Origin of the sequence: Collinsella sp. CLA-JM-H32B (assembly GCF_040098065.1) — a bacterium.
In the GTDB taxonomy this organism is placed as follows: Bacteria; Actinomycetota; Coriobacteriia; order Coriobacteriales; family Coriobacteriaceae; genus Collinsella.
This window is the reverse complement of record NZ_JBBNNA010000006.1, coordinates 57,672-102,756: the sequence shown is the minus strand read 5'-3', so window position 1 is coordinate 102,756 and position 45,085 is coordinate 57,672. Positions and strand designations below refer to the sequence as shown.

39 protein-coding genes and 1 CRISPR repeat array (1 of these 40 running past the window's edge) are annotated in these 45,085 nt (G+C 58.6%); of the genes, 19 read left to right on the top strand and 20 right to left on the bottom strand.

The features are described 5' to 3' along the window. Positions 1–142: 142 nt before the first annotated feature. From AAA138_RS05300 to AAA138_RS05285, 4 genes are all read right to left on the bottom strand, one after another. Positions 143–1,000: an HAD family hydrolase gene (locus tag AAA138_RS05300; protein ID WP_349089847.1), complete on the bottom strand. Its 858-nt coding sequence runs from the start codon at positions 998–1,000 to the stop codon at positions 143–145. 87 nt (positions 1,001–1,087) lie between these two features. Continuing rightward, positions 1,088–1,351 (bottom strand): P-II family nitrogen regulator, encoded by a 264-nt coding sequence (locus AAA138_RS05295; RefSeq protein WP_349089845.1) that lies wholly within the window; start codon positions 1,349–1,351, stop codon positions 1,088–1,090. Further along, complete coding sequence (locus tag AAA138_RS05290) at positions 1,260–2,279, bottom strand: putative ABC transporter permease (RefSeq protein ID WP_349089843.1); 1,020 nt, start codon at positions 2,277–2,279, stop codon at positions 1,260–1,262. The genes AAA138_RS05295 and AAA138_RS05290 overlap by 92 nt, the downstream gene beginning before the upstream one ends. Positions 2,280–2,282: 3 nt before the next feature. Continuing rightward, positions 2,283–2,819 carry an HD domain-containing protein gene (locus AAA138_RS05285; RefSeq protein WP_349089841.1) on the bottom strand — a complete coding sequence of 179 codons (537 nt, stop codon included), beginning with the start codon at positions 2,817–2,819 and terminating at the stop codon, positions 2,283–2,285. Positions 2,820–3,047: 228 nt separating this feature from the next. Between AAA138_RS05285 and AAA138_RS05280 the strand changes: the two genes are divergently transcribed. From AAA138_RS05280 to AAA138_RS05255, 6 genes are all read left to right on the top strand, one after another. Next, positions 3,048–4,832 carry a 1-deoxy-D-xylulose-5-phosphate synthase gene (locus AAA138_RS05280; protein ID WP_349089839.1) on the top strand — a complete coding sequence of 595 codons (1,785 nt, stop codon included), beginning with the start codon at positions 3,048–3,050 and terminating at the stop codon, positions 4,830–4,832. Positions 4,833–5,501: 669 nt separating this feature from the next. After that, positions 5,502–6,497, top strand: coding sequence for a glutamate ABC transporter substrate-binding protein (locus AAA138_RS05275; protein WP_349089838.1), 996 nt, complete (start codon positions 5,502–5,504; stop codon positions 6,495–6,497). A 138-nt stretch (positions 6,498–6,635) separates the two neighbouring features. Continuing rightward, the gene (locus tag AAA138_RS05270; protein ID WP_349089836.1) at positions 6,636–7,295 is read left to right on the top strand and encodes an ABC transporter permease subunit; all 660 of its coding nucleotides are present in this window, start codon (positions 6,636–6,638) and stop codon (positions 7,293–7,295) included. After that, on the top strand, positions 7,292–8,125 hold the full coding sequence (locus tag AAA138_RS05265) for an amino acid ABC transporter permease (RefSeq protein WP_349089835.1): 834 nt from the start codon (positions 7,292–7,294) through the stop codon (positions 8,123–8,125). The genes AAA138_RS05270 and AAA138_RS05265 overlap by 4 nt, the downstream gene beginning before the upstream one ends. Before the next feature lie 36 nt (positions 8,126–8,161). Next, positions 8,162–8,926 (top strand): amino acid ABC transporter ATP-binding protein, encoded by a 765-nt coding sequence (locus AAA138_RS05260; RefSeq protein WP_349089834.1) that lies wholly within the window; start codon positions 8,162–8,164, stop codon positions 8,924–8,926. Positions 8,927–9,014: 88 nt separating this feature from the next. Beyond that, positions 9,015–9,824: a gamma-glutamyl-gamma-aminobutyrate hydrolase family protein gene (locus AAA138_RS05255; protein ID WP_349089833.1), complete on the top strand. Its 810-nt coding sequence runs from the start codon at positions 9,015–9,017 to the stop codon at positions 9,822–9,824. Between the two features lie 105 nt (positions 9,825–9,929). Here AAA138_RS05255 and AAA138_RS05250 read toward each other — a convergent pair whose 3' ends face one another. The 3 genes from AAA138_RS05250 to AAA138_RS05240 form a co-directional block, all read right to left on the bottom strand. Further along, positions 9,930–10,286 carry an Hpt domain-containing protein gene (locus AAA138_RS05250; protein WP_349089832.1) on the bottom strand — a complete coding sequence of 119 codons (357 nt, stop codon included), beginning with the start codon at positions 10,284–10,286 and terminating at the stop codon, positions 9,930–9,932. A 24-nt stretch (positions 10,287–10,310) separates the two neighbouring features. Then, positions 10,311–12,191 carry an HD domain-containing phosphohydrolase gene (locus tag AAA138_RS05245; RefSeq protein WP_349089831.1) on the bottom strand — a complete coding sequence of 627 codons (1,881 nt, stop codon included), beginning with the start codon at positions 12,189–12,191 and terminating at the stop codon, positions 10,311–10,313. Positions 12,192–12,402: 211 nt separating this feature from the next. Beyond that, complete coding sequence (locus tag AAA138_RS05240; RefSeq protein WP_349089830.1) at positions 12,403–13,200, bottom strand: alpha/beta hydrolase; 798 nt, start codon at positions 13,198–13,200, stop codon at positions 12,403–12,405. 175 nt (positions 13,201–13,375) lie between these two features. Between AAA138_RS05240 and AAA138_RS05235 the strand changes: the two genes are divergently transcribed. The 3 genes from AAA138_RS05235 (at position 13,376) to AAA138_RS05225 (ending at position 16,265) form a co-directional block, all read left to right on the top strand. Further along, on the top strand, positions 13,376–14,152 hold the full coding sequence (locus AAA138_RS05235; protein ID WP_349089829.1) for a radical SAM protein: 777 nt from the start codon (positions 13,376–13,378) through the stop codon (positions 14,150–14,152). A 160-nt stretch (positions 14,153–14,312) separates the two neighbouring features. Continuing rightward, positions 14,313–15,200 carry a type I methionyl aminopeptidase gene (map, locus tag AAA138_RS05230; protein WP_349089828.1) on the top strand — a complete coding sequence of 296 codons (888 nt, stop codon included), beginning with the start codon at positions 14,313–14,315 and terminating at the stop codon, positions 15,198–15,200. Between the two features lie 477 nt (positions 15,201–15,677). Next, on the top strand, positions 15,678–16,265 hold the full coding sequence (locus tag AAA138_RS05225) for a D-2-hydroxyacid dehydrogenase (RefSeq protein WP_349089827.1): 588 nt from the start codon (positions 15,678–15,680) through the stop codon (positions 16,263–16,265). A 361-nt stretch (positions 16,266–16,626) separates the two neighbouring features. Here the strand turns inward: AAA138_RS05225 and AAA138_RS05220 are convergent, their stop codons facing one another. Then, on the bottom strand, positions 16,627–16,809 hold the full coding sequence (locus tag AAA138_RS05220; RefSeq protein WP_195568563.1) for a hypothetical protein: 183 nt from the start codon (positions 16,807–16,809) through the stop codon (positions 16,627–16,629). Then, positions 16,810–18,195, bottom strand: a complete 1,386-nt coding sequence (locus AAA138_RS05215; RefSeq protein WP_349089826.1) for a M18 family aminopeptidase — start codon at positions 18,193–18,195, stop codon at positions 16,810–16,812. 161 nt (positions 18,196–18,356) lie between these two features. On the opposite strand from AAA138_RS05215, the gene AAA138_RS05210 reads away from it, so the two are divergent. The 4 genes from AAA138_RS05210 (at position 18,357) to AAA138_RS05195 (ending at position 22,810) form a co-directional block, all read left to right on the top strand. After that, complete coding sequence (locus tag AAA138_RS05210) at positions 18,357–19,442, top strand: carcinine hydrolase/isopenicillin-N N-acyltransferase family protein (protein WP_349089825.1); 1,086 nt, start codon at positions 18,357–18,359, stop codon at positions 19,440–19,442. Between the two features lie 141 nt (positions 19,443–19,583). Then, positions 19,584–20,663, top strand: a complete 1,080-nt coding sequence (locus AAA138_RS05205; protein ID WP_349089823.1) for an ATP-dependent 6-phosphofructokinase — start codon at positions 19,584–19,586, stop codon at positions 20,661–20,663. A 459-nt stretch (positions 20,664–21,122) separates the two neighbouring features. Further along, positions 21,123–22,037 carry a helix-turn-helix transcriptional regulator gene (locus tag AAA138_RS05200; protein WP_349089822.1) on the top strand — a complete coding sequence of 305 codons (915 nt, stop codon included), beginning with the start codon at positions 21,123–21,125 and terminating at the stop codon, positions 22,035–22,037. Between the two features lie 452 nt (positions 22,038–22,489). Continuing rightward, the gene (locus tag AAA138_RS05195; RefSeq protein WP_349089821.1) at positions 22,490–22,810 is read left to right on the top strand and encodes a hypothetical protein; all 321 of its coding nucleotides are present in this window, start codon (positions 22,490–22,492) and stop codon (positions 22,808–22,810) included. A gap of 116 nt (positions 22,811–22,926) precedes the next feature. Here AAA138_RS05195 and AAA138_RS05190 read toward each other — a convergent pair whose 3' ends face one another. Next, positions 22,927–25,692: an FtsX-like permease family protein gene (locus AAA138_RS05190; protein ID WP_349089820.1), complete on the bottom strand. Its 2,766-nt coding sequence runs from the start codon at positions 25,690–25,692 to the stop codon at positions 22,927–22,929. 5 nt (positions 25,693–25,697) lie between these two features. After that, positions 25,698–26,399 carry an ABC transporter ATP-binding protein gene (locus AAA138_RS05185; protein WP_117584156.1) on the bottom strand — a complete coding sequence of 234 codons (702 nt, stop codon included), beginning with the start codon at positions 26,397–26,399 and terminating at the stop codon, positions 25,698–25,700. Between the two features lie 536 nt (positions 26,400–26,935). Here AAA138_RS05185 and cas9 point away from each other — a divergent pair. The 4 genes from cas9 (at position 26,936) to AAA138_RS05165 (ending at position 33,261) form a co-directional block, all read left to right on the top strand. Further along, positions 26,936–29,947 carry a type II CRISPR RNA-guided endonuclease Cas9 gene (gene cas9, locus AAA138_RS05180; protein ID WP_349089819.1) on the top strand — a complete coding sequence of 1,004 codons (3,012 nt, stop codon included), beginning with the start codon at positions 26,936–26,938 and terminating at the stop codon, positions 29,945–29,947. Between the two features lie 181 nt (positions 29,948–30,128). Next, a CRISPR array of direct repeats spans positions 30,129–31,287; the repeat unit is 36 nt; unit sequence GTCTTGAGCACGCGCCCTTCCCCAAGGTGATACGCT. Between the two features lie 441 nt (positions 31,288–31,728). Beyond that, entirely contained in the window at positions 31,729–32,619 is an 891-nt protein-coding gene (cas1, locus tag AAA138_RS05175; protein ID WP_349089818.1) for a type II CRISPR-associated endonuclease Cas1, read from the top strand. Between the two features lie 9 nt (positions 32,620–32,628). Continuing rightward, positions 32,629–32,946, top strand: a complete 318-nt coding sequence (gene cas2 / locus AAA138_RS05170) for a CRISPR-associated endonuclease Cas2 (protein WP_195445652.1) — start codon at positions 32,629–32,631, stop codon at positions 32,944–32,946. Between the two features lie 168 nt (positions 32,947–33,114). Continuing rightward, positions 33,115–33,261, top strand: a complete 147-nt coding sequence (locus AAA138_RS05165) for a hypothetical protein (protein WP_349089817.1) — start codon at positions 33,115–33,117, stop codon at positions 33,259–33,261. 145 nt (positions 33,262–33,406) lie between these two features. On the opposite strand, the gene AAA138_RS05160 is transcribed toward AAA138_RS05165, so the two are convergent. The 3 genes from AAA138_RS05160 to AAA138_RS05150 all read right to left on the bottom strand — a co-directional run bounded on the left by AAA138_RS05160 (position 33,407) and on the right by AAA138_RS05150 (position 37,268). Continuing rightward, positions 33,407–33,985 carry a methylated-DNA--[protein]-cysteine S-methyltransferase gene (locus AAA138_RS05160; protein WP_349089816.1) on the bottom strand — a complete coding sequence of 193 codons (579 nt, stop codon included), beginning with the start codon at positions 33,983–33,985 and terminating at the stop codon, positions 33,407–33,409. 694 nt (positions 33,986–34,679) lie between these two features. After that, positions 34,680–35,705: an aspartate-semialdehyde dehydrogenase gene (locus AAA138_RS05155; protein WP_349089815.1), complete on the bottom strand. Its 1,026-nt coding sequence runs from the start codon at positions 35,703–35,705 to the stop codon at positions 34,680–34,682. 174 nt (positions 35,706–35,879) lie between these two features. Next, positions 35,880–37,268: an aspartate kinase gene (locus tag AAA138_RS05150; protein WP_349089814.1), complete on the bottom strand. Its 1,389-nt coding sequence runs from the start codon at positions 37,266–37,268 to the stop codon at positions 35,880–35,882. A 103-nt stretch (positions 37,269–37,371) separates the two neighbouring features. Between AAA138_RS05150 and thrC the strand changes: the two genes are divergently transcribed. Together thrC and thrB are read left to right on the top strand one after the other, a co-directional pair. Then, a complete protein-coding gene (gene thrC / locus AAA138_RS05145) occupies positions 37,372–38,889 on the top strand; it encodes a threonine synthase (protein WP_349089813.1) in 1,518 nt (505 codons plus the stop codon). Between the two features lie 203 nt (positions 38,890–39,092). After that, positions 39,093–39,974, top strand: a complete 882-nt coding sequence (gene thrB, locus AAA138_RS05140; RefSeq protein WP_118081148.1) for a homoserine kinase — start codon at positions 39,093–39,095, stop codon at positions 39,972–39,974. 288 nt (positions 39,975–40,262) lie between these two features. On the opposite strand, the gene AAA138_RS05135 is transcribed toward thrB, so the two are convergent. The 6 genes from AAA138_RS05135 to pflA all read right to left on the bottom strand — a co-directional run. Continuing rightward, positions 40,263–40,895: a helix-turn-helix transcriptional regulator gene (locus AAA138_RS05135; protein ID WP_349089812.1), complete on the bottom strand. Its 633-nt coding sequence runs from the start codon at positions 40,893–40,895 to the stop codon at positions 40,263–40,265. A gap of 31 nt (positions 40,896–40,926) precedes the next feature. Next, positions 40,927–41,610, bottom strand: a complete 684-nt coding sequence (locus tag AAA138_RS05130; protein ID WP_138113257.1) for a DUF3990 domain-containing protein — start codon at positions 41,608–41,610, stop codon at positions 40,927–40,929. A 94-nt stretch (positions 41,611–41,704) separates the two neighbouring features. Next, a complete protein-coding gene (gene yihA / locus AAA138_RS05125) occupies positions 41,705–42,295 on the bottom strand; it encodes a ribosome biogenesis GTP-binding protein YihA/YsxC (RefSeq protein ID WP_006234871.1) in 591 nt (196 codons plus the stop codon). 38 nt (positions 42,296–42,333) lie between these two features. Beyond that, entirely contained in the window at positions 42,334–43,074 is a 741-nt protein-coding gene (gene mtnN, locus AAA138_RS05120; protein WP_349089811.1) for a 5'-methylthioadenosine/S-adenosylhomocysteine nucleosidase, read from the bottom strand. Between the two features lie 78 nt (positions 43,075–43,152). Then, positions 43,153–44,085: a serine hydrolase gene (locus AAA138_RS05115; protein ID WP_349089810.1), complete on the bottom strand. Its 933-nt coding sequence runs from the start codon at positions 44,083–44,085 to the stop codon at positions 43,153–43,155. A gap of 504 nt (positions 44,086–44,589) precedes the next feature. Continuing rightward, on the bottom strand, positions 44,590–45,085 hold the 3' portion of the coding sequence (gene pflA, locus AAA138_RS05110) for a pyruvate formate-lyase-activating protein (RefSeq protein WP_349089808.1). It continues 323 nt past the right edge of the window; only the last 496 of its 819 coding nucleotides appear in the window; its start codon lies beyond the right edge, outside the window; the stop codon is at positions 44,590–44,592.

The window sequence follows — 45,085 nt, the reverse complement described above, 5'->3', positions numbered from 1 at the left end:
ATCAGATGGAGGGCGCTGCCCGGCACATGGAACTGCCGCCAACAGCATCAATTCTATCAAAGCGCAGTTAGATATGCGAATGTTTGTTCGTATTTCAAGAGACCAGCGTCACCTGTGACAAAGGGGCAGTCCCTTTGTCACATTATTCGATGACGGTGCGGGAATTCTGCTTATGCATGGTGGCGAGCATGTGTTTGGGGACGGCGTGGACCATGCAGCTGCCGATGGTCGCGCTCGCGGCGGCCTTAGCTGCATCGCTTGCGTTTTTGGTCGCGTAGCTGTGGCGGAAACATTTGAGCATGGCAATGTCGTTGCCGCCGTCGCCGTAAACCGCGACCTCGTCCTCGGCAATACCGTAGTAGCCCGCCAGCCAAGCCACACTCTCGCCCTTGTTGCACGCCACGTCCGTGATCTCGAACATCACCGGATCAAACGGCGCGTTGACCACACGGTCCGAGCGCTCAGCCAAATATGCCTTAAGGTCGCACTCCAGCTCGGGCGAGGTCACGCGGCAGTTGATCTTGCAAACATCGTGGCGCAAGATGTCGCCGATCGACTGATCGAAATACTGCTCCTCGTGATACCCGCCACGCGCACGCATGCCGCGCATCACAATACGCTTGATGGGGCTGTCCTTTTTAAAGCCCGCCTGGTGCATCTCGAACGATCCACTCGAGAACATGCCATCGGGCGTGGAGCAATCAAAGCAAATGTCCGGGAACGCCTTGAGCAGCTCCTCGGTAATCTGCGGATCGATAGTCCAGGTCTTGAGCACCTCTCCATGGCCGTCGCGCACGATGGAGCCGTTAGAGCAGCAGGCATCGAGCGCCAGCCCCGTAAAGCCATGCTCGCCGATTGGCAACGTCGAGCGTCCGGTCGCGGGAACCACGTGCAAGCCAGCCTCGGTCAGCTCGCGAATGGCACGGCGGATGGTCCCATCCGCCTCGTGCAGAGCATTCAGCAGCGTTCCGTCTAAGTCGCTCGCAAACATCTTGATCATGGGCGTGCCTCTCCTTCGTCTGCACGATATTGTAGACGAGAACGGGCGCGCCCCGAGAGAGGCGCGCCCGTCAGGCGAAAGATTGCCCTACGCCGCAGAAGGGCCGTGTTCGCCGGTACGGATGCGGATAACTTCCTCGACCGGCTCGACCCAGATCTTGCCGTCTCCAACGGCGCCGCAATCTTGGAAACGGCGCGGCAACGGGCGCGAAACGAACGGAAATACGCGAGCAAGGGGGCCGCGAGCACACCCGTCCCGGCTAACGCCGAAACAGCTCGTGAGCGCGGTCGCGGAGATTAGTTGCTCGAATGACACCTTCGTAGCGATTGATGCGCAGACGCGGGAAGGCATTGAAGAAGCGCAGGTCGCGACGACTGAGCGACACACTCGGCACCGGACGGCTCGCGCGCCTGCCGGCACGGAGACGGGCGAGCGACGGATGGGGCACGCTCGGCGCGGCATCGGCCACGCGGCGGGCGGCAAGCGCCAGACCATGAGCGCCGTCCGAGATAAACGTCGGCATCGAAGCCTTCTCACGCAGGGCATCGAGCGTTGCGTCGCCCAGCTCAGCCAGCCACGCATTAACGGCACGACTGCGGATATGCGTCTGCGCCACCGAGTCAATCGCCGAATCGGGAATACGTTCGAGCATGGAGTCAGACGCATCGGCAAGCGATTCGTTGATGCGATCGGCAAGGTCGGCTCGGACGCGCTCCAGCTGATCGGACAGGCGGCGCCAGCTGGCCAACGAGCATGCCGCGTCGACCATCATCGCGACCGCGACGATAAAGGCGGACAACCGCACAATCAGCACCGGCAGATGGCCAAGCACCCCCAGCAATGCCGGCTCCACTAAACGGCAAATGCACAACGCACCCAAGCCAAACGCGCAGGCCCAGTACAGACAGATGCGTCCGTGCAGGTTAAACGGCAGGTGCGAATAGTCCCAAAAGCGAGCGCCCGTTGTTTTTTCCAGCAGCACGCCTACGCTGTACTCAATCACGCTGCATACGAGCGCTGCGGCGACAAACTGGCTCGACGCATCCGGAATCCCGCGCAGCAAAAGCCAGCAGGCAATGCCGCCCACACCATAGATAGGGCAACACGGCTCCAGCAAAAATCCACTGTTGGCAAATCGTCCGTGATTGAGCATGGCGCATACTGTCGACTCCCATGCCCAGCCGCAAAACCCGTAAAAGGCAAACGAGAGCACCAGTGCCGAGAGCGGACAGGCGGCAAGCGTCGCGCCGCCAAACGCCATATCAATCGCGGTTTCCACCGTCTACCCTCTCCTCTTTTCACTCGATGCTTTACTCACGCCATCGTCCGCCTCGCCCTTGCGCGGCAGGCGGCCGGCGACTGTCTCGCGCAGCGCGCACCATTTGTCTGCCAGGCATACAATCCAAGCCTCACGACACGTCGGCGGCACTGGCACCAGCGGAAACATATGCCGCACGATAATATTCCGTTCGCGCGGCGTCAGCTCAAAATCCTCCTCCGCACGCGCCAGGGCAAAAAATGGATGCCGAAATCCGTGCAGTCGATGGCTCGGGTCGGGGTCGTGCCAATCGTAGAGAAAGTAATCGTGTAACAGGGCTCCGCGCAGCAGCGAGGCACGGTCGATTGAAATGCCAGCACGGCCCAAGCGCTCGGCAAAGGACAGACTTGCCCGTGCCACCGAGGTCACATGTGCATAGACCGTCACGTCGCCATGCTGGATAAACTCGTGCGTCAGGTCCAAGCGGCCCGCCTGGGCAAGCTGACGGGCGGCATCGTCGACCTCGTGCGCGATTTTCTCGGAACGAACGGCACTGGACATGCTGCCTCCTTCCAGCGGCTCACGGCGGCAAACCACGGACTGCACGCATTGAATAAAATCATCATCGAATTTACCAGTATGGCATCGGACAAAACGTTTTGCCCCGCCAGTTGGCGAATTACCGCGCCGCCGTCACATATCAAACGCCAAAATGTGCGAGACTGTTTTGTGCAATTGTGCCGGCCGAGGGAGCGCCGGTGCTCGATTCGCATGGAGTAACCCACAACGATGCTGCTTACGCAAACGACAACGCCCGAGGACGTCAAGGCTCTTAATCGCGCCGAGCTCCCGCAGCTCTGCGACGAGATTCGCCACGCCATCCTCGAAAGCTCCGCCGCTGTCGGCGGACACGTTGCCCCCAACCTGGGCGTCGTTGAGCTCACGGTCGCGCTCCATCGCGTGTTTAACTCCCCCACCGACAAAATTGTCTTTGACGTGTCGCACCAGACCTACGCCCACAAGGCGTTGACCGGGCGCGCGTACACCTATATCGACCCGGAGCGTTATGGTGAAGCTTCCGGCTTTGCCAATCCCGACGAGTCCGAGCATGACCTGTTTGCCATGGGTCACACCTCGACCTCGGTGAGCTTGGGCTGCGGCCTTGCCCATGCGCGCGACCTTGCGGGTGACACGTATAACGTCATTACCGTTATTGGCGACGGCTCGCTTTCGGGCGGTCTGGCGTTTGAAGGCTTTAACAATGCCGCCGATCTCGACAGCAACTTGATCATTATCGTCAACGATAACGACCAGTCCATTGCCGAAAACCACGGTGGTCTGTATCGCAATCTGGCCGAGCTGCGCGCCAGCAACGGCACCTGCGAGCGCAACGTTTTCCGCGCGCTGGGGCTCGACTATCGCTACCTGGACGCCGGTAACGATGTCCAAGCGCTGGTCGATACGCTGCAGGAGCTGCGCGATATCGATCATCCCATCGTGCTGCACGTCTCCACCGCCAAGGGCAAGGGCTTTGAGCCGGCCCAGAGCGACCCCGAGCACTGGCATCATGTGGGGCCCTTCGATATGGCAACCGGTCGCAAACTTTGCCCGGGCCACCCGAGCGAGCCCGCGCCGCGCACCTATGCCGATATTACGAGCGAGGCACTCAACGCCGCTATCGCGAACGACCCGCAGGTTGTCGCCATCACGGCTGCCACGCCCTATATCATGGGCTTTACGCCCGAGCTTCGCGCCGTGGCAGGCAAGCAGTTTGTCGACGTGGGCATTGCCGAAGAGCACGCCGTCACCTTTGCCACCGCGCTCGCCAGCGCCGGCGCCAAGCCGGTCTTTGGCGCATACGGCACGTTTTTGCAGCGCGCCTACGATGAACTGTGGCACGACCTGTGCCTCAACGACGCCCCCGCAACCATCCTGGTGTTTGGCGCTTCGGTCTTTGGCACAACGTCCGAGACGCACCTCTCGTTCTTTGATATTTCCATGCTGGGCGGACTTCCCAACATGCGCTACCTGGCACCGGCCTGCATGGAAGAATACCTGTCCATGCTGAGCTGGTCGCTCGACCACCGCGAGCATCCCGTGGCAATCCGCGTACCGGGCATCGGCCTGGTAAGCCGTCCCGATCTGGCGCCCGCCGAGGGCGCCGATTATGGCATCGTGCGCTACGACGTCGCGCGTCAGGGCCGCGATGTAGCCGTGCTTGCGCTTGGCGACTTCTTTGAACTGGGCGAGCGCGTGGCAAACCGCTTGGCTGCCGAGTACGGCATCGAGGCCACGCTCGTCAACCCGCGCTTTGCAACCGAGCTTGACCGCAAGTTTCTCGACAGCCTTGCCGCCGAGCATCGCGTTGTCGTCACCCTCGAGGACGGCATCTTGGACGGTGGGTGGGGCGAGCGTGTCGCGTGCTACTTGGCCTGCACGCCTGTGCGCACGCGCACCTTTGGCATCGCCAAGGGCTTCCCCGACCGCTACGACCCCAACGAGCTGCTCGCGCAGAACGGCATGACGGTCGAGAACATGGCCGCCGAAGCCGTAAGGCTACTCAATCAGCACTAGAGAAAACCACCACAAAGGGGACAGGCACCTTTGTGGTGGTTTTTGTTTTCGCGGCGCGATTATCTCGATCTGTAACATCTAGGGCCCGAATTCCCGTCTAACTGTTACAGATCTAGACAAGACGTCTTAGTCCCTGACCTTTGTCTCAATCTGCAACAGATTGAGACCTTTTAGCCGTCCAGATGTTACAGATTGAGACATTCAAATCCCCCTAAGGGTAAAATCTCGATCTGTAACAGTAAGAACCCATTTCCTCGTCTACCTGTTACAGATCGAGACATTCGAATTCCCTTAAGAGAAAATCTCAATCTGCAACAGTTACTCGGCAAAAACGACTGCAGATGTTACAGATTGAGACAAAGCAGCGAGGCGGGCCGCCACATCTGCAAGAACCACCACAAAGGTGCCTGTCCCCTTTGTGGTGGTTTTCGTTGCCGCCATTATAGCGACCGCAGCGAGCGACCACGCCGTCCGCAAAACGCTTTCTTAACTACAATAATCGACGTTTGCCCAGATAAAACCTACCAAAATAAACCTGTCCCTTTTTGGTAGGCACAATAACCCATAAGGTAAGTATGTTTCTGAGTTATTTCGTGTTGACCCATTTGAGCGCGATAGGGTATAACTCTACTCAACCGCTAGGGATTTTATTGAGAAAGGTGTTCTACCATGAGCAAGAACCTCTCCCAGCAGGTCGTTCTCGACCGCCGCGGCTTCGTTGCCGCCACCTTCGCAACCGTCGCCGGCCTTGGTCTTGCCGGCTGCTCCGACACCAGCGCCGAGGCCGACAAGGGTTCCGCCGCCGGCTCCTCCAAGGGCTCCGAGGATACCGAGGTTTCCGCCACGCTCGATGCCAAGGCATTCGACAAGCTCGTCGGCAACGGTCCCAAAGCCGATAACGACGCCATCGCCGCCAGCACCTGGGCGACGGCCGTTAAGAACGCCGGCGTCTTTAAGATCGGTGGCGTTCAGACCTCTACGCTCTTCTCCCTCCTCAACGAGAAAGACGGTCAGACCCGCGGCTTCGACGCCGGTATCGCACAGCTCCTGTCCAACTACATTCTGGGCGAGAACAAGGTCGAGATCACCCAGGTGACCTCGGACACGCGCGAGTCCGTCCTGCAGAACGGCCAGGTCGACGCCGTCTTTGCCACCTACACCATCACTGACGAGCGCAAGAAGCTCGTCTCCTTTGCCGGTCCCTACTACTACACCCAGCAGGCCATCCTGGTGCTCGCCGATAACGACGACATCAAGAGCGTCGACGACCTTGCCGACAAGAACGTCGCCGTCCAGTCCGGCTCCAACGGTCCCGCCATCCTGGAGGAGTTCGCCCCCAAGGCCAGCCAGCAGGAGTTCAAGACCGACGAGGAGGCCCGCCAGGCACTCCAGCAGGGCCGCGTCGATGCCTACGTCATCGACAACAACATGCAGCAGAGCGCCCTGGTCCGCGAGCCCGGTAAGTACAAGATCGCCGGCAAGTCCTTTGGCAACAAGGAGCCCTATGGCATTGGTCTGCCGCTCGATTCCGACGGCGTCGCCTTCGTCAACGACTTCCTTAAGAAGATCGAGGACGACGGCACCTGGACTGAGCTGTGGCAGATCTGCATCGGCGACCGTACGGGCGACACCAATGTTCCCGAGCTGCCCGAGATCGGCGCCTAGGCAGCGAGCCTGGTAACGGCCGCAGCGAAACCATATGGAAACGCATGGTACGCTTTATTGCGGTAAACTGTTTCCTCACTGAGTTGTCGGGGCTTCCGTACACACGGGAGCCCCTTTCCTTATCGACGGGAGGTCCGCATGAGTCTCTCCGAGCTCTGGTCGCTCTATGGCCAGAACTATATCGACGCGCTGCTAGCAACCTGGGGCATGACGCTTGAGTCGTTTGCCATCGCCATGGTGTTGGCCGTCGCCGTCACCGTGATGCGCGTGTCGCCGCTCAAGCCGCTGCGCGTCTTTGGCGACCTGTATGTTCAGGTCTTCCGTAACATCCCCGGCATCGCGCTGCTCATCATCGTCGTCTATGCGCTGCCGCCGCTTAAGGTCGTTCTGCCCTACCGCACCTGCGTTATCGTCGCCACGGTCCTTTTGGGCTCGGCCTTTGGCTCCGAGAACTTTATGAGCGGCATCAACACCGTCGGCGTCGGCCAGGTGGAAGCCGCCCGCTCGCTGGGGATGAGCTTCAGCCTTATCCTCGCCAAGATCGTGATTCCGCAGGCGCTGCGTTCGAGCGTGCTGCCCATGACCAACCTCTTTATCGCCGTCATGCTCACCACCGCGCTCGGCAGCCAGGTGCCGCTTAAGCCGCAAGAGCTCACCGGCGTGGTTAGCTACATCAACACGCGCTCACTTGGCGGCGTCGCCGCGTTCTTTATCTCGGCGCTCGGCTACCTGGGCACGGCCTTTGTGGTGAGCCACATTGGCAACTATATCGATAAGAAGGTGAGGATCCTCCGATGAGCAAGCATTCCTTCCCTGCGCTTACCATGCGTGATGCGCTCTACGAGGCTCCCGGCCCCAAGATGCGCGTCAAGATTCGCATCGGCACCGCCATCTCATTGGTTGCCGTGGCAGCGCTCATCACCTTGGTACTGCAGCGCTTTTATGTGACCGGTCAGCTTTCGGTCCACTACTGGTACTTCTTTACACACCTCACCACCTGGAAGTTCCTGCTTGCCGGCTTTGAGGGCACCGTCAAGGTCGCACTGACCGCGGGCGCCATTGCGCTGGTGCTGGGCCTCGCCCTCATGCTCGGCCGCACGAGCGACATTAAGCCGCTGCAGCTGGTCTGCCGCGTGCTTACCGACTTCTTCCGCGGCGTGCCGAGCCTGCTGTTCATCTACTTCTTCTTTTTGGTGCTGCCGCAGTACAAGATCTCGCTGCCGTCGTTTTGGATGCTCACGCTTCCCGTCGCGCTCGCCGCAGCCGGCGTGCTGGCCGAGATTTTCCGCGCCGGCGTCAATGCCGTGCCGCGCGGTCAGGTCGAGGCAGCCCAAGCGCTCGGTCTCTCCAAGGCCAAAATCACCTTTAAAATCGTGTTGCCGCAGGCTATTCGGTTTATCATTCCGTCCTTGATTTCGCAGCTTGTGGTCGTAGTCAAGGACACCACCGTTGCCTACGTGGTGAGCTACCCCGACCTCATGCAAAATGCCCGCGTGCTCATTACCAACTACGACGCCCTCGTATCGGTCTACCTGGTGATCGCGGTCATCTACATCCTCATCAACGTCGCGATTAACAAGGCCGCTGTCTACGTTTCGCACAAGACCGGCGCGACCATCATCCGCTAACACTTTACCATTTCGAGTCATAAGGAGCCGAGCACCATGGCACAGAGCACCTCTTCCACCGGCAATCAGCCGCTGATCGAGCTCAGGCACGTCGATAAGCACTACGGCGATCTGCACGTTCTCAACGACATCAATCTCTCGGTCGACCGCGGCGAGGTCGTCGTTGTGATCGGACCCTCGGGCTCGGGCAAGTCGACCATGTGCCGAACCATCAACCGCCTGGAAACCATCGACTCGGGCGAAATCCTCATCGAGGGCGAGCCCCTGCCGCAGGAAGGCAAGGATCTTGCCCGCATGCGTGCCGAGTTGGGCATGGTGTTTCAGCAGTTCAACCTGTTTGCACATATGACCGTACTGCAGAACGTCATGCTGGGACCGGTCGATGTGCTGGGCGTCTCCAAGGAGGAAGCTCGTGAGCGCGCCATGGACCTGCTGGGCCGCGTGGGCGTTGCCGAGCAGGCCGATAAGGTGCCCGCACAGCTCTCGGGCGGCCAGCAACAGCGTGTAGCCATCGCACGTTCGCTTGCCATGCAACCCAAGGTCATGCTTTTTGACGAGCCCACGAGCGCCCTTGACCCCGAAATGATCAACGAGGTGCTCGAGGTCATGGTCCGTCTGGCCCAGCAGGGCATGACGATGATCGTCATCACGCACGAGATGAACTTCGCCCGCCGCGTGGCCGACCGCGTCGTGTTTATGGCCGACGGCCAGATCGTGGAAACCGGCACACCCGACGAGTTCTTCGACCACCCCCAGACCAAGCGCGCCCAGGACTTCCTCAACTCCATTAAGGGCCACTAACCAGACCGCCCCGTGGGACAAATCCATTGAAAGTGTTGTCCCACGTCTCTCATGTGCCCTGTCACCTTCAGATTCGAAAGCAACACCTATGATCGGAACTCGCACTTCATCGTCATACACCCCGCACGTCGACGTCGCCCCCGCCGACCGCCCACTCATCCTCGTCGCGCCGCGCTGGGAAGAGGCGAAGCCGTTTTTGAGCGAGACGCTCTCCCCCAACGAGGAGATCGCCAGCGTCTTTGTCGATGCCATCCTTGCCGCCGGCGGCCTGCCGCTGCAGATGTCCATCACCGAGGACATTGAGGTCATCCGTCATTACGTCGATATCGCCGACGGTATCGCCATTCCCGGCGGCCCCGATGTCAATCCCAAACGTTGGGGCGATGATCGACCCTACGACCCCACCCTCTGCTGCGAGATCCGCGATAGCTTTGAGTTTAAGCTGGTCGGCGAGGTGCTACGCGCCAAAAAGCCGCTCTTTACCACCTGCCGTGGCACGCAGCTGCTCAACGTCGCCACCGGCGGCACCCTGTGCATGGACGTGCCGAGCCTGGGCGCGCGCGAGGGTCGCACGCAGTGGCGCCACACCCACGTGCTCAACGACCCCGTGCACCCCGTCGAGGTCATGCCGGGCTCGCTGCTGGAGCGCGCGGTTGGCGGACACAGGCTGATCCAGACCAACTCGGCACATCACTGCTGCGTCGATCGTCTGGGTAAGAGCACGCGCTTGGTCGCCAAGGCAACCGACGGCGTTCCCGAGTGCATCGAAGTCGAAGGCCAGCCGTTCTGCCTGGGCGTGCAATGGCACCCTGAGTATACGTGGAAGACGCTCGAGACCGACTTTAACCTGTGGAAGTCGTTTGTCGAGGCAGCGGCAAAGGTTAAGCAGGCTCGCTAGCTAACGAATCGCACAACAGACAAGGGTGCCCCACCGGCCACATGGTCCGACGGGGCACCCTTTTGCCTATATGCGGCAGGCACACAGCCCAAGGCCCGCAAGCTCTTATTCAGCCGCCTCGCGCAGGGCCGACATCGTAGCCGCATATTGCCGCTGCAACGCATGCATTCCCTCGCGAGCGCCGTCAACGGCATCGGCGCCGCGCAGCGCCTCGGTCACCACGACCGCCGGCTCATACAGATTATCGAATCCCAGGTTCTGGCTCACGCCCTTGAGCGTGTGCGCTGCCATAAACGCACCTTCGGCGTCTCCCGCCGCCATGGCGGCCTCCAGCTTGTCCATGCTCTCGTCATCCAAAAACTTGAGGGCAAAGCGGGCGAGCATTTCCTCGCCCATCAGCCGAGCGCACGCGTCATCATAATTGGCGCCGATCTTCTCATACGCCTCACGCATGGAAATCATGGATTCAAAACTCCTTTGGTCAAACTAAATCGTGGGAAACGCGACGACATCGGCGGGGCGTGCCAACGTCTCGGCAATTTGGTCTTGCACCTCGAGCAGGCAATCGAGCAGCAGTGGGTTAAAGGTACCGCACTTACCGTCCAGGATCATCTGGATCGCCTCCTCGTGCGGGATAGCGTCCTTGTACACGCGCACGCTCGTCAGTGCATCGTACACGTCAGCCACCGAAACCACCTGCGCGGCGATGGGGATATCGTCGCCCTTAAGGCCATCGGGATAACCCTTGCCGTCCCAGCGCTCGTGATGCCAACGCGCAATCTGGTACGCATATTCCATAAGCGCATTGCCGGCGTGATGGCTACCCAGCTCAAGCAGCATGTCAGCGCCGATCGTGGTATGCGTCTTCATAATCTCGAACTCCTCGGGCGTAAGGCGTCCGGGCTTGTTGAGAATCGCATCGTCAATCGACATCTTGCCGATATCGTGCAGCGCCGAAGCCAGAGCAATCGTGGAGCGCTCCTCATTGTCAAGGGAAATGGTGTCGCTACGCTGGACCAGACAGCCAAGCAGCAGCTCGGTCAGCTTTTCGATGTTCGTAACGTGCCTGCCGCTCTCGCCGTTGCGAAGCTCCATGACGCCAGCCATGATGTCGATGAGCATGCGACTGTTCTTGACACGCTCGTTGTACTGCTGGGACAGCAGGCTCGTCAGGCGGCGCTGTTTGGCGTATAGGCGGATGGTGTTGCTTACACGGCGGCGCACGACACGGGAGTCAAACGGGCGGTTGATATAGTCCGAGGCGCCCAGCTCGTACGCGCGCAGAACCATATCATCGGAATCTTCGCTCGAAATCATGATGACAGGCAGATTGTCACTAACCGATCGGCGCGACAGACCGGCCAGCACCTCAAAGCCGCTTATGCCCGGCATGACAATATCCAGCAGCACGAGCGACAGCTCATTGCCATAGCGGTCGACCATGTCGAGCGCCGTACGACCGTTGTCGGCCTCGAGGATGCAATACTCGTCCTTGAGCATCTCGCTGAGAATGACTCGGTTCATCTCGGAGTCATCGACAATAAGTACCAAAGGCTTTTTGCTTTGGAAGGCCTCGATGGAATCGGCATCGGTCACGACCGTACCGGCTTTTGCCTTAGCGCGGCTCAATAACTGGACAGCGCGGCCAACGCCCTCATCGACCGTCTCGCCATGAATGCGAACGCCACCAACACATGCCGTCAAGCTCACGTACTCATGGCCCGGAATAATCGTGGAACGAACGGCATCGGACACCTGATGCAGGCGACGGGTGAAGTCATCGGAGGGAATATTGGGCATGACAACCACAAACTTGTCGCAGCCATAGCGCACAAGCTCGTCAGTCGAACGGATTCCGCTGCGCATGGCTGTCGCCACAGCACCGAGCGCAAGGTCGCCGGCATGACGGCCACACGTATCGTTGAAGACCCTAAAATCATCAAGGTCGATCATCGCAACGCCGGCATTCATGCGGGCGCTACGGAGCTTTTCCTCGTAATATCGGCGATTGTGCACGCTCGTCAGCACGTCGGTGTAGACAAGGTCCTCTTTTGCAGCCTCTTGCCCATCGATCGGACGCACCATCAGCAGGACATGAGGCTCGCCCTCGACCTTCAGAGGGCGCAGATGGGCGCGGTACTCAACGCCATCGTTGAGCAGTTGCTCCGACACCTCATCGGAATCTGTCAAGGCCTCAAGACTTGCCTGGCGCAAACAAGGGCAGCGATCACCGGCGAGCAGGCAGTTAGGCTCGCTCTTAATCTGATCGGCCGACAGCAAACGTACCACGGGGTAGGTCTTCGCGACACGGGCGACCTCGGCGGCAGCCTCCTCGTCGGTTAGATTGACCTCGTGATTATTGAGCATATGGGGCCCTTTCGATAGCTTCGCATGGTAGCGGTGGGTTCCAAATGTTACAAGGGTAACACCTTGCCGATGCAGGTAAGCACGTAAATGCTGTTACATTTTTATGAGTTGGCAGACGGCGCGATTGAAGCCGCAGACGTGAAGTTTTGAACACATTTGTTAACACGGACGAAACGTTTGCGGGTGAAGGCTGCTTTGGCTATTGCGAGTGCTAGAACCCCAGGATGCCACGGACAGTCTGGGCAGCCGCTGCCGGGCGATCGCGCAGGCCGTTGTGCGCGCCGGGAACCGTTACGAGTGGACAGTCCAAAAGCTCAGCCGCCACCCTCGTGCCCGCCTCGCGAGGCGTGCCAATCGAGAGCTCGCCCAGGAGCACGGCGGCCACCGTTTTCGACGCACGAACGCTATCCCAATCGGGAACGCAGGTCATAGTAATCCCGTATTCGTTTGCCATGAAGCCGCGGCCGTTGCGCAGGGCATGCTTGGCTTCTGCCTCGGTTAACTTGGGGGCCTCAGGGTCCGAATCGCCGATGGCGCCCAGGAAGGCCCGTAATGCCCTGGAGACCTTTCCCGCGGCGATCATCTCGAGCAAAACCGGGGCCGCGCCCAGACCGGCACCCTCATCCGTCACGGCGGGTTCATGCAGAATCGCACGCGAGATTATGGTGGGGTTTGCACGGAGAAGCTCCAGCGTCACCAGCGTACCGGCACTGTGCGCGAGCACGTTTGCCGGAGCGCCAATATGCTCGATAACAGCCTGCAGGTCGGCGGCCTGGGCAGCGAGGTCGTAGCGTCCGTCTGCAGCGTCGCCGCTCTCGCCGCAACCGCGGCGGTCATAGGTAATGACGCGATAGTCACAGGCGAGCTCGCGGGCGATGGCGTCAAAAAAGACGCCGTCGACGCAGGCACCGTGCACGCACACCAAGGCAGGTGCATCGGACGATACAACCGGGCCGGCATACTCGCGGCAGGCGATCGTAGTGCCCGCATTCTCGACCGTAAAATCCATGTTGTGCCCCATCGTCTTGCGTTTTGTTAACAGATTAACTGTACCCGACCCGATACCTTTCATGACGCGGCATCGAAGGCAGAGTTAAAAAACGAAACCTGCAAAGCACAAGCCCGGACCATACGTTGGAGCCGATGCTATGCTTAAGGTTAATTGTCTTGAGGAGCTTTTACCTATGTCTACGTTTCTAAATGCCAGCCCCATCTTTGGGCCCGTTCGCAGCCGTCGCCTGGGCCTTTCGCTCGGTGTCAACATGATGCCGGCCAGCGGCAAAATCTGCACGTTCGACTGCATCTACTGCGAGAACGGTCTCAATGCCGAGCGCCCCTGTCACGAATCGTATAACACGGCTGCCGTGGTGCTCGATGCACTCGAGGCCAAATTGCGCGAGATGGCAGTCGAAGGTGAGCTGCCCGATGTAATCACGTTTGCCGGCAACGGCGAGCCCACCGCCGCACCGGAGTTTCCGCAGGCCATCGCCGGCGCTGTCGCGCTGCGCGACGAGTTTGCCCCAAACTCCAAGATCGCCGTGCTCTCCAACGGCACGCGCGCCGACCGCCCCGAGGTGCACGACGCGCTCATGATGGTCGACGACAATATCCTCAAGCTCGATACCGTCGACCCGGCGTTTATCCAGCTGCTCGACCAGCCTGTTGGCCCCTACGATGTGGAGCACCAGATCGAGACGTTCGCAAGCTTTGACGGTCACGTTATTATCCAGACGATCTTTTTGACCGGCGAGTATCAGGGCAAGCTCATCGACAACACCGGCGAGGAGTACGTTGCCCCCTGGCTCGCGGCGCTTGAGCGCATTCGCCCACAAGAAGCAACCATCTACACGGTGGCGCGCGAGACGCCGATCGCCGGCCTTGCCAAAGCAGCGCCCAAGGTGCTCGACGCCATTGCCGCGCGCGTCCAAGCCCTCGGCATCCCCTGCCAGGTGAGCTACTAGCAAAACCACGCAGCAGCTAGTGCCCGCTATCCCGCCCCATCAGTTGCGGTGATATAGTTCCTATTTGTGCTGTTAAACCGCTTAAATCGGAACTATATCACCGCAACTTTTATGGACGCATGGGTGGGCTATACTAGCTGCGGATGAAAGGAAGTTAGCCATGTATGACAAAGGACCCGTACCCGGCCGCAACGACGCTTGCTGGTGCGGCAGCGGCAAAAAATATAAGAAATGTCACAGCACCTTCGACGAGCGCCTCGAGCGCCTGTGGGAGGAGGGCTGGGAGGTTCTGCCCCGCACGCTCTACAAGACGCCCGCCGACATCGAGGGCATCAAGCGCTCCGCCGCCATCAACGTGGGCGTGCTCGACTACGTAGGCGAGCACATCGCCGCGGGCATGACCACCAACCAGATCGACCAGATGATCTACGACTACACCGTCGAGCACGGTGGCACGCCGGCCGACCTCAACTACGAGGGCTACCCCAAGAGCGTGTGCACCTCGATCAATGACGTGGTCTGCCACGGCATCCCCTGCGATACGGACGTGCTGCACGAGGGCGACATCATCAACGTGGACTGCTCCACGATCCTAGACGGCTACTTTAGCGACTCGAGCCGCATGTTCTGCATCGGCGAGGTCTCGGCCGAGCGCCAGCGCCTGGTCGACGTCACCCGCGCCAGCGTGGAGGCGGGTCTGGCAGCCGTCAAGCCATGGCTGCCGCTGTCCGTTATGGCCGAGGCCGTACAAAAGACGGTCGAGGACGCCGGCTTTAGCGTGGTGCGCGAGTACGGCGGACACGGCATCGGTAAGGAGTTCCACGAGGACCCGTTTGTGGGCTTTACCACCGAGGCACCCGATGTGGACACCATCATGGCTCCGGGCATGGTCTTTACCATCGAGCCCATGGTCAATGCCGGAGCGCCCGACATCAAGATTAGCAAGGGTGACGGCTGGTGCGTGCGCACCAAGGACGGCAGCGATTCGGCCCAGTGCGAGGTACAGCTCGTGGTGACCGAGGACGGCTACGAGCTGCTCAGCTGGTAGTTGTGGATGCGCCGGATGCTGACGGGCACGCTCGTCTTGCATCCGGCGTTTTTGTTTGAGCGTTTTGCCTGATAAAACCTGCCAAAATAAACCTGTCCCTTTTTGGCAGGTCGAGCGGAGAGGACTGCTTGTGAACATTCTGGTTTTGCTGCCCGTCAACGACCGCCATCGCGCAATTCTTGAGTCGAGTGCTCCGGGCGAGAACTTTTTCTACACGAGTGCCGACGCCGCCACGCGCGAGCAGGTCGCCAACGCCGACGTGATCTTGGGCAACATCGACCCTGACATGCTCACGGCATGCGAACATCTCCAGCTGTTGCAATTGCAGACTGCCGGCTATGACGATTACTTAGCCGCCGGCACCGTGCCAGCCGACGCTAAGCTTTCCTGCTCGGTAGGCGCCTACGGCCAGGCCGTGAGCGAGCATATGTTTGCCATGGTCCTTTCCATGATGAAGCGCCTGCCGGCTACCACGACTTGCAGCGCGAGCATCGCTGGGAGGATTTGGGGCCGGTCACCTCGCTCAAAAACGCCAACGTTCTGGTGCTGGGCGCGGGCGATATCGGCGGCCACTTCGCCACGCTCTGCCGCAGTATGGGTGCGCACGTCCGCGGCATCAAGCGCCATCCGCTCGTCTACCCCATTGTGTTTGAGGACATGGACGGCATGGACGCCCTGCCCGAGCGCCTGGCCGAGGCCGACGTCGTCGCAACCTTTATGCCCAGCACACCCGAGACCCGCGGTCTGGCGAACGCCGAATTCTTCGCCGCGATGAAACCAGGCGCTTTCTTTGCCAACGGCGGCCGCGGCGACCTCGTGGTTGCTGACGACTTGGTTGCCGCCCTGGAGTCGGGACATCTTGCCGGCGCCGCGGTCGACGTCACCGACCCCGAGCCGCTGCCTGAGACAAGCCCCCTGTGGGATGCGCCCAACATGCTCATCACACCGCACGTCTCCGGATGGTTCCACCTGGAGGCTACGCTCAACAACGTGGTCGACATCGCCGCGGAGAATCTGCGTCATCTACAGGCGGGCGAGACGCTTCGCTGCTGGATCGAACACTAGGGTTCCGCCGTTCTAACGAACGGCGGACCGGTCGACGCTGCGCGCCGCCCAGAACGACAATTTGTCATTCAAAAGACAAGGCATGACCAGAAGGTCTATGCCTTGCCTTTTTCATGCCAACTTGTTCGCTCTGGACATCGCTCGCTGACGCTTGCTCAACCCGCGGTGTCTTAACAATTCTGTCCAGCTGTTGGCATTGCGGCATTTTCCCAGATAAAACCTGCCAAAATGAACCTGTCCCTTTTTGGTAGGTTGGGTGTAATGGGGTCAGGTTGGCTTGCGCCATACCGGTAGTTCTGTCTGCAACACTCTCGCCAAAGTGATATCAAACATACATCTAGCGTTTTCGACACTTCGCTTATTAGAGCCAGTCCGTCTCCTCGTCATAGCGGTCCGAATAGGCGTTACGCTTGAGTTCTTCAGCACTCGTTGGTCGCGCCTTGGACACGTCGACCCCTGACTCGTGGCAAGCGTCGACGAACAGCTGTAAACCCCGATCAATAAGCTGAGCCCCACGCTCGGCCTTCATTTCTTCGGCTCGCATTTAGAGCTCCACGCTTTCGGCGCCGTTGATGGTTAGGTTGCGCTCGTAGAAGGCCGTGAGGGCGCGGATGGCGCACATCACGTCGCGTACGCCGCCGGTCTCGTAGCTTGAGTGCATGGCCAGCTGCGGCAGGCCCACGTCCACGGCGTGCATGCTCGCCTGCATGTTCGACAGGTTGCCGAGCGTGGAGCCACCCGCCATATCGCTCTTGTTGGCGAAGGCCTGCGTGGGCACATCGGCGTCATCGCAGATAGCCTGGAACAGCGCGCGGCTAAAGGCATCGGTGCAGTAGTGCTGGTTAGCGGCTTCCTTGATGACGATGCCGCCGTTGAGCACAACCTGGTTGCGCGCATCGCACTTCTCGGCGTGGTTGGGGTGCACGGCATGCGCGTTGTCGCAGCTCACGAGCATCGATGCGGCAAGGGCGCGATGATACGACTCGTCGTCAAAGCCCAGCGATCCGTTGATGCGGCGCAGCGCATCGGCCAAGAACGTCGACATGGCGCCCTGCTTGGTCTCGGAGCCAACCTCCTCATTATCAAAGCAGCAGAAGACCGAGACGTCGCGCGCGTTCTCGGCACCCAAAAATGCCTGCAGCGAGGTGTAGGCGCAGGCCAGGTCGTCGAGCTTGGGCGTCGAGATAAACTCGTCGGCCCAGCCCCAAATGCGCGCATCCTGACGATTGACCAGGAACAGGTCGCGACCCAAGATTTGCTCGGGCCCAACATCCAGCTCTTCGGCGATCAGGGCATCAAAGTCGCCCTGCTTAAGGTCACCGGCGCTGATGAGCGGGCACAGGTCGACAGCTCGGTTGGGAGCAAAGCCCTCGTTGACGCCGCGGTTCATGTGGATGGCAAGGCTCGGGATAATAGCGACCTCGCGCTCGGTAGCGAGCAAACGACTCTCGATACGGTCGCCCTCGCGCACCAGCACGCGGCCCGCGAGCGCCAGCGGGCGATCGAACCAGGTGTAGTCGATCATGCCGCCGTAGGCCTCGGTGTTCAGGCGCAGCGTCTCGCCTGCGCCATCGAGCTCGGGCACGGCCTTGACCTTAAACGTCGGCGAATCGCTGTGCGACGCCGTGAGCTGAAAATGATAGTCACCGGCAACGCCGTCCTCGCCCCACGTCGCGGCCAGGTCCTCGCCCACCTTAAAGGCAACAACGCTCGAGGTGTTGCGCTGCGTGTAATAACGCCCGCCCGGCTCGATGTCCCACGCCGCGTTCTCGGGCAGGTAGGTAAAGCCTGCCTCGTCGAGCTCGGCCATAATGGTCGCCGCCGTATGGAACATGCTGGGACATGCCTCGATAAAGTCGATAAGGTCGTTGGCGGCCTCGATATCGTCGGCCGTCACGTGCACGCGCTCGGGCGTTTCCTGATCCGTCATGCTCTCCCCTTTCGCTGGGTTGATGGTCCCCTCCAGCATACCCCGCCACGCCAGCGCCGCACTCTTCATTCCGTGCTTAATTCCGCGCCGCTCACCAAGTTGAGCCATCATGCCCGCGCTCCTTTTGCGACAATTGCGCTAACAGGACGAGAGGAGCCGTCATGAAGCCACGTAACATTGCCATCGCCTGCGGTGTCGCGGGAGTCACCGTCGGCCTTGCCGCTGCCGCCGGCATCGTTTACCGCAAGCAAATCAAGTCCGCCGCGTCGCTCAGACGCTTGACCGGCCACGCGGATGGCTATGACCTGTACGCGATCGACATCGCCTACGACTACGACCTCGACTGCATCATCGCCGCCGATGTGCGCGACGACCAGGCCTACATCGATGCTGTGGTGGCACAGGTGTTGCCCGGCGTGCCAGCACATGTCCAGGCGCCCCAGTTTGCCTGCAGCGCTTTTATCGCCGTAGATGCCGAAGGCCGCGTGCGCACCGGTCGCAATTACGACTTTAAGGACGACACCTCGGCGCTGCTGGTGCGCAATCACCCACGCGGCGGCTACGCCTCCATCGGGTTTGCCGCCCTTAACAACCTGGGCGCCAACACTCCGCTTGATTCCGTCGCCGGACGTGCCGCGGCGTTGATGGGCCCGTTTGCCCAGCTCGACGGTGTTAACGAATGCGGCGTGTCCATTGCCGTACTCACTCTGGATTCCAAGCCCTGTGACCAGGACGCGCAACGCCCCGTCATCAATACCTCGCTCGCCATCCGCCTGGTGCTCGACCGTGCCGCCACCACGCAAGAAGCTGTCGACCTGCTTTCCGCCTACGACATGCACGCCATGGCAGGACGCGATTACCACTTCTTTATCAACGACGCCGCCGGTGACGCGCGGGTGGTGGAGTGGGATCCGCGCGACCCCGACCGTGCATGCAAAGTGACTCCTGTACGCCAGGTTACGAACTTCTATGCCTGCTATGGCGACGAGGTGCTGCCCAACCAAAAGAATGGCGAGCTGGGCCATGGTAAAGAGCGCGCCGTCGCAATCGCCGATGTCCTTGACGCCCATGTCGGTGCCCAGGACGAGGCAGTCGCTTGGAAGGCCCTACGCGCCGCAGCGCAAGAGCCCAATCCGGATGATATCACCAGCAATACGCAGTGGTCGGTCGTCTTTGACAACACCGAGCCCGCTGCCGCCATCACGCTGCGCCGCCACTGGGGCGACGTCGATGCCTTCGCGCTGTAAGGAGCTGGCACCGTCGTCCTTACGCTCGCCTGACGTTGCTTACATTTCCATACGCTTGAGCTAACACGTTTTACCCCCGCATCAACAGTGTGCGGGGGGTAAACTTATGCGCATGTTATAACTTGCCCGGAAGGATTCACCATGCTTAGGATCGGTCTTCTTACTAGTGGCGGCGACTGCCAGGCGCTCAACGCCACCATGCGCGGCATTGTCAAAACGCTTATGACCAATAGCGAAGAGCCTATCGAGATTTATGGCTTTGAGGACGGCTATCAGGGCCTTATCTACAGCAGGTTCCGTGTCATGACGCCCGCCGATTTTAGCGGTATCCTCACCCGCGGCGGCACCATCCTAGGCACGAGCCGCACGCCGTTCAAGCGCCTGAACCTTCCCGAGGCCGACGGCGTCGAGAAGGTGCCCGCGATGGTCCACACCTATCACAAGTTGCAGCTCGACTGCCTGTTTATGCTGGGCGGCAACGGCTCCACCAAGACCGCCAACCGCCTGCGCGAAGAGGGCCTCAACGTTATCGCTCTGCCCAAGACCATCGATAACGACACCTGGGGCACCGAGCTGACGTTTGGCTTTACGAGCGCCATCGACGTCGCCACCAAGTGCATCGACGACATCCACACCACCGCTTCGAGCCATGGGCGCGTATTCGTTATCGAGATCATGGGCCACAAGGTTGGCTGGATCCCGCTGTACGCCGGCGTCGCGGGCGGCGCGGATGTCATCTTGATTCCCGAGATCCCCTACGACATGGACCAGGTCATCAAGACCATCGAGCATCGCATGGAGACCGGCAGCCGCTTTACCATCGTGGCCGTCGCCGAGGGCGCTATCTCCAAGGAGGACGCGGCGCTGTCCAAGAAGGAGTACAAGAAGAAGCTCGCCGAGCGCACGAGCCCGTCAATCGTCTACGACATCGCCAAGGAGATCGAGGCCAAGACCGGTCGCGAGACCCGTGTCGCTATCCCCGGTCACACGCAGCGCGGCGGCCAGCCCGACGCTCAGGACCGCATCTTTGCGACCCAGTGCGGCGTCGAGGCAGCGCTCGGCTGCCTGCGTGGCGAGTTTGGCTACATGATTGCCTTGCGCGACGGCAAGATGTGCCACATGCCGCTCGAGGAGGTCGCCGGCAAGCTCAAATATGTCGACCCCCAGAGCGATCTTGTGCGCGAGGCCAAGGCGCTGGGCATCAGCTTCGGCGACGAATAGCCTCGGCTGGAACTGCTCTCATCGGAGGCCCCGGGGCTTTCCTCCCAAATCGTCCTCGGACATGTCAGGACCCCGCCGTGCGCTTCGCGCGGCGGGGTCCTTCCGTCCTGCGGAAAGATTTGGGAGGTAAGCCCTGGGGCCTCCTGCGGCAACTAGGGAGGTCGAGGCTATTCGTCTTCTTGCTGTAGGTGCCTGGTCTGAAATTCAGTTGCGGTGGAATAGTTCCTGCTTAGCCCGCAAATGGCTGAATTTAGGAACTATTCCACCGCAACTTACTGAGTGGGAGCTCTTGGCTGCTATTTGCACTGACATTTGTCCTGAAATGGCTGGTCGTTAGGGGTTGCTACCGGTAGTTGCGGTAGGGTTGGAGCAGATTCTAACTAGAAATGGTGGTCGCTACCGGTTGTTCTCGGCATACTCGGCTCATTCGATTACGGTCACCATATGAAAGGAACTGTCATGGATCTTGCGATGGCGCAGCGCCTCGTCGATCGCCGCAAGGCTGCCGGTCTTTCTCAGGAGGCGCTTGCCGCACAGCTGGGCGTGAGTCGTCAGGCTGTCAGTAAATGGGAGCGCAGCGAATCCTCGCCCGATACCGATAACCTTATTGCGCTCGCCGCGCTGTATGGCGTGTCGCTGGATGAGTTGTTGTATGGGGAAGCGGCTAGCGATGCCGATAGCTCAGAGGACGGCAGCACCGAAACGGTGGATGAGGCTAAAGAGGCCGAAGATTCTGCCGAGCACGCCGATTGCGGCGACAAACCACTTGTCGATATTTCCCTCGCGCGCGGCATCCACGTCATTGATCCCAATAAAGGCGAGGAAGTCCATGTTGGCTGGAACGGCATCCATGTGACCAACGAGCGCAAGGGCGAAGAGGTGCATGTGGGGCCGGACGGCGTGCATGTCGATACGCTTGAGGACGATGGACATAGCGTGCATACCAATGACGACGGCACCGTCACCATCGACGGCGAGACGTTCTCCAGCTGGAAGGAAGCACACGACAAGCTCGACCATCATGGCAAGCATTTCCACACCAAGGTCGGACGTACATGGAACAAATTCCCCTTCCCCGCGCTTGTCGCCCTCGCCTATCTGGTGCTCGGCATTGTCTACGGCACATGGGCTGCGGGACTCTTCCTCGTCTTTTTGATTCCCGTCTACTACGCATTTGGCGACTTTATCGACCAACGCCACTTATCTAAGCTGATCGATGTCGTCTATTCAGTCAGTGCCGAGGCATGGTTCCTCTACATGTGGCTCTGCCTGGAACAACCCCATCCCGCCTGGGTAATCCTCATCACCATCCCGGTCGTAAAAGCACTCATGCGCTGGTGCCGCAAACAATGGAAGCATCGCGAGCGAGCCTAAACCATCCCAGCCCGACAGCAGCACCCAACTAGTACTCCCCCGCCCATCCCCCTAAGTTGCGGTGATATAGCTCCGGTTTTAGCCTTGAGTAGTCGAGTTTAGGAACTATTCCACCGCAACTTACGAATGGTCGGAGCGGCTACAGCACAAGCGTCGGCGTTCGTTTGATGGTCCGCCACGAAAAGGGGCAATCTACTACGTTTAACTCGATGGGGCCAACCATGACCGCCTTTTTCGAAAATCGACAGGCCTTCTACCTGCGGTTTTATTTTTCGTTTTCCCGGCATGGTTGAGGGTATCCAATTAAACGTAGTAGATAGGCCCGTTTTGTGGCATACGACCCATTCAAGCCCAATCTCGAAGGCTAAAGAGAGCCTCTCATCCACGCCTGCGAGCGAAAACCAAATAGAATGAAAGGCAAATGGAAAGCTCGTTTGACGAGCGGAGAACACATGCGCGACATAGCCGAAAGCGACTGGAAGCTGTTTAAGAAAATGCTTCCTCAATGGCAAGAACGTTATATGGAAAAGCTCATCGGCCAGTACGTTGAGATGCTGAACGGCGACAGCGAAGCGTCCAGTAGATTTTGGGCACTAGAAGAGCGCCTCAATAGAGACAAGCTGTCCTCAGGCGTAATTGCAAGCGACATTCGCCGCAGCACAATGCACCGCGAGATAGCCAATTTGCTTATCGACAGCGTGATCACCCTTGACGACCTTGACGGTTTTACCGAGGACATTAAGAGCTATGCGCAACACTGGATTGGCCAGTAAGAGCACTGAACGACAGACATCCCCAGCAAAACGGGGCAAACGCCGGGCCACCTAATGGTTATCCGGCGTTTTGCCAGGTAAAACCTGCCAAAATTAACCTGTCCCTTTTTGGCAGGCTACTCGGCGCTCTTGAGGGCGCCGACCATGTCGATCCTATTGAGGGTGCGATTGGTAGTGAGGTTGACGATAAACGTAAAGACAAAGGAAAGCACTACGGCGAGCACATAACTCAGCGGCTGGACCTCAACGTCAAAGTAGAGCGACGGCATCTGCAGAATGTACGTAAAGCTCTCGGCCAGCAGGCTACCCAGCGGCACGCCCAGCGCGGAGCCAATTGCCGTGAGGATTAACGTCTCCTTGTTGACGTAGTGGTGTACCTCGCCACGGCGGAAGCCCAGCACCTTAATGGTCGCCAGCTCGCGCTCGCGCTCGGAGATATTCGTGTTGGACAGCGTAAACACCACCACAAACGATAGGCACGCTGCCATAAAGGTCACGAGCACCACGACAGAATTGATAATCGTAAAGTTCGCCTCGTAGTTCTGCCAATGTTCGGCCGTGCTCGAGATGGTGAGCCAACCGTCGCTCTTAATCTTCTTGCTAAACGCAATCTGGTCAGAAGATGAGCCCTTAAGCAGCACAAAGATGCCGTTAAGGCGTGCACTTCGACCGAACGCGCGCTCATAGGTGCCCTGCGTCATGTAAAGCGTGTTGCCCAGATAGTTAAGCGAAATGTCGCTGACTTTGACCTTGGCAACATTGAGCGACGAATCCTGGACGTGAGCCGTATCGCCCGGCTGAATCCCCAGCACCAGCTGTGAACTTTTGCTCAGATACACGTCTCCGTCACGCAAAGACAGCGGTTCTTTGGACTCATCCTCCAGGCGCACGTAATCGCCCAAGTCACCCGTGCGGTCATCGGGCACCACGATCAGCTGCACGGTCTCGCTCTTTCCGCCGAATGTAAAGGTAACGTTGTCGGTCATAATCGGCAGCGTCGAAGTCACGGTCACGTTGGAATCATTGGCCGCGCTGCGCTCATCCAACGCCGCGCACGTCTGCGAAAAATCGTCGGGATTGGCGACCGCCAGCAGGTCGTAGCGCGTGATATGCCCGTACTGTTTGGGCGAAAGCGCCACCGACGTATCGCGGATGCCCATGCCGCAGATCACGAGCGCCGTGCAGCCGGCGATACCGAAGATGGTCATAAAGGCGCGCTTTTTATAGCGGAATAGGTTGCGTGCGGCGACCTTGTTCAAAAAGCCCATGCGGTGCCAGATAAAGCCGATGCGCTCGAGCAAGATACGCGAGCCGGCGCGTGGGGCCTTGGGGCGCATGAGCGAGGCAGGGGTCTCGGCCATCTCGTGGCGGCAGGCGATAATCGCGGCGCCCACCACGCCCACGGCAAACAGCGCCACCGAGACGATTGAAGACACGATATCGTACGAAAGCAGCATCTGGGGCAGTGAGTACATGTCGTCGAACACCGTAAACAAGAACAGCGGCAGGCCCACAAATCCGATGATGTTGCCGAGCACGCCGCCGATCAGACACGCCCACAGTGCGTAGTCTACGTATTTGGACAGGATGCGCCCGCGCGAATAGCCGAGCGCCTTGTACAGGCCAATGAGCGTGCGCTCCTCCTCGACCATACGCGTGGCGGTGGTGAGGCTGATGAGCACGGCGACGATAAAGAAGATGAACGGGAACACCGTGGCGATGGCCTCAATTGACGAGCTATCGCTTTCCACGCTCGAGTAGCTTGCGATATTGCCGCGGTCCTGGATGTACCAGGTGCATTCGCCCAGGTCAGAGAGCTCGGAGCGGGCATCGGCAAACTGCTGGTCGGCGGCAGAACGGCGCTGGTCCAACTCGGCCTGAGCCTGGACGCGCTCCTCGCTGCCCTCGGCCATACGGTTGATGTTATCCTGCTCGATCCCAAAGAGCATGGCGGCCTGACGCTCGGCCGTATCCAAGCTTGTCGGCGTGTCAACCGTCAACTCCTGGACGCGCGCCTTCTCACGCTCCTCGCGGATCTTCTCGATGTTGCCTTTGACCTCGTTGATCTTTGTCGTGTAGGCATCTGAATAGGAGTTAAGACTCTTGGCTCCCTCGACGATCACGTGGACTGCGGAGTAGGAAGAAGATGTCGCGGCATCTTCGCTCACATAGAACTTATAGTCCGCAGCCGAAGCAGCGCGAAAGGCGTTGACCGTCGAGTCGGAGCTCACATCAGTGGGATCGAGAACCTCGGCCGTGATGGTGTAATCGCCATCGGCAAACTGATCCTTGGCACTTTGGTTGGACGAGCTCGCGTCATTGGCGGCAAAACTCACCGTATCGCCGAGCTTTTTGCCCGAAGCCTTCAGGAACTTCGAAGTCACCGCGACCTCATCGGCGCTCTCGGGCAAATCGCCGCTCACCAGCACCGGCTGATCGATGTTCTCCTTGGAGAGACTTTGCACGACCACGCGCTCGCGCGTTGTGCCCACGGCGGTGTAGGCGGTCTCGGTGTAGATGCCCTCGGCCGTCTCGACGCCGTCGACCTCTTGGATAGCCGCGAGATCGTCGCGCGTAAGGCCATAGGTCGACTGCACGTTAATGTCATAGACATTCTGCTGGTCAAAATAGGCGTCGACCGAATCGCACAAATCCTCGCAGCCCGCCTTAAGGCCGCACATCACGCTCACGCCGAGCGCAGTGATGACCACGATAGATAGGAAGCGCTTAAGACTGCCCCGAATCGTGCGGTAGATGCCTCGGCGAAAAACCGTCGGCACCATATCGTTTGAGCTTTGAGCGGTACGGTAGGTCGCGAACTCCCGATCGCGGCCCGCGTGCTCCGTATCGTGGTTTTGGCTGTTTTGGCAATCTTGGTCCATGGGCGCTACCACTCGATCGTCTCGATGGGCACGGGATTTTGCTGGACCGTCTCGCTCTCCACGCGACCACTCTTAAAGCGGATCAGGCGATCGGCCATGGGCGCGAGCGCGGAGTTGTGCGTGATGATGATGACCGTAATGCCCTGCTTACGGCAGGTATCCTGCAGCAGCTGCAAGATCTGCTTGCCGGTTTTATAGTCGAGCGCGCCCGTGGGCTCGTCGCACAGGAGCAGCTTGGGGTTCTTTGCCAGTGCGCGGGCGATGGACACGCGCTGCTGCTCGCCGCCCGAAAGCTGTGCCGGAAAGTTGCCCAGGCGCTCGCCCAGGCCAACCTGGCGAAGCGTCTGTTCGGCATCGAGCGAATCGGGGCAGATTTGCGCCGCGAGCTCGACGTTTTCGAGCGCCGTCAGGTTGGGGACCAGATTGTAGAACTGGAAAACAAAGCCGACGTCGGCGCGGCGGTATTCCACGAGCTGCGCCTCGTTGGCAGCGCTCACGTCACGCCCGTCCACCGTCACGGTGCCGGAAGTTACCGTGTCCATACCGCCCAGGATGTTGAGCGCCGTGGTCTTGCCGGCACCCGAGGCGCCCAGGATAATGGCGAGCTCACCGCGCTCAACGGTAAAGCTCGCGCCGTCGAGCGCATGAATGCGGGCGTCGCCCTCGCCGTATGCTTTGATGACGTCTTTGAATTCGATATAGGCCATCGATCAATTCCCATCTGGTCGGATAACTCTTTAGTATTACCCATTTCGCGCCGACCAAAAAGGGACAGGTTTATTTTGGCAGGTTTTATATGGGGAAACGGCAGCTATAGATGAGGCGCCGGGGAGGCAGAGACATCATCGACGGGGTCAGGCCGACCGCCAAACACAACGCACGCATCTCAATCTATCAGCCAAATCATTCGAGCAGCTGTTCGTTTCTATAATATGATTCCGCTATCTAAGCAGGCCGATACGCAGAAAGGCGGCCAACATGGCGTTCGACTTTAAGAAGGAATGCAAGGAGCTCTACAAACCTGCAAGCAAGCCGAGCATCGTAACTGTCCCGCCATTCAATCTCAGGGCGGGATTCAGTCGGGATTCAGTTTCAACAAACGGCATCATCCGGTAACCGATATGTAAGGCTGTATAAATCGTTTCCGTTTGCCTAACAAAATGACCGCTCGGCTAACAAGCTCGGCCCATGTCCCCACGCGATGGTACTGTTCTCTAGAGTTCTTATTAGAGAGGGGTGCTCCATGGAGATCACCATCAATCGCGAAATTGGGAAGCTCGGACTTCCCAGGCATCTTGTGCTTGGCATGGATCCAGGAATTACAAGCTGCGGATTCGCACTTATCGACACAGCTAATCATGAAATCCTGGATTTGGGCGTCAGATTATTTGACTCTCCAACTCATCCTAAAACGGGCCAAAGTCTTGCGGTTATTCGCAGGGGCTTCCGCTCTACCCGTCGAAACATTGACCGTACCCAGGCGCGCCTGAAGCACTGTCTCCAAGTCCTCAAGGCTTATGGCCTCATCCCCCAAGACGCCACCAAAGAGTACTTCCACACCACAAAAGGCGACAAGCAGCCGCTCAAGCTTCGCGTTGATGGGCTTGACCGCCTGCTCAACGATCGCGAGTGGGCACTAGTCCTATACTCCCTCTGCAAGCGCCGTGGATACATCCCCCACGGAGAAGGCAATCAGGATAAATCAAGCGAAGGCGGCAAGGTACTATCTGCCCTTGCGGCCAACAAGGAAGCAATTGCGGAGACCTCGCACACCGTTGGCGAATGGCTCGCTCAGCAGCCTCAAAGTCGCAATCGTGGCGGCAATTACGACAAGTGTGTAACGCACGCCCAGCTTATCGAAGAAACTCATATCCTATTTGATGCTCAACGCTCCTTTGGCTCCAAATACGCTTCGCCGGAATTTGAGGCCGCATATATCGAAGTTTGCGATTGGGAGCGTTCGCGCAAAGACTTCGACCGCCGCACGTATGACCTCGTTGGCCACTGCTCATACTTCCCAACAGAAAAACGAGCTGCACGCTGCACGCTTACGAGCGAACTCGTTTCAGCCTATGGCGCACTCGGCAACATCACCATCATCCACGAAAACGGGACCTCTCGCGCCCTGAGCGCAACGGAGCGCGATGAGTGCATTGCAATCCTGTTCTCGTGCGAGCCAATTCGAGGCAACAAAGATTGTGCTGTTAAATTCGGCGCCCTCAGAAAAGCGCTCGACCTTAGTTCCGGCGATTACTTTAAGGGAGTTCCAGCTGCCGACGAAAAAACGCGCGAGGTGTACAAGCCCAAGGGATGGCGCGTGCTCCGCAATACCCTCAATGCAACCAACCCCATTCTCCTGCAGCGTTTGCGCGATGACCGCAATCTCGCCGATGCCGTTATGGAGGCGGTGGCATACTCTTCAGCCCTCCCCGTACTCCAAGAGCAGCTTCAGGGGCTACCGCTTTCGGAAGCGGAGATCGAGGCGCTCTGTAGGCTTCCCTATTCATCCAAAGCTCTTAACGGCTATGGCAACCGTTCCAAAAAAGCACTCGACATGCTGCTCGATTGCCTCGAGGAGCCCGAGGTCCTCAACCTTACGCAGGCCGAAAATGACTGTGGCCTGCTGGGACTTCGCATCGCTGGCGCCCAGCTCGAGCGCTCCGATCGCCTGATGCCCTATGAGACCTGGATCGAACGTACCGGTCGAACAAATAACAATCCCGTCGTCATTCGCGCCATGTCGCAAATGCGAAAAGTGGTCAACGCCATCTGCCGCAAGTGGGGCGTGCCAAACGAAATCCACGTTGAGCTTGATCGAGAGCTCAGGTTGCCTCAGCGCGCAAAAGACGAGATTGCCAAGGCCAATAAGAAGAACGAGAAAAATCGCGAGCGCATTGCCGGGCAAATCGCTGAGCTGCGTGGCTGCACGGCAGATGAGGTCACGGGCAAACAGATAGAGAAGTACCGCCTGTGGGAAGAGCAGGAATGCTTCGACCTTTACACGGGCGCTAAAATCGAAGTCGATCGCCTAATTAGCGACGACACCTACACGCAGATTGACCACATCCTGCCGTTCTCTCGCACGGGAGAAAACTCACGCAACAACAAAGTCCTGGTCCTCGCCAAAAGCAATCAGGATAAACGCGAACAGACACCTTACGAATGGATGTCCCACGACGGTGCGCCTTCATGGGATGCTTTTGAACGTCGCGTTCAGGAAAACCAGAAACTCAGCCGTCGCAAAAAGAACTTCCTGCTGGAAAAAGACCTTGATACCAAGGAAGGCGAATTCTTAGCACGCAGCTTCACCGACACCGCCTATATGTCGCGAGAAGTATGCGCTTACCTCGCCGACTGCCTGCTGTTCCCCGATGATGGCGCAAAGGCACATGTTGTTCCTACCACTGGCAGAGCGACCGCATGGCTGCGTCGCAGGTGGGGGCTTAACTTTGGTTCGAATGGCGAAAAAGACCGCTCGGACGATCGTCACCATGCCACCGATGCTTGTGTGATTGCAGCATGTAGTCGAAGCCTCGTGATTAAAACCGCTCGAATCAACCAAGAGACACACTGGAGCATAACCAGAGGCATGAACGAGACCCAACGCCGTGATGCCATCATGAAGGCTCTCGAAAGTGTTATGCCCTGGGAAACCTTTGCGAACGAAGTGCGCGCGGCGCACGATTTCGTCGTACCCACGCGCTTTGTTCCGCGCAAGGGAAAGGGCGAGTTGTTCGAGCAGACGGTCTATCGTTATGCCGGCGTTAATGCACAGGGTAAAGACATTGCTCGCAAGGCGAGCTCCGATAAAGACATCGTCATGGGCAACGCCGTTGTGTCGGCAGACGAGAAGTCGGTCATCAAGGTGAGCGAAATGCTGTGTCTGAGGCTCTGGCATGACCCAGAGGCCAAGAAGGGACAGGGCGCTTGGTACGCAGACCCCGTCTACAAGGCGGATATTCCTGCACTTAAGGATGGGACGTATGTGCCCAGGATTGCGAAGCAAAAATATGGGCGGAAGGTCTGGAAAGCCGTTCCCAATAGCGCTTTAACTCAAAAACCACTCGAAATATATCTGGGTGACCTCATTAAAGTCGGGGATAAGCTCGGTCGCTACAATGGCTACAACATTGCAACGGCCAATTGGTCCTTTGTTGACGCTCTCACGAAAAAGGAGATTGCATTCCCCTCGGTTGGAATGCTCTCAAACGAATTGCAACCGATTATTATTCGCGAGAGCATTCTCGATAATTAAGGCCAATAGGGGCGATTTAACTTCCAAAAATCGCCCCTTCCCGATATGCGTTTACCTATTTCCAATTTCCACATTACAGCAATGTTTATGACGGGGTCTTCTGGCTGTAGCGAATCGCCTTACACATACATCCTTCCGAAGGCAATAGACTTAGCTTAGCAAAATGTCCCCTGATTGCCTGACCTTGAGCACGCACCCTTCCCCAAGGTGATACGCTTATCTCATTGACGTACCATCCACACCAAGTGTCTTGAGCACGCGCCCTTCCCCAAGGTGATACGCTCAACCTCACGACCTTTATCGACAACGCTAAGTCTTGAGCACGCGCCCTTCCCCAAGGTGATACGCTAAGGAGTCGCCGAACCCCCAGAGCGCAAAGGTCTTGAGCACGCGCCCTTCCCCAAGGTGATACGCTGGTGCCGTCGACGGGGTCGTGCCGGCCATCGTCTTGAGCACGCGCCCTTCCCCAAGGTGATACGCTCAGTCGGGCGGCAGCTCGACCATCGGCGTGGTCTTGAGCACGCGCCCTTCCCCAAGGTGATACGCTAGCATATGATGCCCTTGAGAACGACCAAGAGTCTTGAGCACGCGCCCTTCCCCAAGGTGATACGCTCTTGAGGTAGAGGGGGAACCCGGCCGCGCAGTCTTGAGCACGCGCCCTTCCCCAAGGTGATACGCTGTTTGAGTTGTGACCTCAATGTCAGCGTTCGTCTTGAGCACGCGCCCTTCCCCAAGGTGATACGCTTCGTGTTCATAATGAAGCAGTTCACGAAGGGTCTTGAGCACGCGCCCTTCCCCAAGGTGATACGCTCGGTGCAGAAGCATTTCAATGTGACGCCCTAGTCTTGAGCACGCGCCCTTCCCCAAGGTGATACGCTTAAAGGCGCTGGAATGCCTATGAACACGGTGTCTTGAGCACGCGCCCTTCCCCAAGGTGATACGCTAAGGCGGCACAAAATGAAAACCATCACACGGTCTTGAGCACGCGCCCTTCCCCAAGGTGATACGCTCTTAAAAACGGACATCGCCGTCTTGTAGGTGTCTTGAGCACGCGCCCTTCCCCAAGGTGATACGCTCTTGCGGGCTATGTCCTGCGCCAGCTCGCTGTCTTGAGCACGCGCCCTTCCCCAAGGTGATACGCTCCACCGCATGGGAGAACCTAACGGCCACGTGTCTTGAGCACGCGCCCTTCCCCAAGGTGATACGCTTACAATGCGCTAGACGAGCATGAGTTCTCAGTCTTGAGCACGCGCCCTTCCCCAAGGTGATACGCTGATAATGAGAAAGCAAGCCCCGCCAAACAGGTCTTGAGCACGCGCCCTTCCCCAAGGTGATACGCTATGTGCGCACAGAAAAGCCCCTTTAACAGGGGCTTTTCTGTTTCAAGCCTCAAAAAAAAGAAGACTGGTTCGACCTCAGATCTACATCTGCGATTCATTTTTTTCGAGACAAAATGGGTCGGCACGTCGCGCTTCACGCAAGAAAAGAGCCGTATTCGGCACAGCGATTTATGTACTTTTCTTCACAACCGAATCAATCCTTAGGCGAAAAAACGCTCAAAAGGACCCGCCTAAATGCTATTCATAGCTACCGTTTACGGAATACTGGCTAACACTCGCCCAAAAAAGTTCGCCCCGCCCAATCCGAAGATTGAACGGGGGTTACTTTACGGGTAAGCCACTTAAGTGGCTCCCCTTGTCTGGAGCCGCGCCCTTCCCCAAGGTGAGCTGCTTTCGACTTAGCTGTATTGTAGCGCTAATGCGGGGAAGGTCGTCGACAAAATGGCCCAACGGACAATACTTATCCAGAGCAAGGCCCACCTCTGCATCAAGAACGGCCTATTGATGATCACCGTGGACGACCGCAGCTCCACCATTCCCCTCGAGGACATTTGGGTCGTCATCCTCGAATCCCATCAAACCACGATGACGGTCGCCTGCATGTCGCAGCTTAACGATGCGGGAATAGGCGTCATGATCTGCGGGCGCGATCATATGCCCAATGGTCTTATGCTCCCCATGGGCGCCCATTCGCGCCATGCGCGCATCGTCGAGGATCAGCTTGCCATGAGCCTTCCGTTTAAAAAGCAGCTTTGGAAACGAATCGTTCAGGCAAAGATACTCAACCAAGCGGCGGTTCTCACAGAAATGGGGTTGTCTGCAGGCCCTCTCCCCTCTTATGCCAAAACCGTTCTTTCGGGCGACACAGACAATCGAGAAGGCGCAGCTGCCTCCGCGTACTTTAAAGCCCTCATTACCGATGGAACAAGACGCAACAGTATGCAGAGCTCCGCCCTCGATTATGGTTACAGCGTCCTGCGTGCAGGCATCGGAAGAGCAGCCGTTGGCGGTGGATGGCTCGTATCCCAGGGGCTTCACCATCACAGCGTTTACAACGCATTCAATCTCGTCGACGATCTTATTGAACCGTTCCGCCCTCTCGTCGATCTAATTGTTATGAGCTACGGCGTTGCAGAGCCTTTGGGCCAGCGCGACAAAGCGTTGCTCGCCCGCGTGTTTGAGCACGTCATGACTATCGACGGAAAACGTTGCGGCTGTCAGCAGTGCATAGAGACAACGCTCTCTTCACTCAGAACTGCCGTTCTCGAAAAGGATCCTAAGAGGCTGTTGTTGCCCGAGCTAAAAGGGCTCGAGATGGTAACTGTTGAATAGGGAGGAGCCATGAGGGTTATGAGGTTATTGGTTCTGTTCGATCTTCCAACGGGAAGCAAAGCCGAGCGTCGGCAGTATAGCGACTTTCGGAAGTTTCTGATTAACGACGGATACCATATGGAGCAGTTTTCGGTGTATTCGCGCCTGTTGGTGACTCGCGAATCCGCAGCGGCGCATATCGCTCGCCTTAAGCTGAATCTTCCAAGCGCTGGAGAGGTCACCGTTATCGAAATGACCGAAAAGCAATACGAAGACCGAATGGTCCTTCTGAGCGAGCACAAGGAGCAGCCCGTTGAGCAGGGCGCGCAGTTAACGCTTGTGTTTTGACGTTGCCGCCTCATGCGCGCTTGACCTCCCCGGTCTTGGACGGCTTGTGGTGCTGGGCATCGCGTTTGGTATGGTAGGCGGCGCCTTTGCCTGGTGCCTTGCCCACGCCAAGACCCTTGCGGCGCGGCTGCCCCCAACCCCTATGTGCGCATCGCCGTTATGGGGCTTATGCTGTCAGCGATTCTGCTCGCACCCATCCTTATTGGCTGCGAAGTCTTCGGCTTTGGTAACCTGCCGATGTCCTTTATTGTCTGCGTCGTCGCCTACCTGTTCAACATGGATAAGTCGATCTACGCCCTGCAAGAGCGGGCGTAGATCGATGTCCAAAGCAAGTGGTCTCAACCGGAAACGGCGTCCCACTCTGAGGCTGTATTCCGGGACACGGTTTCCGCTTGGAACGCCATTCGGAAAGCGCGTCCCGTTCTTTCACGGCGTCTTGGCCATGCAAAGTGCCCTGGCGTTACTCCTCGTACGCGCCCTCAAGCCGGAGCAGCCATTCCTTGCGGTCAAGCCCGCCGGCATATCCGTTGAGCGATCCGTCGGCCGCCACCACGCGATGGCACGGCACGATAATCGAAATGGGATTACGCGCGACCGCAGCCCCCACAGCACGGGGAGATACAACGGGCACCTCATTTCCCGGCACACGATGTCGGGCGGCAACACGCTGGGCGATCTCGCCATACGTGGCGACCTCGCCGCGCGGAATAGAAAGCAGCTCAAACCAAACCTCGCGCTGAAACGCCGTACCAATCATATGCAACGGCGGGGTAAACCGAGGTTCCTGCCCTGCAAAATAAGCATTCAGCCAAGCCCAGGAACGCTCAAGCACCGAAGAGGCCGTACCATTTGCCGGACTCACCGACGACATGCCACCAATACCGGAAACCGCGTCGGCGCCTTCAACATGTTCGGAGTCTTCACGGAGAAGCGTGGAGCCAAAGTGCTCCTGTCCCTCAAACCAAAGCCCCGTCAGACCGCGGCCATCAGCGGCAAGCAAGATTTCGCCCAACGGCGAGGCAAACGTCGTCGTGACCACCAGCGGCTCCTTTCAAAACTCCGCAACATAATACCGCGAATTGTGCAGACAACTCCCGCAGATACGTCTGGGCGGGCTCGCAATTACTTAAGCGAGGCTGTTTTCCCCAATCAAGCGAAGAAGACGCGGGGCATCGACGCCAGAGCGGCACCTCCGCCAGCTGAGCTCTAATACTTTCCCGAGAAGTGAACGAGTAAAAACGAGGCCCCGGAGCATCCATGCCTTTAGACCAAAAAACCGCAGGATTCGCGTAGCAAAACCGCAAGAAATAGCGGTCAAAATATGCCAATGCTTCGGGGGTCCAAATAAGGTCGTTCACTTCTCGGGAAAGTATTAGACCCCGATTCCCCCCAACCCCAAAGTCACCCCAGGCAGCAGGCGCAGCGCGCCGCAGCTGCCGGCGGCGCCCCACAGTCCTCCAAGGCGGCAGGCGCGAAGCGCCGGAGCCGCCGCCGGGACTAGGGCCCGCAACAGCCACGTGCCCCCCCATCAGCCCAGCGGCCCCAATCAACAACGACCCCATCGCAGGCCGCGCGCAGCCAAGTCACCGCAGGCGGGGGCCGGGCTTAGTTTTCAGAACACTCCGCAGACCAGTGTGGCGCCTTGTCCGCGGCTCCGAAGGAGCAGGACAAGGCGCCACACATGGTCGAGGACGTTCTGAAAACTAAGCCCGGCCCCCGCCGGACAGGTCACACTACTCGCAGAGCAGCTTAGCGATCTGGACGGCGTTGGTTGCCGCGCCCTTACGGATTTGGTCGCCGCAGCACCAGAAGGTGATACCGCGCGCGGCCTCGGGGTTCGAGATGTCGCGACGCACGCGGCCGGCCCAGATCAGGTCCTGGTCGGAGGTATCCATCGGCATGGGGAAGCGGTCGTGTGCATCCTCGGCGGCCATATCGTCAACCAGCTTGACGCCGGGAGCGGCAGCCAGCGCAGCACGGGCCTCTTCCACCGTAATGTCACGCTCGAACTCGAGCGTAATGCTCTCGGAGTGCGAGCGCAGCACGGGCACGCGCACACAGGTGCAGTTCACGCGCAGCTCGGGCAGATGCATGATCTTGCGGCCCTCGTTTTGCAACTTCATCTCCTCGGAGGTAAAGCCCTCCTCCTTGACACCGCCGATCTGCGGAATCAGGTTGCTCGCGAGCTGGGCGGCAAATGCGCGCGGCTCGGGAATCTCCTCGCCACGACCCAGGGCGGCCAGCTGAGCCTCGAGCTCGGCCATACCGGGAGCGCCGGCGCCCGAAGCCGCCTGATACGTCGAGACGATCATGCGCTTCACGCCAGCGAGCTGATGCAGCGGCCACGTGGGAACCAGGCCGATAATGGTCGCGCAGTTGGGGTTGGCGATAAGGCCGTGATGCCACTTGATGTCGTCGGCATTGATCTCGGGCACAACCAGCGGCACCTCGGGATCCATGCGGAAGGCATGGCTGTTGTCGACCACGACGGCGCCGCGCTTAACGGCCTCGGGCAGCAGCTCCTTCGCGATGTCGTCGCCGGCGGCGCCAAGCACGATGTCACAGCCCTCAAAGGCCTCGGGACAAGCCTCTTCGATCACGATCTGCTCGCCGCGGAACTCGACGGTCTTGCCCGCAGAACGCGCGCTCGCCAGCAGCTTGAGCTTGCCAACCGGGAACTCCTGCTCGTTGAGGCACTCGAGCATCTGGGTGCCCACGGCTCCCGTCGCGCCCAAAATAGCAACCGTGTACTGTTTCATGCTTCCCCCTTTAAATGGTTATGGCTTTTGCCCGCACACCGAGCAGGCCGATTATTGTTGCCAGTGTATACAAGAACGGGGCGGGCACGAAACCCGCCCCGTCGAAACGAAACCGAAACGAAACGCCCCGCCGTAGATTTTTGAGACATGACCCCAAAATCTACCGAGCAGTCGCTACTTTTTGAGCGCAGCCAGAGCGGGATCGACCGGCGCGGGAGCCTCCAGGTCGGAGACCTTCACAATGCCGTTTTTATCGGAGAAGGCACGGTAAATGGTCCGAATCGCTAGGTCGAAGTCCTTCTCCTCAACACCGATAATGATGTTGATCTCGTCGCAGCTCTGCGAAATCATACGCACACTCACGCCAGCCTGGCCAAGCATGCCAAACAGATGCCCCGAGATACCCGCACGGCCGCGCAGGTTACGGCCGACGGTCGCGATGAGCGCCAAGCCCTCGACAACCTCGATCTCGAGCGGCTCGACCTCCTGCTGGATGTCGCCCACGAGTGAGTACAGCGAATCGTGCACATCCTGCTCCTGCACCACGGCGCCAAAGCGGTCGACGCCGGTGGGCATATGCTCGACGGAAACGTCATAGCGCTCGAAGACCGAAAGCGCACGGCGCATAAAGCCAACGCGGGGCTTGGTGCGGTCGCGGGCCACGTTGATGGCGACAAAGCCGCGCTTGCCGGTCACGCCGGTAATGATGGGCTCCGCCTCGCCCTCATCAGCCGTCTCGCTAATGATAGTGCCGGGGTCCTGCGGTGCATTGGTGTTCTTGATGACCAGCGGAATGCCTGCCTCGCGCACGGGGAACACGGCCTCCTCGTGCAGGACACTTGCGCCCATGTACGAAAGCTCGCGCAGCTCCTCGTAGGTAACGCGCGCAATGGGCTGAGCCTCGGGAACAATACGCGGATCGGCAGAATAGAAGCCCGAGACGTCAGTCCAGTTCTCGTAAAGGTCGGCGCCCAGGCACTTAGCCAAGATCGAGCCCGAGATATCGCCGCCGCCACGATCGAGCAGCTTGATCTGGCCCTCACGCGTCGCGCCGTAGAAACCGGGCATAACAAAGCCGCCCTGCTGACCGTACTCCTGCACCAGCTCGGAGGTGCGGTTCATGCTGAGCGTACCGTCGTGATGGAATGCCACAACCGTCGCAGCGTCCAGGAACGGCAGACCCAGGTATTCGGCCATCAGGCGAGCGGTGAAGTACTCGCCGCGGCTCACGAGCTCCTCGGTGGAGTAGCCGCCCGAGCGGGCGCGCTCGGCAAAGGCCGCAAACTCCTCACGGATGGGATAGGTGAGCTCCAACTCGTCAGCGATATCAAAATAGCGCTGACCAATGTCCTCGAGCAGCTCCTCACACGACACGTGATACTTAACGTGCGCGTTAACCAGGTAGAGCAGGTCGGTCACCTTGGTGTCGCCCTTAAAGCGACGACCGCAGGCAGAAACCACCACAAAACGGCGGGCAGGGTCGGCATCGACGATGGCCTTGATCTTCTTGAAGTGTTCAGCGTCGGCGACCGACGAGCCGCCAAACTTGGCAATTTTTATCATGGCGTGGAGGTTACCTTTCTAAAAGCCTCTGCAAACCTGTTTTGCGCGCTCTGATACCATGGGTTCACCGATTGGGACCAAGGTATCCGAGGAGCACTGTTATATGGGAACTTATCATAGTACACGAGGACGCACTTTATCATGCTCAAGTAAGGTGGCAATCCGCACCGGCATCGCTCCCGACGGGGGTTTGTTTGTCTCGGACGAGCTTGGCACCCAGCAGGTCGATATCAGCTCGCTTGCCGATAAATCGTACTTTGAAATCGCTCAAAATGTGTTGGGAATGTTACTGAACGATTACACGGCCGAAGAAATTTCGGCCTGCGTGAATGAGGCTTACCGCGGCACGTTCGCGAGCGAAGAGGTCACACCACTCGTCAAACTTGATGCAGCACCGGGCGCCGACGCCCCTCAAACCTATGTGATCGAGCTCTTTGGCGGTCCCACAAGCGCCTTTAAGGACGTCGCTCTGCAGATGCTCCCCCGCCTCATGGCCCGCACTTCTGCCAAGGACGGCGGCGCCGAGCGCATCATGATCGTCACCGCCACGTCGGGCGACACGGGCAAGGCAGCACTCGCCGGCTTTGCCGACGCCCCGGGCACGGGCATCACCGTCTTTTATCCCGAAGGCAAAGTCAGCCGCGTGCAGAATCTGCAGATGTCCACACAGGAGGGCGACAACGTCGCCGTCTGCGGCATCCGCGGCAACTTCGACGACGCCCAGAGTGCCGTCAAGCGCATCTTTGCCGATAAGGAGCTTGCCGAGCGTCTGGAGGCCGCTGGCACCGTGCTTTCGAGCGCCAACTCCATCAACGTCGGCCGTCTGGTGCCGCAGGTCGTCTACTACTTTGCCGCCTATGCGCAGCTGCTGCGCGCCTGCGCCATCGAGGCTGGCGACGCCGTGGAGTTCTGCGTACCGACTGGCAACTTTGGCGACATCCTGGCCGGCTACTATGCCAAGCGCATGGGTCTGCCCGTCGCCAAGCTCATCGTCGCGAGCGACAAGAACAACGTTCTGGCTGACTTCCTGACCACCGGCGTCTACGACCGCAACCGTCCGTTCTTCACGACCATCTCGCCGTCGATGGACATCCTCATCAGCTCTAACCTGGAGCGCATGCTGTACTTCCTGTCCGATGGCGACTGTGAGCTCGTTGCCGGCCTTATGGAGCAGCTGGCACAGACTGGTCGCTACGAGGTTCCCGCCGACCTGCTGGCAAAGATTCAGAGCGTCTTTGGCTGTGGTTGGGCCAGCGAGGACGAGGTCCGCACTGCCATCAAGGGCTGCTGGGACGCGAACGGCTACGTGATCGACCCGCACACCGCTTGCGGCTATCACGTCTTCGAAAAGGTCGCCCCCGCCGAGGGCGCCAAGGCCCGCGTGCTGCTTTCGACCGCCAGCCCCTACAAGTTCCCGCGCGCCTGCTGCGACGCCCTGGGGCTCGACGTTCCCGAGGACGACTTTGAGGCCATGCGCGTGCTCGAGCAGGCCACCAATACGGTCGCCCCGGCACAGCTCGCCGAGCTCGAGTCCAAGCCCGTCCGCTTCGAAGACGTCTGCGACGTAGCCGACATGGCCAACTACGTAGAGCAGGCTGCAAAAAAGATGGCTACCAACTAAACCCCTTATAAGGCGCCGGCGAAAGCCGGCGCACCTTCTTTTATCAGATACCCACCGGGATGATGACGAACGCGCACAGCGTGCCTGGCTGTTTAGTTCGTCGCGAGTTCCGCACGCAAAGGAAAGCACTTAATGTGCTTTCCGTCTTGCGCAGGACTGCCCGAGCAGCGAACTAAACAGCCAGGCACGCCAGGAGGACTCACATGATCAAGATCACCGTCCCAGCAACAAGCGCCAACTTGGGCATCGGCTACGACACCCTCGGCATGGCCGTCAGCCTCTACTCGCACTTCACCTTCGAGCGCGCCGACAAGCTCACCATCACGGGCTGCCCCGAGGAGTTCCAAAACGAGAATAACCTGGTCTACGTGAGCTTTGTGGATGCACTGGCCGCGTGGGGCGAGCCGGCTTTTCCCGTTGCCATCGACATTCAGACCGACGTGCCCGTCGCCCGCGGCCTGGGTTCCAGCTCCACCTGCGTCGTCGCCGGCATTATGGCGGCCGCCGCGCTGACGGGCCACACCGTCGACCGTGCCGAGCTCGTCCGCATTGCCACCGAGGTCGAGGGCCATCCCGATAACGTCGCCCCCGCCATCCTGGGCGGCGCCGTCTGCTCCTTTACGCCGACCGATTCGCTCCCCCAGTGCCTGCGCTACGAGGTGAGCGATCGCTTGCGTTTTATTACCGTGATTCCGCCCTACGAGGTACATACGAGCGAGGCGCGCAAGGTCGTGCCGCAGGAAGTTCCGCTCTCCACCGCCGTATGGCAGATGGGCCGTATCGCCGGCATGACGCGCGGTCTTGAGTCCGGCAACCTCGACCTGATTGCCGCCGCCAATGACGACCGCATTCAGGAACCCTATCGTCGCCGTCTGATTCCCGACTACAACGCTGTGCGCGACACCTGCCTTAACGGCGGCGCCAAAACCATCTGGATCAGCGGTTCGGGCTCGACCCTTATGGCTGTGACTGACGACACCATCGTGGCAAAGTTCCTGCAGGTCAAGCTGCGCGAGCAGTTCCCCAAGTGTGACACGCATATTCTGACGTGCGACACGGAAGGCGCTCAAATCGAGTACCTGTAGACATCCTCCTCATATACCTGTCCGGGACGGTCGGGATGTTCCCTCAAAATCGTCCTCGCGCATGAAGGCCCCTTGTCCTGCTCCTGCGGAGCGACGGACAAGGGGCCTTCGCGCTGCGGAATTATTTTGAGGGAACATCCCGACCGTCCCTGCGCCCACCTTGCTGAGGATGTCTACAGGGACCCACGCTTTGAAGGGGCGCCGGGCTGAAATTATGGCCTTTTATTGATAGGGGCTCTTGCTGGTGTGGAGCATATTCTTTAGATGAGCTTTGGTGATTTGTTTGGTTTAGGCTGCACTGGTTTCTTTGTATTCGAAGACTGGCTCTAGGAGATCTTCGATGTTGCAGTGGAGGGCTTTTGCTATGGCTCTTACGCTTGTTACCGAAGCTTCATTGATGTTTCTCTGGCGCTGCTCGTACATTTGGATTGAGCGGAGTGACACACCCGATTCATATGCTAGGTCTTGTTGGGTTTTCTTAAGCTTCTTTCTTGCTAACGCAAGTTTGGTTTGCCTGAACGCTTTTTTCGCCATATCGCAGACGAGGCGAGCCACGCGTTCCTCCGAGGCTTCGTGCCAGGGATAGTACAGACTGCGCAGTGCGTCAAACGGAACGACATGCAGCAGGTCTTCGAAAGACTCTCCTAGGCGCCACTGAAGGTATGCCAATATCCAGCCTGTCCAATATTCCGGTGTCTTTTCGAATCGGTAGGTTCGATTTGGCATCGGCCTTGATTGGTAGCCCGACCTTTCGGCGATAAGCGCGAATAGCTCAACGCCCGATTTTCCCGATACGACCCATGCGTTGCCACGCTCAAACTCACGGGCTACGCCGCTCAGGCAAAAGAGTTCAGCGACCTCGGACCCTTCCGCTCCATAGTCGTTCACGGCATAGTCGAAGCAGTCGCCGAGGTTGTTCATTGCATCCTCGAGGTAGTAGACGGGATATGTCCTACTCGGCCCACGATCTGTTAACTCTTGGATCATTTAAATCAACCCTCCCTGCCATTAAATCCCTAATGTCGATACCTTCGGAATCGAACCCATTGACCGTATCCAAATATTTGCGTCGAGCATTCTGCTCTCGCTCAAAACGCTTGGGATAATACTCAGGCCCCGAAGCCTGCTTCCAATCGCGGAACCTAATCGCCGAGAACGCACGCTCACTCATAAGCGCATATTGAATGCCCAAATCCCCCAAAAACATAATGCGCTGCAATTGCCTGAGCGAAATCATGCCGTTGACAAACTGTCTTGCAAACGAGAAATAGGAATCGTCTGCACGATAGCCTCGAATAACGTCATAAGGAGATGTATCAATTAAACAGTTATCAAGTAGATAGCGAAGCCCCTCGCGTGCTACTGGCGTCGAAACATTGAACTCTCTGTTGTTCGCCAGAATTGCAAGCCAATTGAGGATTGAAAACTCCCCAGACTCCAAATCCAAGACCGAAAGGCCATCTAAATCAAGCTCATATCGATTGGCAACGCCATCAGACTCGGTCCGGCATGCCCATTCCATCGCCATTTCCTCATGTGGCGTGCAATAAAACCCGCGCCCATAGTCATTGAATTGTCTGCATTTATCCAACGACGGACGTTCGACAACAACCTCCGACCCGTGCCAAAGCTCCATATCGACCTCCAAAAAAATATCACCTCAGTGATAGTTTACCAATAACTATCACTGAGGTGATATAGATGAGAGCTTTTGAGGGGTTGCAGCCCGATTAGAGGCAGGCTTCGGCGATGCGCTTTTTAAGTTCGTCGATGCCGGTACCGGTCTGGGAGCTCGTAATGATCACGTTCTCGGCCGGGACGTTGAGTTGCTTTTTGATGGCTGCTGCCTGGCGGGCTTGCTGGGTGCGGCTGAGCTTGTCGGCCTTGGTGAGGCAAACGATAAAGTTGAACTCGTTGCCCTGTAGGTAGTCGATCATGTCATGGTCGAGCTTACTCGGGTCGTGACGAATATCCACCAGCGACACGACCAGGTTAAAGCTGCGCTCCGAGTCGAAGAAGTCGCCGATAAGTTCTGCCCAGCGGTCACGCTCGGCCTTGGAACGACGGGCGAAACCATAGCCCGGCAGGTCGACGAAGTGCACGTCGTCAGCCTCAAAGAAGTTGATATTGCTCGTCTTGCCCGGTGTGCTCGAAACCTTGACGAGGTTCTTGCGGCCAAAAAGCTTGTTCATGATCGACGACTTGCCCACGTTGGAGCGGCCGACGAAGCTCACCTCGGGGCAGGTGGACTCGGGAATCTGCGAAACCTTGCCATAGCTGGCGACGAACTTGGCAAGCTGGTAGTTAATGGAATCGGCCATGGACACTCCTTGGTCGTAGGTTCTTACAAAAGAGCGCGCTAATAGATAGCAGCGATACGGCGAACGATATCGAGCGTAATGCCACTCGCGGTACGAGCATACTCGAACAGATCGAACTCGCGGTCGCAAATCACATCGTACGCCTCGTCACAATTATCGCTGATAGCGCGCAGCACCAGGCAATCGACACCATTTTTGGTTGCGACATGGGCAATTGCCGCGCCCTCCATGCCAACACAATCGGCATGCGTCGCCTCGATAGCGTCGTTGCGCATGGCGGCGCCCGTCACAAAGCGGTTACCCGTGGCAATCGTGCCGACCAGGAATTGTTTGGCTCCCTCGTTCGAAGCGGCTGCATTTGTCGAAGCGTTGACAAAGCCACGCTCAGCAAGCACATCGGCAGCAATATCGACCAGCGCAGGCGTCGAGCCAAATTCCTCGAGCCCCGGTGCAGACTCGGCGATAAGCGCGGTATCGGTATCCAGATAGCGCAGGCGTTTGCCGATGACTACGTCGTCGATATGGAGCTTGGGGTTCAAACCGCCCGCGATACCCGAAAGCACAACTGCCTGCGGAGCATACTTGCTAATGAGGTGCTGTGTTGCGGCAGCGGCATTCACCGTGCCCATGCCCGCCGTTGTGGCGACAAGCGTCAGGCCGTCGAACTCACCGCTCACAACGGTCAAGCCTGCCTCCTGTGCCTCGCAAACGTCGCTCAGCTCTTCCTTAATCTGCATGATCTCTTTTTCGAGTGCACCGATAATCGCGATGGTAGCCATGCCATTCCCCAAACCTATACGAGATTCTCAACCACGGTATGGTACCAGCATTTTGTTTGACCTCGTCAAACGAACACGCTAGGCCAGCGCAGCTCGCGTATCAAACAGAGCCTTTGCAATCGCAGCCGTAACCTCGCTCGAGCGGTCGCTCCACGGCATCGATGTCATGATGCTCATGACATAGGTACGGCCATCGATGTCGATAAGGCCCGCATCGCATGTCGAATAGCAACCATCCTCGCTAATCCAGCCTGCCTTGTTGCGCACCAAGGCTTGGTCGTCCGCAATGCCGTCACGGATAAATGAGCGCGATGTTGATGACAGCAATTCAGATAACCACTGGGAGGTCTCACTGCCACAGCTCAGATACTCGCTCATCTCGCGCCACAACTTGGCCGAGGTTCGCGGGCAATAGGTGGGAAAATCACTCATCGGATCGAGTGCGGTATCGTAATCGACGCCAAGACTGACAATCCAATCCTCGTAACCGACACGGTCAAACGCCGCGCGTAACGCAATAAACGAATCGTTGTCCGAATTAACGACCGCGGCCTCGATCAGGTCGCGCACCGTCTGCCAGCCCATGTTGTAGCCACCATAGGTGCCAAGGGAATCATCGAGTGAGACCTGGCCCGTCTCGACCAGGGATTCGCAGATGTACAACGCATAGAGTGCCTTATAACTGCTCGCACCGTACACCTCGGCGTCCGCGTCATACGTCACGCCCTTGCCGCTCGTCAGATCGTAAAACACCACGCCCACATCGCCCAGCTCCTGCGCCTGACTCAGGGCATCTTGGAGCGCGGCGAGGCTCTCATCCTCCAGGGCGGGGATCTGGTCATCAACCAGTGAGAAGGTCTGCACGGTATCGCCTGAGGGAATATCGTTAAAGTCCGCCTTCGAAAGCCTCGTCTTGAGGCTCGCTGTCGACAGGGTTTGACTTGCGGTGGCTTTAGATTCAGAGACCTTTTTGTTTTGCGTCTGCACCGTTGACGCATCTGAGTGTGCCATTCGCTCCGACGCGTAGGTTTTGGCGGTAATTCCGAGGATAATAACCGCCAACGTTAGCATCCCAATGGCAGCAATCTTCGTCACGCGGATGCGAGCGTCAGCGAGGCCACGCGAAGACGTGCCCTTCGTCTCATATCTGCTGCTATGCTGCGGCACATACTCGTCCCGCGATGCGTTATTTCGCACGTGGTCTCCTGATTGCTACCGTTTTATATACGAGCAGCATAATACCGAGCAGGCATTTCTTTCCAAAGATATTCAGCGGCGTTTAAGGCGTCTTTAAAGAAACCACAAGCGTATTTATCCAAATGGCACGATTCTGTTGCGCATCTCCGCCCAAAACGCAGTGTTGCGGTGGAATAGTTCCTGTTTGGGCGGCATAAGCCGAAAAACAAGAACTATTCCACCGCAACTTGACGGGGCTCTTTAGCAATCAACTAGGTGCCCGGGGGCACTCATTTAAGTCTGTCCCAAATGAGTGCCCTTGGGGGCGAAAATGGCTCGCTAGCCGATGGCGTTTTTGAGTTCCGCGCGGCGCTTTTTCATGCCCGTCATGACAGCGTTGCGCAGCTCGGGCATGCGCGCGGTATCCATCTGTGGAACGCCCTCGAGCTTATAGGGAATGCCCAGCTGCTCATACTTGACAACGCCCATCGTGTGATACGGCAGCATTTCCAGGCCCACCACGTTGTGCCATGGAGCGATCAGACGACCGAGCTTCTCGCACTCCTCAACCGTATCGGTAATGCCCGGCACCACCACGTGACGGATAACGACCTTAATCTTGCGGCGCGCAAGCTCATCACCAAACGCCAGAATGCGTGCGGGATCGCAACCGGTCAGCTTTTTATGCTCGCCAGGATCGGCGTGTTTAATGTCGAGCAGCACCATATCGGTCTCGTTGAGTACGGCATCGAACTTCTCGGGATGCGCGGGATCGAACGCATAGCCGCAGCTATCCAAGCAGGTATGCACACGACCGTCGGGGTTATTGTGCATG

Coding starts and splice junctions, on each gene's coding strand:
- cas2 (WP_195445652.1), top strand. CDS start 32,629: ATGAGGGTTATGAGGTTATTGGTTCTGTTCGATCTTCCAACGGGAAGC.
- cas9 (WP_349089819.1), top strand. CDS start 26,936: ATGGAGATCACCATCAATCGCGAAATTGGGAAGCTCGGACTTCCCAGG.
- AAA138_RS05200 (WP_349089822.1), top strand. CDS start 21,123: ATGGATCTTGCGATGGCGCAGCGCCTCGTCGATCGCCGCAAGGCTGCC.
- AAA138_RS05165 (WP_349089817.1), top strand. CDS start 33,115: ATGCTGTCAGCGATTCTGCTCGCACCCATCCTTATTGGCTGCGAAGTC.
- AAA138_RS05275 (WP_349089838.1), top strand. CDS start 5,502: ATGAGCAAGAACCTCTCCCAGCAGGTCGTTCTCGACCGCCGCGGCTTC.
- AAA138_RS05135 (WP_349089812.1), bottom strand. CDS start 40,895: ATGAACAACCTCGGCGACTGCTTCGACTATGCCGTGAACGACTATGGA.
- AAA138_RS05300 (WP_349089847.1), bottom strand. CDS start 1,000: ATGATCAAGATGTTTGCGAGCGACTTAGACGGAACGCTGCTGAATGCT.
- AAA138_RS05190 (WP_349089820.1), bottom strand. CDS start 25,692: ATGGACCAAGATTGCCAAAACAGCCAAAACCACGATACGGAGCACGCG.
- AAA138_RS05240 (WP_349089830.1), bottom strand. CDS start 13,200: ATGGATTTTACGGTCGAGAATGCGGGCACTACGATCGCCTGCCGCGAG.
- AAA138_RS05260 (WP_349089834.1), top strand. CDS start 8,162: ATGGCACAGAGCACCTCTTCCACCGGCAATCAGCCGCTGATCGAGCTC.
- AAA138_RS05205 (WP_349089823.1), top strand. CDS start 19,584: ATGCTTAGGATCGGTCTTCTTACTAGTGGCGGCGACTGCCAGGCGCTC.
- AAA138_RS05250 (WP_349089832.1), bottom strand. CDS start 10,286: ATGATTTCCATGCGTGAGGCGTATGAGAAGATCGGCGCCAATTATGAT.
- AAA138_RS05130 (WP_138113257.1), bottom strand. CDS start 41,610: ATGGAGCTTTGGCACGGGTCGGAGGTTGTTGTCGAACGTCCGTCGTTG.
- AAA138_RS05270 (WP_349089836.1), top strand. CDS start 6,636: ATGAGTCTCTCCGAGCTCTGGTCGCTCTATGGCCAGAACTATATCGAC.
- AAA138_RS05280 (WP_349089839.1), top strand. CDS start 3,048: ATGCTGCTTACGCAAACGACAACGCCCGAGGACGTCAAGGCTCTTAAT.
- AAA138_RS05185 (WP_117584156.1), bottom strand. CDS start 26,399: ATGGCCTATATCGAATTCAAAGACGTCATCAAAGCATACGGCGAGGGC.
- AAA138_RS05150 (WP_349089814.1), bottom strand. CDS start 37,268: ATGATAAAAATTGCCAAGTTTGGCGGCTCGTCGGTCGCCGACGCTGAA.
- thrC (WP_349089813.1), top strand. CDS start 37,372: ATGGGAACTTATCATAGTACACGAGGACGCACTTTATCATGCTCAAGT.
- AAA138_RS05285 (WP_349089841.1), bottom strand. CDS start 2,819: ATGTCCAGTGCCGTTCGTTCCGAGAAAATCGCGCACGAGGTCGACGAT.
- AAA138_RS05295 (WP_349089845.1), bottom strand. CDS start 1,351: ATGCCTTCCCGCGTCTGCGCATCAATCGCTACGAAGGTGTCATTCGAG.
- cas1 (WP_349089818.1), top strand. CDS start 31,729: ATGGCCCAACGGACAATACTTATCCAGAGCAAGGCCCACCTCTGCATC.
- AAA138_RS05245 (WP_349089831.1), bottom strand. CDS start 12,191: ATGCTCAATAATCACGAGGTCAATCTAACCGACGAGGAGGCTGCCGCC.
- map (WP_349089828.1), top strand. CDS start 14,313: ATGTATGACAAAGGACCCGTACCCGGCCGCAACGACGCTTGCTGGTGC.
- AAA138_RS05255 (WP_349089833.1), top strand. CDS start 9,015: ATGATCGGAACTCGCACTTCATCGTCATACACCCCGCACGTCGACGTC.
- AAA138_RS05215 (WP_349089826.1), bottom strand. CDS start 18,195: ATGACGGATCAGGAAACGCCCGAGCGCGTGCACGTGACGGCCGACGAT.
- AAA138_RS05235 (WP_349089829.1), top strand. CDS start 13,376: ATGTCTACGTTTCTAAATGCCAGCCCCATCTTTGGGCCCGTTCGCAGC.
- AAA138_RS05265 (WP_349089835.1), top strand. CDS start 7,292: ATGAGCAAGCATTCCTTCCCTGCGCTTACCATGCGTGATGCGCTCTAC.
- yihA (WP_006234871.1), bottom strand. CDS start 42,295: ATGGCCGATTCCATTAACTACCAGCTTGCCAAGTTCGTCGCCAGCTAT.
- AAA138_RS05220 (WP_195568563.1), bottom strand. CDS start 16,809: ATGCGAGCCGAAGAAATGAAGGCCGAGCGTGGGGCTCAGCTTATTGAT.
- AAA138_RS05210 (WP_349089825.1), top strand. CDS start 18,357: ATGAAGCCACGTAACATTGCCATCGCCTGCGGTGTCGCGGGAGTCACC.
- thrB (WP_118081148.1), top strand. CDS start 39,093: ATGATCAAGATCACCGTCCCAGCAACAAGCGCCAACTTGGGCATCGGC.
- AAA138_RS05195 (WP_349089821.1), top strand. CDS start 22,490: ATGCGCGACATAGCCGAAAGCGACTGGAAGCTGTTTAAGAAAATGCTT.
- mtnN (WP_349089811.1), bottom strand. CDS start 43,074: ATGGCTACCATCGCGATTATCGGTGCACTCGAAAAAGAGATCATGCAG.
- AAA138_RS05155 (WP_349089815.1), bottom strand. CDS start 35,705: ATGAAACAGTACACGGTTGCTATTTTGGGCGCGACGGGAGCCGTGGGC.
- AAA138_RS05115 (WP_349089810.1), bottom strand. CDS start 44,085: ATGGCACACTCAGATGCGTCAACGGTGCAGACGCAAAACAAAAAGGTC.